This is a genomic window from Mesorhizobium sp. BR1-1-6, from assembly GCF_020165355.1.
Classification (GTDB): Bacteria; Pseudomonadota; Alphaproteobacteria; order Rhizobiales; family Rhizobiaceae; genus Mesorhizobium.
Genome location: NZ_JAIUHZ010000001.1, coordinates 842,547 through 896,473 on the forward strand (window position 1 = coordinate 842,547; position 53,927 = coordinate 896,473).

Annotated in this window: 60 protein-coding genes and 1 tRNA gene (2 of these 61 cut by a window edge); 34 read left to right on the plus strand and 27 right to left on the minus strand. The window is 63.4% G+C overall.

The genetic code is table 11. The features are described from left to right. From LB545_RS04090 to LB545_RS04100, 3 genes are all read left to right on the plus strand, one after another. Positions 1-761 carry the end of a DUF4396 domain-containing protein gene (locus LB545_RS04090; protein WP_224704479.1) on the plus strand. The gene continues 1,153 nt to the left of window position 1, outside the view, so the window shows 761 of its 1,914 coding nt (coding positions 1,154-1,914); the start codon falls outside the window, past its left edge; it ends in the stop codon at positions 759-761. A gap of 154 nt (positions 762-915) precedes the next feature. After that, on the plus strand, positions 916-1,290 hold the full coding sequence (locus tag LB545_RS04095) for an avidin/streptavidin family protein (RefSeq protein ID WP_140514279.1): 375 nt from the start codon (positions 916-918) through the stop codon (positions 1,288-1,290). A 138-nt stretch (positions 1,291-1,428) separates the two neighbouring features. Next, a complete protein-coding gene (locus LB545_RS04100; RefSeq protein ID WP_140514281.1) occupies positions 1,429-2,082 on the plus strand; it encodes a hypothetical protein in 654 nt (217 codons plus the stop codon). A 65-nt stretch (positions 2,083-2,147) separates the two neighbouring features. Here LB545_RS04100 and LB545_RS04105 read toward each other — a convergent pair whose 3' ends face one another. The 4 genes from LB545_RS04105 to LB545_RS04120 form a co-directional block, all read right to left on the minus strand. Beyond that, a complete protein-coding gene (locus tag LB545_RS04105; protein WP_140625228.1) occupies positions 2,148-2,441 on the minus strand; it encodes a muconolactone Delta-isomerase family protein in 294 nt (97 codons plus the stop codon). A 73-nt stretch (positions 2,442-2,514) separates the two neighbouring features. After that, a complete protein-coding gene (locus LB545_RS04110; protein ID WP_224680501.1) occupies positions 2,515-2,787 on the minus strand; it encodes a DUF1127 domain-containing protein in 273 nt (90 codons plus the stop codon). Positions 2,788-2,881: 94 nt separating this feature from the next. Then, entirely contained in the window at positions 2,882-3,121 is a 240-nt protein-coding gene (locus tag LB545_RS04115; RefSeq protein WP_224704481.1) for a DUF680 domain-containing protein, read from the minus strand. A 299-nt stretch (positions 3,122-3,420) separates the two neighbouring features. After that, a complete protein-coding gene (locus LB545_RS04120; RefSeq protein WP_140514286.1) occupies positions 3,421-4,332 on the minus strand; it encodes a LysR family transcriptional regulator in 912 nt (303 codons plus the stop codon). A 121-nt stretch (positions 4,333-4,453) separates the two neighbouring features. On the opposite strand from LB545_RS04120, the gene LB545_RS04125 reads away from it, so the two are divergent. Further along, entirely contained in the window at positions 4,454-5,608 is a 1,155-nt protein-coding gene (locus tag LB545_RS04125; protein WP_224704482.1) for an HlyD family secretion protein, read from the plus strand. A gap of 92 nt (positions 5,609-5,700) precedes the next feature. Continuing rightward, complete coding sequence (locus tag LB545_RS04130) at positions 5,701-7,323, plus strand: MDR family MFS transporter (protein WP_224704483.1); 1,623 nt, start codon at positions 5,701-5,703, stop codon at positions 7,321-7,323. Positions 7,324-7,594: 271 nt separating this feature from the next. Here the strand turns inward: LB545_RS04130 and LB545_RS04135 are convergent. Together LB545_RS04135 and LB545_RS04140 are read right to left on the minus strand one after the other, a co-directional pair. Further along, positions 7,595-7,671 (minus strand) — tRNA-Arg (locus tag LB545_RS04135). A gap of 225 nt (positions 7,672-7,896) precedes the next feature. Next, positions 7,897-9,384 (minus strand): ATP-binding protein, encoded by a 1,488-nt coding sequence (locus LB545_RS04140; protein WP_140655256.1) that lies wholly within the window; start codon positions 9,382-9,384, stop codon positions 7,897-7,899. A 301-nt stretch (positions 9,385-9,685) separates the two neighbouring features. Here LB545_RS04140 and rpmH point away from each other — a divergent pair, with 301 nt between their 5' ends. From rpmH to yihA, 5 genes are all read left to right on the plus strand, one after another. Then, positions 9,686-9,820: a 50S ribosomal protein L34 gene (gene rpmH / locus LB545_RS04145; protein ID WP_008833937.1), complete on the plus strand. Its 135-nt coding sequence runs from the start codon at positions 9,686-9,688 to the stop codon at positions 9,818-9,820. Between the two features lie 14 nt (positions 9,821-9,834). Beyond that, the gene (rnpA, locus tag LB545_RS04150) at positions 9,835-10,188 is read left to right on the plus strand and encodes a ribonuclease P protein component (RefSeq protein WP_140491500.1); all 354 of its coding nucleotides are present in this window, start codon (positions 9,835-9,837) and stop codon (positions 10,186-10,188) included. 14 nt (positions 10,189-10,202) lie between these two features. Next, positions 10,203-12,023, plus strand: coding sequence for a membrane protein insertase YidC (gene yidC, locus LB545_RS04155; RefSeq protein WP_140554640.1), 1,821 nt, complete (start codon positions 10,203-10,205; stop codon positions 12,021-12,023). 243 nt (positions 12,024-12,266) lie between these two features. Then, entirely contained in the window at positions 12,267-12,905 is a 639-nt protein-coding gene (locus LB545_RS04160) for a CatB-related O-acetyltransferase (protein WP_140895758.1), read from the plus strand. Beyond that, positions 12,902-13,561 (plus strand): ribosome biogenesis GTP-binding protein YihA/YsxC, encoded by a 660-nt coding sequence (gene yihA / locus LB545_RS04165; protein WP_140491494.1) that lies wholly within the window; start codon positions 12,902-12,904, stop codon positions 13,559-13,561. Before LB545_RS04160 ends, yihA begins: the two co-directional genes overlap by 4 nt. A gap of 17 nt (positions 13,562-13,578) precedes the next feature. On the opposite strand, the gene LB545_RS04170 is transcribed toward yihA, so the two are convergent. Beyond that, on the minus strand, positions 13,579-14,313 hold the full coding sequence (locus LB545_RS04170) for a TetR/AcrR family transcriptional regulator (protein ID WP_140491491.1): 735 nt from the start codon (positions 14,311-14,313) through the stop codon (positions 13,579-13,581). 127 nt (positions 14,314-14,440) lie between these two features. On the opposite strand from LB545_RS04170, the gene LB545_RS04175 reads away from it, so the two are divergent. Beyond that, positions 14,441-15,625, plus strand: coding sequence for an HlyD family secretion protein (locus LB545_RS04175; protein WP_224704484.1), 1,185 nt, complete (start codon positions 14,441-14,443; stop codon positions 15,623-15,625). 22 nt (positions 15,626-15,647) lie between these two features. Then, positions 15,648-17,240 (plus strand): DHA2 family efflux MFS transporter permease subunit, encoded by a 1,593-nt coding sequence (locus LB545_RS04180; RefSeq protein ID WP_224704485.1) that lies wholly within the window; start codon positions 15,648-15,650, stop codon positions 17,238-17,240. 167 nt (positions 17,241-17,407) lie between these two features. On the opposite strand, the gene msrB is transcribed toward LB545_RS04180, so the two are convergent. From msrB to LB545_RS04200, 4 genes are all read right to left on the minus strand, one after another. Next, positions 17,408-17,911, minus strand: a complete 504-nt coding sequence (gene msrB, locus LB545_RS04185) for a peptide-methionine (R)-S-oxide reductase MsrB (protein WP_140491485.1) — start codon at positions 17,909-17,911, stop codon at positions 17,408-17,410. 198 nt (positions 17,912-18,109) lie between these two features. Beyond that, positions 18,110-18,667: a fasciclin domain-containing protein gene (locus tag LB545_RS04190; protein ID WP_140491483.1), complete on the minus strand. Its 558-nt coding sequence runs from the start codon at positions 18,665-18,667 to the stop codon at positions 18,110-18,112. Between the two features lie 222 nt (positions 18,668-18,889). Then, a complete protein-coding gene (locus tag LB545_RS04195; RefSeq protein WP_140491480.1) occupies positions 18,890-19,588 on the minus strand; it encodes an anti-sigma factor domain-containing protein in 699 nt (232 codons plus the stop codon). Further along, positions 19,585-20,124, minus strand: coding sequence for a sigma-70 family RNA polymerase sigma factor (locus LB545_RS04200; RefSeq protein ID WP_140491478.1), 540 nt, complete (start codon positions 20,122-20,124; stop codon positions 19,585-19,587). Before LB545_RS04200 ends, LB545_RS04195 begins: the two co-directional genes overlap by 4 nt. Before the next feature lie 146 nt (positions 20,125-20,270). Between LB545_RS04200 and LB545_RS04205 the strand changes: the two genes are divergently transcribed. Next, on the plus strand, positions 20,271-21,764 hold the full coding sequence (locus tag LB545_RS04205; RefSeq protein WP_140671543.1) for an amidase: 1,494 nt from the start codon (positions 20,271-20,273) through the stop codon (positions 21,762-21,764). A gap of 166 nt (positions 21,765-21,930) precedes the next feature. Beyond that, positions 21,931-22,824: an acetylglutamate kinase gene (gene argB, locus LB545_RS04210; protein WP_140491474.1), complete on the plus strand. Its 894-nt coding sequence runs from the start codon at positions 21,931-21,933 to the stop codon at positions 22,822-22,824. A gap of 25 nt (positions 22,825-22,849) precedes the next feature. Here the strand turns inward: argB and LB545_RS04215 are convergent, their stop codons facing one another. Both LB545_RS04215 and LB545_RS04220 read right to left on the minus strand, forming a co-directional pair. Further along, on the minus strand, positions 22,850-23,308 hold the full coding sequence (locus LB545_RS04215) for a RidA family protein (RefSeq protein ID WP_140524234.1): 459 nt from the start codon (positions 23,306-23,308) through the stop codon (positions 22,850-22,852). A 321-nt stretch (positions 23,309-23,629) separates the two neighbouring features. Continuing rightward, a complete protein-coding gene (locus LB545_RS04220; RefSeq protein ID WP_140491470.1) occupies positions 23,630-24,106 on the minus strand; it encodes an Lrp/AsnC family transcriptional regulator in 477 nt (158 codons plus the stop codon). A 137-nt stretch (positions 24,107-24,243) separates the two neighbouring features. On the opposite strand from LB545_RS04220, the gene phhA reads away from it, so the two are divergent. Continuing rightward, entirely contained in the window at positions 24,244-25,080 is an 837-nt protein-coding gene (phhA, locus tag LB545_RS04225) for a phenylalanine 4-monooxygenase (protein ID WP_140514307.1), read from the plus strand. A gap of 41 nt (positions 25,081-25,121) precedes the next feature. On the opposite strand, the gene LB545_RS04230 is transcribed toward phhA, so the two are convergent. Further along, entirely contained in the window at positions 25,122-25,742 is a 621-nt protein-coding gene (locus tag LB545_RS04230) for an Lrp/AsnC family transcriptional regulator (RefSeq protein ID WP_224680500.1), read from the minus strand. A gap of 315 nt (positions 25,743-26,057) precedes the next feature. Here LB545_RS04230 and LB545_RS04235 point away from each other — a divergent pair, with 315 nt between their 5' ends. The 3 genes from LB545_RS04235 to LB545_RS04245 all read left to right on the plus strand — a co-directional run bounded on the left by LB545_RS04235 (position 26,058) and on the right by LB545_RS04245 (position 29,276). Further along, positions 26,058-26,822 (plus strand): transporter substrate-binding domain-containing protein, encoded by a 765-nt coding sequence (locus LB545_RS04235; protein ID WP_224519058.1) that lies wholly within the window; start codon positions 26,058-26,060, stop codon positions 26,820-26,822. A 178-nt stretch (positions 26,823-27,000) separates the two neighbouring features. Next, positions 27,001-28,305 carry an NAD(P)/FAD-dependent oxidoreductase gene (locus LB545_RS04240; RefSeq protein WP_224704486.1) on the plus strand — a complete coding sequence of 435 codons (1,305 nt, stop codon included), beginning with the start codon at positions 27,001-27,003 and terminating at the stop codon, positions 28,303-28,305. Continuing rightward, complete coding sequence (locus tag LB545_RS04245; protein ID WP_224704487.1) at positions 28,302-29,276, plus strand: amino acid ABC transporter permease; 975 nt, start codon at positions 28,302-28,304, stop codon at positions 29,274-29,276. Before LB545_RS04240 ends, LB545_RS04245 begins: the two co-directional genes overlap by 4 nt. A gap of 133 nt (positions 29,277-29,409) precedes the next feature. On the opposite strand, the gene LB545_RS04250 is transcribed toward LB545_RS04245, so the two are convergent. The 3 genes from LB545_RS04250 to LB545_RS04260 form a co-directional block, all read right to left on the minus strand. Continuing rightward, positions 29,410-30,849: a GMC oxidoreductase gene (locus LB545_RS04250; RefSeq protein WP_224704488.1), complete on the minus strand. Its 1,440-nt coding sequence runs from the start codon at positions 30,847-30,849 to the stop codon at positions 29,410-29,412. Further along, positions 30,846-31,016, minus strand: a complete 171-nt coding sequence (locus LB545_RS04255) for a hypothetical protein (protein WP_224704490.1) — start codon at positions 31,014-31,016, stop codon at positions 30,846-30,848. The genes LB545_RS04250 and LB545_RS04255 overlap by 4 nt, the downstream gene beginning before the upstream one ends. 188 nt (positions 31,017-31,204) lie before the next feature. Further along, complete coding sequence (locus tag LB545_RS04260; RefSeq protein WP_140491457.1) at positions 31,205-31,966, minus strand: GGDEF domain-containing protein; 762 nt, start codon at positions 31,964-31,966, stop codon at positions 31,205-31,207. A 160-nt stretch (positions 31,967-32,126) separates the two neighbouring features. Here LB545_RS04260 and LB545_RS04265 point away from each other — a divergent pair, with 160 nt between their 5' ends. After that, positions 32,127-32,837: a pyrimidine 5'-nucleotidase gene (locus LB545_RS04265; protein ID WP_224704492.1), complete on the plus strand. Its 711-nt coding sequence runs from the start codon at positions 32,127-32,129 to the stop codon at positions 32,835-32,837. Positions 32,838-32,937: 100 nt separating this feature from the next. Here the strand turns inward: LB545_RS04265 and LB545_RS04270 are convergent, their stop codons facing one another. Next, a complete protein-coding gene (locus LB545_RS04270) occupies positions 32,938-33,783 on the minus strand; it encodes an LOG family protein (protein WP_140491453.1) in 846 nt (281 codons plus the stop codon). Between the two features lie 146 nt (positions 33,784-33,929). Between LB545_RS04270 and dapD the strand changes: the two genes are divergently transcribed. The 3 genes from dapD (at position 33,930) to LB545_RS04285 (ending at position 35,541) form a co-directional block, all read left to right on the plus strand. After that, positions 33,930-34,784 carry a 2,3,4,5-tetrahydropyridine-2,6-dicarboxylate N-succinyltransferase gene (gene dapD / locus LB545_RS04275; protein ID WP_140491451.1) on the plus strand — a complete coding sequence of 285 codons (855 nt, stop codon included), beginning with the start codon at positions 33,930-33,932 and terminating at the stop codon, positions 34,782-34,784. Between the two features lie 72 nt (positions 34,785-34,856). Beyond that, on the plus strand, positions 34,857-35,171 hold the full coding sequence (locus tag LB545_RS04280; protein ID WP_140655284.1) for a DUF805 domain-containing protein: 315 nt from the start codon (positions 34,857-34,859) through the stop codon (positions 35,169-35,171). Continuing rightward, positions 35,164-35,541, plus strand: coding sequence for a DUF805 domain-containing protein (locus LB545_RS04285; protein WP_224646216.1), 378 nt, complete (start codon positions 35,164-35,166; stop codon positions 35,539-35,541). The genes LB545_RS04280 and LB545_RS04285 overlap by 8 nt, the downstream gene beginning before the upstream one ends. A gap of 73 nt (positions 35,542-35,614) precedes the next feature. On the opposite strand, the gene LB545_RS04290 is transcribed toward LB545_RS04285, so the two are convergent. After that, positions 35,615-36,652, minus strand: coding sequence for a 2-dehydropantoate 2-reductase (locus tag LB545_RS04290; RefSeq protein WP_140514317.1), 1,038 nt, complete (start codon positions 36,650-36,652; stop codon positions 35,615-35,617). Between the two features lie 129 nt (positions 36,653-36,781). Here LB545_RS04290 and dapE point away from each other — a divergent pair, with 129 nt between their 5' ends. Both dapE and LB545_RS04300 read left to right on the plus strand, forming a co-directional pair. Beyond that, the gene (dapE, locus tag LB545_RS04295) at positions 36,782-37,975 is read left to right on the plus strand and encodes a succinyl-diaminopimelate desuccinylase (protein WP_140685596.1); all 1,194 of its coding nucleotides are present in this window, start codon (positions 36,782-36,784) and stop codon (positions 37,973-37,975) included. Positions 37,976-37,980: 5 nt separating this feature from the next. After that, the gene (locus tag LB545_RS04300; RefSeq protein WP_140514320.1) at positions 37,981-38,610 is read left to right on the plus strand and encodes a transporter; all 630 of its coding nucleotides are present in this window, start codon (positions 37,981-37,983) and stop codon (positions 38,608-38,610) included. Here LB545_RS04300 and truA read toward each other — a convergent pair. Genes truA through def form a run of 4 tightly spaced genes read right to left on the minus strand, consistent with a single transcriptional unit; the run spans position 38,598 to position 41,346 of the window. Further along, the gene (truA, locus tag LB545_RS04305) at positions 38,598-39,347 is read right to left on the minus strand and encodes a tRNA pseudouridine(38-40) synthase TruA (protein WP_140685595.1); all 750 of its coding nucleotides are present in this window, start codon (positions 39,345-39,347) and stop codon (positions 38,598-38,600) included. The two genes, LB545_RS04300 and truA, sit on opposite strands and share 13 nt — an antisense overlap. A gap of 23 nt (positions 39,348-39,370) precedes the next feature. Continuing rightward, positions 39,371-39,877 carry a GNAT family N-acetyltransferase gene (locus LB545_RS04310; RefSeq protein ID WP_140685594.1) on the minus strand — a complete coding sequence of 169 codons (507 nt, stop codon included), beginning with the start codon at positions 39,875-39,877 and terminating at the stop codon, positions 39,371-39,373. Then, positions 39,874-40,809, minus strand: a complete 936-nt coding sequence (gene fmt / locus LB545_RS04315; protein ID WP_140563647.1) for a methionyl-tRNA formyltransferase — start codon at positions 40,807-40,809, stop codon at positions 39,874-39,876. The genes LB545_RS04310 and fmt overlap by 4 nt, the downstream gene beginning before the upstream one ends. A 6-nt stretch (positions 40,810-40,815) precedes the next feature. Next, on the minus strand, positions 40,816-41,346 hold the full coding sequence (gene def / locus LB545_RS04320) for a peptide deformylase (protein ID WP_056573548.1): 531 nt from the start codon (positions 41,344-41,346) through the stop codon (positions 40,816-40,818). A 103-nt stretch (positions 41,347-41,449) separates the two neighbouring features. Here def and LB545_RS04325 point away from each other — a divergent pair, with 103 nt between their 5' ends. Continuing rightward, on the plus strand, positions 41,450-42,736 hold the full coding sequence (locus LB545_RS04325) for a DNA recombination protein RmuC (protein WP_140491433.1): 1,287 nt from the start codon (positions 41,450-41,452) through the stop codon (positions 42,734-42,736). 19 nt (positions 42,737-42,755) lie between these two features. Here LB545_RS04325 and LB545_RS04330 read toward each other — a convergent pair whose 3' ends face one another. Together LB545_RS04330 and LB545_RS04335 are read right to left on the minus strand one after the other, a co-directional pair. Next, positions 42,756-43,160: a GFA family protein gene (locus tag LB545_RS04330; RefSeq protein WP_140491431.1), complete on the minus strand. Its 405-nt coding sequence runs from the start codon at positions 43,158-43,160 to the stop codon at positions 42,756-42,758. A gap of 123 nt (positions 43,161-43,283) precedes the next feature. Beyond that, complete coding sequence (locus tag LB545_RS04335) at positions 43,284-44,237, minus strand: cation diffusion facilitator family transporter (RefSeq protein WP_140524219.1); 954 nt, start codon at positions 44,235-44,237, stop codon at positions 43,284-43,286. A 273-nt stretch (positions 44,238-44,510) separates the two neighbouring features. Between LB545_RS04335 and LB545_RS30750 the strand changes: the two genes are divergently transcribed. Together LB545_RS30750 and sugE are read left to right on the plus strand one after the other, a co-directional pair. Further along, positions 44,511-44,636 (plus strand): hypothetical protein, encoded by a 126-nt coding sequence (locus LB545_RS30750; RefSeq protein WP_140491427.1) that lies wholly within the window; start codon positions 44,511-44,513, stop codon positions 44,634-44,636. Positions 44,637-44,870: 234 nt separating this feature from the next. Then, complete coding sequence (gene sugE / locus LB545_RS04340; protein ID WP_140491423.1) at positions 44,871-45,185, plus strand: quaternary ammonium compound efflux SMR transporter SugE; 315 nt, start codon at positions 44,871-44,873, stop codon at positions 45,183-45,185. A 182-nt stretch (positions 45,186-45,367) separates the two neighbouring features. Here sugE and LB545_RS04345 read toward each other — a convergent pair whose 3' ends face one another. Next, positions 45,368-45,796 carry a DUF6481 family protein gene (locus LB545_RS04345; protein WP_140491421.1) on the minus strand — a complete coding sequence of 143 codons (429 nt, stop codon included), beginning with the start codon at positions 45,794-45,796 and terminating at the stop codon, positions 45,368-45,370. Between the two features lie 220 nt (positions 45,797-46,016). Here LB545_RS04345 and LB545_RS04350 point away from each other — a divergent pair, with 220 nt between their 5' ends. The 4 genes from LB545_RS04350 to LB545_RS04365 all read left to right on the plus strand — a co-directional run bounded on the left by LB545_RS04350 (position 46,017) and on the right by LB545_RS04365 (position 49,740). Continuing rightward, positions 46,017-47,075 (plus strand): LLM class flavin-dependent oxidoreductase, encoded by a 1,059-nt coding sequence (locus LB545_RS04350; RefSeq protein ID WP_140554630.1) that lies wholly within the window; start codon positions 46,017-46,019, stop codon positions 47,073-47,075. 151 nt (positions 47,076-47,226) lie between these two features. Beyond that, positions 47,227-48,393 (plus strand): AI-2E family transporter, encoded by a 1,167-nt coding sequence (locus tag LB545_RS04355; protein ID WP_140491417.1) that lies wholly within the window; start codon positions 47,227-47,229, stop codon positions 48,391-48,393. Between the two features lie 73 nt (positions 48,394-48,466). Next, on the plus strand, positions 48,467-48,715 hold the full coding sequence (locus LB545_RS04360) for a hypothetical protein (protein WP_140524216.1): 249 nt from the start codon (positions 48,467-48,469) through the stop codon (positions 48,713-48,715). Positions 48,716-48,738: 23 nt separating this feature from the next. Next, entirely contained in the window at positions 48,739-49,740 is a 1,002-nt protein-coding gene (locus LB545_RS04365; RefSeq protein ID WP_140685593.1) for an LLM class flavin-dependent oxidoreductase, read from the plus strand. A 48-nt stretch (positions 49,741-49,788) separates the two neighbouring features. On the opposite strand, the gene LB545_RS04370 is transcribed toward LB545_RS04365, so the two are convergent. Continuing rightward, on the minus strand, positions 49,789-50,808 hold the full coding sequence (locus tag LB545_RS04370) for a LacI family DNA-binding transcriptional regulator (protein WP_140491411.1): 1,020 nt from the start codon (positions 50,806-50,808) through the stop codon (positions 49,789-49,791). Positions 50,809-51,029: 221 nt separating this feature from the next. Here LB545_RS04370 and LB545_RS04375 point away from each other — a divergent pair, with 221 nt between their 5' ends. The 3 genes in view from LB545_RS04375 to LB545_RS04385 are tightly spaced (each overlapping or abutting the next) and all read left to right on the plus strand, a layout consistent with a single transcriptional unit that may run on beyond the window. Next, the gene (locus LB545_RS04375) at positions 51,030-52,613 is read left to right on the plus strand and encodes a sugar ABC transporter ATP-binding protein (protein ID WP_224704493.1); all 1,584 of its coding nucleotides are present in this window, start codon (positions 51,030-51,032) and stop codon (positions 52,611-52,613) included. Continuing rightward, positions 52,610-53,920, plus strand: a complete 1,311-nt coding sequence (locus LB545_RS04380) for an ABC transporter permease (RefSeq protein WP_140491407.1) — start codon at positions 52,610-52,612, stop codon at positions 53,918-53,920. The genes LB545_RS04375 and LB545_RS04380 overlap by 4 nt, the downstream gene beginning before the upstream one ends. Further along, on the plus strand, positions 53,917-53,927 hold the beginning of the coding sequence (locus tag LB545_RS04385; RefSeq protein ID WP_140491405.1) for a substrate-binding domain-containing protein. It continues 958 nt past the right edge of the window; 11 of the gene's 969 nt are visible here — the first part of the coding sequence; its start codon is at positions 53,917-53,919; its stop codon lies off the right edge, out of view. Before LB545_RS04380 ends, LB545_RS04385 begins: the two co-directional genes overlap by 4 nt.

Consider the following 53,927-nt stretch of genomic DNA (forward strand, 5'->3'; position numbering starts at 1 on the left):
ATGCCTATAACGGCCAGATTCCCGGCCCGCGCATCCACATCCGGCAGGGTGACCGCATTAGGGTCAACGTGACAAACGATCTGCCTGAGGAAACGACCGTGCACTGGCATGGCCTGATCCTGCCCAACCAGATGGACGGGCCGGCCGAGATCACGCAGGCCCCGATCGAGCCGGGGCAGACCTATTCTTACGAATTCACGGCCACCCAGCACGGCACCTATTTCTACCATCCGCACGCCAAGCCCGACCGCACCCAGGCACTCGGCCTCTATGGCGCCCTGATCATCGATCCCGCCAACCCCGCCGATGAGGTCGCCGCCGACCATGACTACGTCATCGAGTTGCAGGAATGGCTGGTGCGAGAGGGGCTGACCTATCCCTCGATGCCGATGGACGGCGGCATGCCGAACTTCTTCACCATCAACGGCAAGGCCTATCCCTCCACCGAGACGATCCGCATGAAGGTCGGCGAGACCCTGAAGGTTCGCTTCATCGGCACCAACAACGGCTTCATCCATCCGATGCACATTCATGGCGGACCATTCGAGGTCGTCGCGCGCGACGGCGAGAGCATTCCCCCTTCGGCCCGCTTCCTCGCCGACACCATCAATGTCGGTCCGGGCCAGCGCTATGATGTCGTCTGGACGGCGCGGCGACCCGGCAAATGGCTCATCCACTGCCACATTCCGCACCACACGACGAACAACAATGTCGAGCAAAAGGGCGGCGGCGGGCTGATGGTCGTCATCGACGTCAGCTGACGCGGGCGCCGGAATTGGCGCTGTTGCGGCATCAGCGCCGCACTCGGCCCGGCGACGGCTGCCCAGAGGTTGGCCTCGACGCCGAGCGGCGCAGGCAGCCTCGGAACGCGTGCGGGCCCTGCACGTTGATCCCGAACCGCTCGTGGAGTGCTCCATGCCAGATTGGATCGGGACTTGGCGAAACCAATACGGCTCGACCGTCATCATCGAGGACGATGCGGAAGGCGTCATCCGCGGCACGTTCAGGACGGCGTTGGAAGACAGCAGTTTCTTTGGTCAGGAACTTCCGATCCATGGCGCTGCTTGCGGCGACGTAATCGGCTTCACGGCTGCGGGACAGGGCAAGGCCGGGCCTGCGGCCGTGAGCTACACCGGTATTCTGCGGGAAAGTAAGCTCGAGATGCTTTGGCATACCGTTGCAGGGCAGACCCTTACCGCATCGGCGGAAGGGGCGCCTGCCAGGATGGTCAGAGTTGGGGCATGGCGCGCCTTCGGGACCAGCCTGGATGTGTTCGAGCGCGTGGAATGACCCAGCCTCTCGGGCCGGCGTGGCTCCATCGGCGGCTACGGAAGGCCGCCAGGCCCGCATATGCGCGACTGAAGGCGGCCTGCCGATCCTGAGCGATTTCGGCGGCGCTGTGGTCGAGCCGACCGGAGGACGGATGGGATGGCGGAAGAAGGCAACGACGCGCGGGTAGTCCTGCAATGCATGACAACCGAGCACTTTGTGCTGCAGACCGCCCGCGCGGCCACCATTCAGGAGGCAAATCAGCGCGCCAATCTGTTCCTCACGTCGGTCTCAAGCGCGGCGATCGCGCTGTCATTCGTGGCGCAAGTCACGAAAATGGGTACGCCGTTCGTGCTGTTCAGCCTGATCTTGCTGCCCTGCGTTTTCTTCATCGGCCTGGTCACCTTCGTCCGCGCCGTGCAGGTCGCCATCGAGGACATGGTGCACGCCCGTGGAATGGCGCGGATCCGGCACTACTACGTCGAAGTCGCGCCCGCCATGCAAAGCTACCTCGTTCATTCCACGCATGACGATCGCTCGGCGGTGCTCGTGGACAAGGGGCTCAGCCCATCGCCGTTGCAGTATTTCATGACCACGGCCGGGATGGTGAGCGTGATCAGCAGCGCCATCGCAGGTGTCTTTACGGGCATAGCCGCCACAGCGGCAGCCGGCGCCGGAATGGCTCTCGGTGTGGCAGCCGGGATGCTCGCCTTCGCTGCAAGCGTGTTCGCGCTGCGCAGCTACCACCTGCGGGCTTGGGCGGCGGCCGAGCAACGACTGACGGTTCTTTTCCCAGGCACGCGCGGGGAATGAAGCTCTGCGGAGCCAGGGATCGCTTGGCCGAGGCGCGATATGCCAAGCATGCCTTGTGACATCTTCTATTGCCGCGGCCCAAAGCCTCTATATGGCCGTAGCGGAACAATGGAGACCGTTTCCTGCATGCCGCTTTTGAACAGCGGAAGGGCATTGAGCACCGAGCGAACCTCTTCCTCCGCTTCGGCCTCCATGAGAAGACAAGCGCCGCCCATGTCGCCGCGATTCCAGATTTGTCGCACGGTGCTTGCCATGAAGAGTCGGCGAACGCCTTCGGCTTCGGCCTCCAGTCTCTCGGGCGTGTAGTCCGCGTCGTTGAAGCTTTCCGTCCGCCGACGTGTCAAGACGATGAACTGCATGTTCTTTCTCCTGTTGATGAAGGTAAGGCTTTCCGGTTTGTCCCGGTGGGTGCTTGATGCCTGTCATGGTTATTTAGCGACCATCGGCTGGAACAGGGCGGAAAGGATCGGTTTTCCAGTCTCGGCCGGCAACGTCGGCGCGAGAAAGACCGATGTCTTGCAATTGCGAGTCCGTGAGTTCCATCAGCATGCGGCGGCTCCGGCGCCTTTCCATACCGGCTTCGACCCAGACCAAGACCGCCGCGACGCGCGCCATCAGAATCTGTAGAGCCTCGACTCCACGCCGCTGCGGTGCACTCCTTGTTTCGGCCCGCTCCAAGGCGGCGCCGTTGACGACTGCGTCCATCGCATTTCTCCTTTTTTTCGCGACCGGTCGAACCCCGAGGCGAAGGCGGCGAATGAGCCCGCTGCTTTGGGGGTTCGGCGGCCGGAGCCGCTGTCTAACGGTTGCCGAAAAGGTCCCGGCGACGCTCGACCGCCTGATCCTGCGCGATGGCCGCATTGGAGCCCGCATTGAGCAGTTCGTAGGCTGCACTATGCGCGATCGAGGACGTGTGGGTGTTGTCGAGCTGTTCCCGGGCAATCGCATTGATGTCGGAACCGCCGACATTCGGGTTCTCGGCGAGTGCGGCGCCAGTGATGGCCAGGAACGCGGCGGCGGCAAGAGCGATCTTTTTCATGGAAATCTCCTAAGGTTGAGTTCTGGACTTGGTTCAAGAACAGGTCCTTGCCCGTTCGCCAAGAAGATGCATCTTGGACCCACTCATGATAATCTTCGAATATTGGAAAGGATCATCCGCCAAGAGCGGATAATAGGATCATGAGCGGGCGCGCGGCCTCAGCGCTGGCCCTCCCGGATCGAGGGTTTTGCCATGTCGGTGCTGGCAATCGCTCCGGCCCTTGCCGGCATGTGGCCGGCCAGAGATCAGAAGGCACATCAGCCCGCCGACTTTCCGGCGGCGGACGGTGTAACCGTCGTTCAGTACTTCAATTCCATCCACCTGCGGTGTTCGGCAAAGCGCTCGGCCAACAGATCGATGAAAGTCCTCACCTTGGCCGAGACATGGTGACGATGCGGATAGAACGCGTTGATCGCGAACTCGACTCCTGAATATTCCTCCAGCACCCGGACAAGGCGCCCGGCGCTCAGGTCGTCGGCCACGAGAAAGGGCGGCGGTATGAACAGACCGCGGCCGTCGAGAGCAAGGCGTCTGAGCGTCTCCTGGCTGTTGGTCAATAAGTTGCCATCGACGCGGACGGAAACGGGCTCGCCGTCGGGGTCCTCGAAACGCCACTCGTTACCGAAAGGATATGACGCATGGCGCATGCAATTGTGGCGTGCGAGGTCATCGGGCCGACGCGGTGTTCCATGGCGTTCGAAATAGCCGGGCGAACCGCAGACGATGTTGCGCCATGAGGTCAGCCGCCGGACGATCAGGCTTGAATCGGGAAGCGGCAGCGAACGCACGTCAAGGTCGAAGCCCTCCTCCACCATGTCGACCATTCTTTCGCCGACGGTGAGATCGACCGAAACAGCCGGATAAAGGTTGACGAATTCGGAAACGATCGGCGCCAGAAAACGGATGACGCTCATGCTGGAATGAAGGCGAAGCGTGCCTTGCGGCGTCGCCTGAAGTGCTCCCGCGACGCGGTCCGCCTCCTCCAGATCGGCGAGGATTTGTGAGGAACGCTGGTAGTAAGCCTGGCCGATCTCGGTCAGGCTCACCTTGCGGGTGGTGCGGTTGAGAAGCCGGACGCCGAGCCTGTCCTCCAGCGCCTGGACGTGGTTGCTGACCATCGTCGTCGACATGTTGAGGCGTCGGGCTGCCGCGGAAAAGCCCCCGCATTCCACAACGCGGCCAAACACCGTCAAGCTCGTGAGCCTGTCCATTTCGATTATCCGCTCTTAATGGATGATCCTTCTGTTCTTTCCTCGATTATCACATCAAGATTGCCGTTGCATCGTCCTTGCACCAATCGGCCACTCGGCCCGACCGTGAGAGGAGATTACGATGACCGTAAGCGTCAACCCCGCCACCTTGGAATACCCGGTTGAGGTAAAACCCGCGCGGCGGTCCCGCAAGACGATGATCAAACGCACCGTAATCGGGTTGGGTCTGGTGGCCGGCCTGACCGCGGCTGCGCTCTACGGCTATGACTATTGGACGGTCGGGCAGTATCTGCAATCGACCGACGATGCCTATGTCAAGGCCGACTATACGGCTGTCGCGCCGAAGATCTCGGGCCACATCGCCGAGGTGCTGGTCGAGGACAACACTCACGTCAAGGCGGGCCAGGTTCTGGCCCGCATCGACGATCGCGATTTCAGGACCGCGCTAGACCAAGCGCAAGCCAATGTCGAAGCAGCCGAAGCGACGCTGCATAACCTCGACGCCCAGATCGGCCTGCAGCATTCGGTGGTCGAACAGCAAAAGGCCAACGTCGCCGCAACCGAGGCGAAGCTCAAATTCGCGCAGCAGGAGGGTGATCGCTATAAAACCTTGCTGAAAAGCGGCTACGGCACCAGCCAACGCGCCCAGCAAGCTGCGGCGTCCCTCGGCGAAAACGAAGCCCAACTGCAGAGGGATCGCGCCGCACTGGTTGCTGCCCGCAAAGCGATCGACGTGCTCACGACTGAGCGCGGCAAAGCGGAGGCCGAGCGCGACAGCAGCCAGGCCGCCCTGCGTCAGGCGGAACTCAATCTCTCCTACACCACGATCACGGCACCCGTCGACGGCACCGTCGGGGCCCGTTCGCTTCGCGTCGGCCAGTATGTGCAGGCCGGCACGCTGCTCATGGCGGTGGTGCCGCTGAATGCGGTCTATGTCGTGGCCAATTTCAAGGAGACACAGCTTACCCATGTGCAGAGCGGACAGCCGGTCGAGATCGCCGTCGACGGCTTTCCCGGCGTGGCACTCAAGGGCCGCGTCGACAGTGTGTCGCCGGCCAGCGGTCTCGAGTTCGCGCTGCTGCCCCCGGATAACGCCACCGGCAATTTCACCAAGATCGTGCAGCGCATCCCGGTGAAGATCGCGATCAACGACGGCAGGCTCGCCGGCAAGCTGCGCGCCGGCATGTCGGCGGAACCGACGATCGACACGAAGGCAACCATCCTGGCCGAACGGGGTGAACCGGACAGCGGCCGCCGGATCATCGCCGGCTGGTAACTCGTAGCGGCTGCGCGAGGTTCTCCGGGACCTCGCATGGTGGCAGCCACGCCAGTGTCTCACGCGCTCTTCGTCAAACAGGGAATTCAGCCGTGCCCGCGATCTTCACCACCAACCCCACGCCTGCGCCGGCGGCAGCCAAAGCATCGAGCTTGGTGCCCACCGATGCCTCTTCCGCCTCGCTCAAGACCTGGATCGCCGTCATTGGCTCGACGCTCGGCGCCTTCATGGCGGTCCTCAACATCCAGATCGTCAACGCATCCCTCGCCGACATTCAGGGCGCCATCGGCGCCGGCATCGATGACGGCGGCTGGATATCGACCGCCTACCTGGTGGCCGAGATCGTCGTCATTCCTCTCACTGGCTGGCTGTCGCGGGTCTTTTCCATCCGCCTTTATCTTCTGGCCAATGCAATCCAGTTTCTCGCCTTCTCGGTTGCCTGCGCCTTCGCGCAAAACCTTCGGCAGATGATTGTTCTGCGTGCTTTGCAGGGCTTTTGCGGCGGCGTGCTGATCCCGGTCGCCTTCACCATCACCATAACCCTCCTGCCCAAGGCGAAGCAGCCGATCGGATTCGCCCTGTTCGCGCTGTCGGCGACCTTCGCACCGGCCATCGGACCGACAATCGGTGGCTATCTCACCGAGAACTGGGGCTGGCAGTTCATCTTCTATGTCAACTTGGTCCCCGGCGCGCTGATGGTCGGCATGCTGTGGATGTCCCTCGAAAGGGCGCCGATGCAGCTTTCGCTGCTGCGCCAGGGCGACTGGGCCGGGATCATCACCATGGCGATCGGGCTCGGCACCTTGCAGACTGTGCTCGAGGAGGGCAACAAGGACGATTGGTTCGGCTCGCCTTTCATCGTGCGGCTGTCCATGATCGCCCTCGTCAGCCTCTCGCTTTTCCTGTGGATCGAGTTGAGAAGCGAAAGGCCCTTGCTTAACCTCAGACTGTTCGCCCGCTGGAATTTCGGGTTCTCCATCCTGGCCAGCTTCCTGCTCGGAATTGCGCTCTACGGGGCGGTGTTCATCCTGCCCGTCTATCTCGCGCGCATCCAGGGCTACAACGCTCAGCAGATCGGCATGGTGCTGGCCTGGACAGGCCTGCCGCAACTGGTGCTGATCCCGCTGGTGCCGCAGTTGATGAAGCGTTTCGACATGCGCATTATCGTTGCCTTCGGCTTTGCGCTGTTCGCGGCGAGCAATTTCATGAACATCGAAATGACGGCGGCCTACGCGTCGGAGCAGTTCTTTTGGCCGAATGTCGTCCGTGCCGTCGGTCAGGCCCTGGTCATGGTACCCCTGGCTGCGGTCGCTACGGCCGGCATCGAACAGGAGAACGCCGGCTCCGCCTCCGCACTGTTCAACATGATCCGCAATCTCGGCGGCGCCGTCGGCATCGCCATGCTGCAGACTTTTCTGACCAAGCGCGAGCAGTTCCACTCCAACGTGCTGGTGCGGTCGGTGTCGCTGTTCGAAGAGAGCACTCGCGCGCGCATCGAGCATCTGACCCGATATTTCCTGGCGCATGGCGCCGGCGATCGCGCAGCCGCGATGCTCAAGGCCGTCATCGCCATCGGACAGATGGTGCGCAAGCAGGCTTTCATCATGGCTTTCAGCGACGCGTTCTATCTACTCGGAGCAGCCCTTGTCGTCGCGTTCTTCGCCACGCTGCTGTTGCGCAACCCGGGCCATATCGAGGCGGGTGGCGCGCACTGAAAGATCGGAAAGAAGAACTACAATGATTTCAATCCCGAACTACGCCAGCGCGGCCCCGGAATGTGAGTCTGTCACGTGCACCACCAGGAAACTCAGCAAATTTTCGAATGCTTGGCAGAGACTGTGCCGTTCCAAGTAGGGCACTTTAGCCCATAGTGCGATTTTGGCACCGGCTGCCGCCGTCTTGCCAAAACCGGCTGAATTCCGAAAATCAAGCCAGTGGCGTCGCGCTGGAAACGCCTGGAAGTCTATTGATTTCAATAGGATAAAATGGCGCGCCCGAAGAGATTCGAACTCCTGACCCCCAGATTCGTAGTCTGGTGCTCTATCCAGCTGAGCTACGGGCGCGCATCAGGTCATGCTTTCCATGACCCCGCGATCCGATCCTCGAGGACCGGCCGCGAATGTGTGCAGTTCCCTAGCGACTGAATTCGCGAAAAGCAAGCCGATCCGGCAAAAGTTTTGTCGTCGATGCGTCATCCGCTGGATCCGGCCGGAAATCGGGTTGTTCGAAGCGGCATTCAGGGCGAAGGGGGCCGGACCGGTTTGCGGGCGAAACAGCGCCCAAGCCTGTCAGGCCGGGCGGCGCAGCCCGTTGCGGGCCTGGTCGAGCCGCACCGGCTGGTCGGGAATGGTGACGGCGAAGGTGGTGCGCCCGCCGATCGATTCGACCAGCTCCACCGTGCCGCCATGCGCGCGGATCAGTTCATGCGCGATCGCCAGACCAAGCCCGGTGCCGCCGCTGCGCGCAGAGCCGCGGAACGCCGCGAACAGGTTCTCGCGCGCCTTCGGCGGCAGGCCGGGACCGGTGTCGGTCACGACGATGCGGCTGACGCTGCCCATGCGCTCGGCCGAAACCGCCAGCCGGCGCACCACGGCGCTCTCCGTGTCCGCCGCCATCGCCTGCACGGCGTTGCGGCACAGATTGGTGAGCACGCGGAACAACTGGTCGGAATCGGCGTCCACCTCGAACGCCTTTTCGACCGCGTTGATGAACTCGATGCCTTCCTCGATGTCGAGCAGGCCGTGCACGTCCTCGACCAGCTGGCGCAGCCGCACGCGCCGGCGCGAAGGCGGCGGCTCCTGCGTACGGCCGTAATGAAGCACGCCTTCCGAGTAGGAGACCGCACGGTCGAGCGCACGCAGGAGCTTCGGCGCGAAGGCCTGCACGGTCGGATCCTTGACCTGGCGCAGGCGGTCCGAAATTAGCTGCGCCGAGGCCAGGATGTTGCGCATGTCGTGGTTGATCTTCGACACGGCGAGGCCGAGGTCGGCCAGGTGCTTCTGCTCGGTTAGCATCTTCTGCAGCCGCTCCTGCATCTGCGACAGCTCGCGCTCGGCCACCCCGATCTCATCGGCGCGGGCGGCGGGATGAATGATCCGGCTGGGGTCGTCGGGGGCCTGCGAGAAGGACAGCATGGAGCGCGTCATGTTGCGGATCGGTCCGATCATGATCAGGTCGATCGCGGCATAGACCAGCATGGCCGTGAACAGCGAGATCAGCAGCGAGACGAAGGCGACGTTGCGCGAATAGATAAGCATCGCCTTGCGCAGGCTGTAGTCCGGCATGATCAGCTCGAACTCCTTGTCGCTGTCGCCGACCGGCCCGAAGACGCGCAGCATCCGGTTGCCGCCGAAAAACAGCGTGTCGAGCGCGCCGGTCATGCCCTTGACCATGCCGACGCTGGCGAGGTCGATGTGCTCGTCGACCTGCGGCGGCATGTCGGCCACCACAAGCAGCCGCGACACGCCGCCGTCGCGCACCGCGATCGCCTTGGCGCCGATCGCCATAAGCACGTCGTTCTGCGCCGTGCGCGACAGCGAGGTCGGTTCGCCCTGCACCAGCACGATCGATACGGCCGCGGCGGTACTCAGCCGCTCCTTGAGCCAGGCCAGCCGGTAGCTGGCGATCCAGGGCAGGAAGATGAGCACTTCGGCCAAAAGCACGAAAACGATGGTCAACAGCAGCAGTTTTGTCGACAGGCCGCGCGACAAGGGTACGCTGCGGACGGCGGCTGGCGCTGGTCCTGTCCCTTCTTCGGCTTGCGTGGTTTCGCTCATGCGGTCCTGTCTTCACAATCGCTTGATCAGCCCAGATTAGGCGATTGCGGCTTTTTTGCCAATTTCCCCCTTGGTCGGAGAGATATAATTGCCGCCGAAAGTGCGCATCCCGGGCCCGGCGACACCGGCCCGGCACCGGCCCGGCACCGGATTGACTTCCAAAACCCTTCTTTCTATAAGCCCGCTCACGCTCGGGCCATTCGTCCCGGCGCGGTTTCGATCGCGCCAAAGCCGGCCCGGCAAAGCTCCTGTTACAGAGTGACAGAATCAAGAAGGGCCGCACCCCGCGGTATTAAAACAAATGAAGCGTACCTACCAACCGTCCAAACTCGTCCGCAAACGCCGGCACGGTTTCCGTGCCCGCATGGCCACCAAGGGTGGTCGCGGCGTCGTCGCAGCTCGCCGCAACCGCGGCCGCAAGCGGCTCAGCGCCTGAGCGAGACAAGATCGTTGCCCGCAACCGGCAAGCCAGTGGGACAAAATCCCAAGCGGCTTCTGAAACGCGCGGAATTCCTGGCCGTCCGCCGTGGTGAAAAACGTCGCGGGCGGTTTTTCCTCGTCGAGGTCCTCGACCGCGGCGATGGCGGCGCGCCGCGCGTCGGCTACACCGTCACCAAGAAGGTCGGCAACGCGGTCGTGCGCAACCGCGTCAGGCGGCGGCTGAAAGAGGCCGTGCGCACCCATGCGGCCGATGACATGATGCCCGGCAATGATTATGTCATCGTCGGGCGCGATGATGCGCTCCGCGCCCCGTTCGGCCAGTTGAAGGTCGAACTCTCCCGCCGACTTCGCGGAACACGATAGGCCAAGGGCTCTCGATGGAAAACAACCGAAACTTCTTCATCACCATCGCGCTGTCGGTGCTGATCCTGACCCTGTGGCAGGTCTTCTACATGAACCCGCGCGTCGAACAGCAGCGCGAGGCGGCGCGCGTCGAGCAGCAGCGCGTGGAAGAGCAGAAGAAGGCGGCAGAGACAGCCAATCCGGGCGCGGCAACGCCGGCGCCGGCCGGCACCGCTCCCGGTGCCATCCCCAACGCGCCCGGCGGCGACACCGTCACCGCGGCCAGCCGCGACCAGGCGCTGGCGGCTTCGAAGCGCGTCAAGATCGATACGCCGAGCCTCGAAGGCTCGATCAACCTGACCGGCGCCCGTCTCGACGACCTCAAGCTCAAGCACTACACCGAAACCGTCGACAAGGATTCGCCCGAGATCGAACTGCTCAACCCTTCGGAGTTGCCCAGCGGCTACTTCGCCGAGATCGGCTTCGTCGGCAACGACAAGACGGGTACGGTACCGGGCGCGGATACGGTGTGGAACGTCGAAGGCAATCCGACGCTGACCCCGTCGACGCCGGTGACGCTGACTTACACCAGTGACAAGGGGCTGACCTTCAAGCGCACCTTCTCTGTGGACAGCGACTACATGTTCACCGTTTCCGACGAGGTGCGCAATTCGGGTTCGGCCCCGGTTACGCTGTCGAATTACGGCCGCGTCACGCGCTACGACAAGCCGGCAGTCGCCAGCACCTACGTGCTGCATGAAGGCCTGATCGGCTTCACCGGTGCGGAAGGCCTGCAGGAACACAAATACGCGTCCATCGAGAAGGACAAGGAAGTCAAGCCGGGCAAGTCGACGGACGGCTGGCTTGGCATCACCGACAAATACTGGGCGGTGACGGTGGTTCCGAGCGAGAAGCAGCCGTTCCAGCCGCGCTTCGGCTATTTCGTGGACGGCCGCCACCGCTACCAGTCCGACTTCCTCACCGACCCGATCAATGTCGAGGCCGGCCAGTCGGCAACCGTCGAGACCGAGGTCTTTGCTGGCGCCAAGGAAGTCGCCAAGATCAATGCCTATGCCGAAGACCGCCACATCAAGCGGTTCGACCTGCTGATCGACTGGGGTTGGTTCCACTTCATCACCAAGCCGATGTTCTGGCTCATCGACACGCTCTACAAATTCCTCGGCAATTTCGGCCTGGCGATCCTCGCCACCACCGTCATCGTCAAGGCCATCTTCTTCCCGCTCGCCAACAAGTCCTACGCGTCGATGGCGAACATGAAGAAGGTGCAGCCCAAGATGCTCGAGATCCGCGAGAAATACGCGGACGACAAGATGAAGCAGCAGCAGGCGATGATGGAGCTGTACAAGACCGAGAAGATCAATCCGCTCGCCGGCTGCTGGCCGGTGGCATTGCAGATCCCGGTCTTCTTCTCGCTCTACAAGGTGCTCTACATCACCATCGAGATGCGCCATGCGCCGTTCTTCGGCTGGATCCAGGATCTGGCCGCGCCCGATCCGACGTCGATCTTCAACCTGTTCGGCCTTGTTCCGATCACGCTTCCGCACATGCTGATGATCGGCGTCTGGCCGCTGATCATGGGCGTCACCATGTTCCTGCAGATGCGCATGAACCCGACGCCGCCGGATCCGACGCAGGCCGCCATCTTCACCTGGATGCCCGTCATCTTCACCTTCATGATGGCTGGGTTCCCGGCCGGGCTTGTCATCTACTGGGCCTGGAACAACACGCTGTCGATCCTCCAGCAAGGCGTGATCATGAAGCGCCAAGGCGCCAAGATCGAACTGTGGGACAATCTGCTGGCGCTGTTCCGCAAGAAACCGTCGCCAGCGGAATAAAGCCTCATTCTTCGCTAAAAGCCCGGTCGCCCGGGCTTTTTCTTGTGCGCCGGCATCGGTCCACGTCCGCCCGCGATGGGCGAAACTGCAAACGCGCGGCACCGTCCGATCCGGCAAATGCGCTTGTCCACCATCGAAGACTCGCTCCCGGGGCGATTGGTGCTATACGGCGGATTACGCTACTTTGACGAGGTGTGCGCCGACGCGGGACGCGTCCGCCAGCCAATTCCCGGACGAACCGCCATGACCGGACCCAATCCCGACATCAAGCACCCGATCCCGATGCACACGCGCGTCGGCTTCCTCAAGGCGCTGGTGAGCGCGCCCAACATCGAGATCGGCGACTTCACCTATTATGACGATCCGGAAGGGCCGGATAAATTCGCCGAGAAATGCGTGCTGCACCACTATTCCTTCATCGGCGACAGGCTGATCATCGGTAAGTTCTGCGCCATCGCCGAAGGTGCCCGCTTCATCATGAACGGCGCCAACCACGCCATGTCCGGTTTTTCGACCTATCCGTTCAACATTTTCGGCCATGGCTGGGAAAAGGGTTTCGACCCCGCCACATGGTCGAAGGAGGTGCGCGGCGACACGGTGGTCGGCAACGATGTCTGGATCGGCATGGAGGCAGTGATCCTGCCGGGGGTGCAAATCGGACATGGCGCCATCGTTGCGGCGAAGTCCGTGGTCACGCACGACGTGCGGCCCTATGCCATCGTCGCCGGCAACGCGGCCAAGGTCGTCAAGATGCGTTTCGACGACAGGACGATCCGGCGGCTGCTGGCGGTGGCTTGGTGGGATTGGCCGGTGGACAAGATCAGCCGCAACCTCGATGCCATCAGGGGCGCCGATATTTCTCTTCTGGAGACAGCAGCTTGAACGCTCAATACAGCACCACGATCGGCACGGACCTGTTTACCCGCGGGTGGATCTTCATCCGCGGTGTGCCCGCCATGAAGTTCCTGCCGCCGGAAGGGCCGCCGGAAATCGCCTTTGCCGGCCGCTCCAACGTCGGCAAGTCGTCGCTGATCAACGCTCTGGTCAACCAGAAGGGCCTGGCGCGCACCTCCAACACGCCAGGGCGCACGCAGGAACTCAATTATTTCGTGCCGGACGGATTTTCGGGGGAGGGCGCCGACCTGCCGCCAATGGCATTGGTCGACATGCCGGGCTACGGCTATGCCACCGCGCCCAAGGAAAAGGTCGACGATTGGACGAAGCTGGTCTTCGACTATCTCAAGGGCCGTGTCACGCTGAAGCGGGTTTATGTGCTGATCGACGCCCGCCACGGCATCAAGGCCAAGGACGACGAGGTGCTGTCGCTGCTCGACAAGGCGGCGGTTTCGTACCAGGTCGTGCTGACCAAGACCGACAAGATCAAGGCCGCCGGCGTGCCGCGGCTGATTGAGGAGACGCTTGCCAAGATCAAGAAGCGACCGGCGGCGTTTCCTTTCGTGCTGGCGACGTCATCGGAAAAGGCCGAGGGCCTGGAGGAGCTGCGCGCCGCGATCGTGCTCGCGGCCAATGGCGGCTAGCGGCACAAAAAGCCGGGTTAAGCCTTCGCCTCCAGGGCGATCATCTTGTGGCTTTCCTCCGCGGCAAGCATTTCGGTGCCATAGGCCTTCAGGAACATGTCGACGCCCGACCTGACGATATGGTCGATTTCGTCCTGGTTCGGAGCCTTGGCGCGATAGGCGAAGATGCACTGCCGGAAAAGACCGGCCAGGCAGAGTTCTGTGAACTGATAGGCGGCAAGGTCGACATCGTCGATCTTGAGCAGGCCACGGTCGATGGCGGCCTTGAGGAAGGTCACGACCTTGTCGTGGCCGCGTTTGGGGCCGCGTTCGTAAAACCGCGCGCCCATGTCGGGTATCCTGTCGGAGGCGCCGATCACCGTGCGCTGGGCCTGGATGACCTTGGCCGAGGTGATCTTCATGGACAGGACCTTGCCGAATTTCACCAGCGTCTCGCGCAGGTCGTCGGCACGGTCGAGCACGTCATACATGTTCTTGAAGATCGTGCCGCGTTCTTCCTCGATCAGCGCCTCGAAGAGCTCTTCCTTGTTGGCGAAGTAGACATAGATGGTGCCTTTCGAAACGCCGGCTTCCCGCGTGATGTCGTTCATCGAGGCCGCCTCGAAGCCCTTGTCGATAAAGACCCGGCGGGCGCCATCGATGATCTGGCTGCGCTTGACCGGATCCTGTCCGGCTGCCGGGCGGCCGCGGCGCAAGCCGTCCAGCAGGTCGCCGCAATTGTCGTTTTCGACGTCGGGCGTTGTGTCGGCCATTAAAGTCACACCTCGAAAATAATTCGAACCAAGCGGTTCGATTGCCTCTTGATATGGTCCTCTTTAGGCGCTATGTCAACGGCCGGATCGAACCGAACGGTTCAGTATTATAACTTAGAGAGATGTCATGTCCTCGAACGCGCCGTCCACCGCCGAAGTCCGTCCTTTCCCCAACGCCAAGGTCGCCCCGGCGACGGAAGCACCGGAAGTTCCCGTCCAGCCAGTCGCCGCGCCGCCTCTGGCGGAAACTCCGGCGAAGAAAAAGCGTTCCGTGCGCTCCTTCCTGCTGCCGGTCATCGGCGTCGCCCTGCTCGGCGCCGGCGCCTGGTACGGCTATGATTACTGGACCACCGGCCGTTTCATGATTTCGACCGACGACGCCTATGTCCAGGCCGACATGGCTTTCATTTCGCCCAAGATCTCCGGCTATGTCGATCAGGTCAAGGTCAGCGAGAACCAGCAGGTCAAGGCCGGCGATCCGCTGCTGACGGTCGATGACGGCGATTACAAAATAGCGGTCGCCCAGGCCGAGGCGCAGATCGCCACGCTGGCCAAAACGCTCGATCGCATCGATGCGCAGACCAAGGCGGCACAGGCCTCCTTGCAGCAGGCGCAGGCCGCCAAGACCGCCGACCAGGCCGCTGCGGCCAATGCCGCGCGCGCCCAGCAGCGCGCCGCGCAACTGCTCAAGACCCATGTCGGTACGCAGGCGCAACTCGACGACGCCCAGACGGCGCTCGACCAGGCCAACGCCGCTCTCGTCGGCGCCGACGCGCAGATCGCCGCAGCACAGGCCAATATCGGCGTGCTGGAGGCGCAGCGTGCTGAATCGGCAAGCACGCTGGCATCCTTGCAGCTCAGCCGCGACAAGGCCGCGCGCGACCTGTCCTTCACGGTGCTCAAGGCGCCCTATGACGGCGTTGTCGGCAACCGTTCCGTCGAGCAGGGCGACCTCGTCAGCCCCGGCCAGAAGCTCGCCGTCATCGTGCCGATGAACAAGCTCTACATCGTCGCCAACTTCAAGGAGACCCAGCTTGCCCGGCTGGTGCCCGGCGAAAAGGTCAGGATTTCGGTCGATGCCATCGACGGCGAGCCCATCGAGGGCACTGTTTCCTCGCTGGCGCCGGCCTCGGGTGCCGTGTTCTCGCTGCTGCCGCCGGAAAATGCCACCGGCAATTTCACCAAAGTGGTGCAGCGCGTCCCGGTCCGCATCGACGTGCCGGCCGATGCGCTGAAGAGCGGCAGACTGCGTGCCGGCTTAAGCGTCGTTGTCGCCGTCGACAGCCGCACCGCGCCGGCCGCGATCAACTGAGCGCGCTCCGGGGAGCAACGCCATGGCCACCGCAACCCTGACCGCAGGAGCGCCGCCGGCGAGGCCGGCTGTGCCTGACACCATCTCGACGCGGCGCGTCATAGCCTTCCTGGCGATGGTGTTCGGCATGTTCATGGCCATCCTGGACATCCAGATCGTCTCGGCCTCGCTGGCCGAGATCCAGGCTGGCCTGAGCGCCAGTTCCGACGAGATCCCTTGGGTGCAGACGGCCTATCTGATCGCCGAGGTGGTCATGATCCCCCTGTCCGGCTTTCTCAGCCGGATGCTGTCGACGCATGTTCTGTTCACAATTTCGGCGGCGGGTTTTACCGCCGCAAGCGCGCTCGCCGCGACCGCCACCAACATCGACCAGATGATCGTTTACCGCGCCATCCAGGGTTTTATCGGCGGCGGCATGATCCCCAGCGTCTTTGCGGCCGCCTTCACCATCTTCCCGCCGTCGCGCCGTGCCGTCGTTTCGCCGATGATCGGCCTGGTGGCCACCCTGGCGCCCACCATCGGTCCGACCGTCGGCGGCTATATCAGCCACGCAATGTCCTGGCACTGGCTGTTCCTCGTCAATGTCGTGCCCGGCATTCTGGTGACGACGGCGGCCTGGTCGCTGATCGACTTCGACAAGCCCAACCTCAAGCTGTTCTCGAAGTTCGACTGGTGGGGCCTTGCCGGCATGGCGGCGTTCCTCGGCTGCATGGAATATGTGCTCGAGGAAGGCCCGAACAATGATTGGCTGCAAGATCAGGCGGTGTTCATCTGCGCCGTCGTCATGACCTTCGGCGCGGTGCTGTTCTTCTGGCGGGTGTTCACCGCCGAGGAGCCGATCGTCGATCTCAAGGCGTTCAGCAATATCAACTTCGCCTTCGGCTCGCTGTTCTCCTTCGTCATCGGAATCGGCCTCTACGGTCTCACCTATCTCTACCCCGTGTTCCTCGGACGCATCCGCGGCTACGATTCCATGATGATCGGCGAGGCACTGTTCGTCAGCGGCCTGGCGATGTTCTTCACCGCGCCGGTCTCGGGCATCCTGTCGAACAAGATGGACCCGCGCCTGATGATGATGATCGGCTTCTTCGGCTTCGCCACCGGAACCTGGTGGATGACGCATCTGACCGCCGACTGGGATTTTTACGAGCTGCTCATCCCGCAGATCCTGCGCGGCTGTTCGATGATGCTGTGCATGGTGCCGATCAACAACATCGCGCTCGGCACGCTGCCGCCCGAGCGGCTGAAGAATGCGTCGGGCCTGTTCAACCTGACCCGCAATCTCGGCGGTGCCGTCGGCCTCGCCCTGATCAACACGGTGCTGATCGACCGCAACGCCTTCCACTATGCAAGGCTCTCCGAGCACGTGCAGTGGGGAAGTGCGGCCGCGCAGCAGAAGCTTCAGAACATGACGCTCAATTTCGAGCAGACCGCCGGCCTGGACGCGGCCAGCGCGGCGATCTCGAAATTGTCGGGCATGGTCCAGCAGCAGGCGGCGCTGCTGTCCTTCATGGACGTGTTCTACATGCTGACGGTGCTGTTCGCGACGCTTGGCCTGTTCACCATGATGATCCGCAAACCGGCGGCCGTCGGCGGTGGTGGCGGCGGGCACTGACACCAGGGCAATACCGGAGAAACGATTTGCGTCCTGAATCGCGCTGGAAGCAAGGAAACACGGGCAGCCGTTTCGGGAAGCTCCTCCAGTCCACGCCCGAAATGACTGACCGCTAAAAAACTCCGGGTCGCAAGCCCGGAGTTTTTTCATATCGCAGCCGCATGGTCTCAGGCTGTGGCGGGCTTGAAGCTCAGCGCCACGCCGTTGATGCAGTGACGCAGCCCGGTCGGCGGCGGGCCGTCGTCGAAGACATGGCCCAGATGGCCGCCGCAGCGGCGGCAGTGGACTTCGGTGCGAGTCATGCCGAGCGACCGGTCCTGCGTCTTGCCGACGGCGTTGGCGATCTCCTGCCAGAAACTCGGCCAGCCGGTGCCGGAATCGAACTTCGTCTCGGAGGAGTAAACCGGCAGGTCGCAGCCGGCGCAGGCGAAGACGCCCTTGCGGTGCTCGTTGAGCAATGGGCTGGTGCCGGGATATTCGGTGCCTTCCTTGCGCAGCACGTCGAAGGCCGCGGGAGACAGGATCGCGCGCCATTCGGCATCGGTCTTGGTGACTTCGAAGGTCTCCGCCGCACGTGCATCCTGCGATCCGCCCATGCGCAGCAGAGATGCCGTGCCGGCGACCACGCCGATGGCGGCGGCGCCGCTCAAGAGAAAGTCGCGACGGTTCATGGCCAATCCTCCTGCTATCTGTTTGCCACATTCAACGCTCGGCTGAAAATCAAAAGCCGTTGAGGGCCGAACGTTACCCGCACCAGCCTCCTGGATGGAGCCACAGTGCGGAGCGGACGCCTGCCGGCGCAACGCGTGTACGAAGTCGCGCACCGGCAGGAGAGCCTTGCTGCCTGTTCGCCGGCAGCGAGCCGTATGTTACATCTTCGGCAAAAGAACCTTGTCGATGACGTGGATGACGCCATTGGACTGCCTGACGTCGGCAATCGTCACATGGGCGACATTGCCGTTCTCGTCTGTGACGGTGACCTTGCCCTTATCGGCCTTGAGCGTCAGCTCGCAGCCGCCGGCGGTCTTGACTACATGCGCGCCGCCATCGGCCTTGGCCATCTTGGCGACGTCGGCGGCCATCGCTTTCGCCGCGATCACATGGCAGGTCAGGACCTTGGTCAGCTTGTCCTTGTTCTCGGGCTTGAGCAGCGTTTCGACCGTGCCGGCCGGAAGTGCTGCAAAGGCCTCGTTGGTGGGAGCGAAGACGGTGAAGGGCCCGGCGCCCTGCAGCGTGTCGACCAGGCCCGCTGCCTTGACGGCAGCGACCAGCGTCGTGTGGTCCTTCGAATTGACGGCGTTCTCGATGATGTTCTTCTTGGCGTACATGGGTGCGCCCCCGACCATCGGATTGGCGGCATAGGCGATGGTGCCGAGCGCTGAGAGGCCGATCGTACCGGCGAGCAAAAGGGTGGCGAATTTACGCATGATGTAAGTCTCCTCGGGTTGTTTTCCCCATCATTGGGAACGCGAGGAGATACGGGCCATGAAAAACTTAGTTTCGCTTTCTATGAAAGAATTCTTTTCTTCCGAATGAGGTCCAGTGATTTCGGTGGATAGGCTGATCCAACCGCGGGAATTTGGTCCGCGGTTATCCATGCAAAAATAGACTTCACTATTTTGAAAGGCGACGGTCCGGGCGGGGAGCCATCAGATGCCCTTCAGGTCGCCTGCCGCGACCACCGGTCCCGTCGGCTGGCCGGTCGGCGAACCGCCTGAAGGCTCGAGGCTGACCGCCAGCACGGCGCCCTGCGCAAGTTTCTGCTGCACGGCCGGCGAAACCGTCACATGCGCAGCCTTCCCGGCCGGGATGACGCCCATCGAAACCGGCGCGTTCTTGCCCACGATCACCCACAGTTCGAAGTCCTTGCCGGAGGCCCGCTCACCGGAAACGTGCGACAGGCCGACTTCATGATGCGCCGCGTCATAGACGACGAGGTATCTGACGTCGCTGCCTTCGGCGGCCAGCGAGGCGACAAGCTGTGGTTGTTGGAGCGGTGGGTTGATGAAAGGCAAGGCGATGTAGATCGCCAGCGCCGCGATGGCGGCGGCGGCAAGGCCGCGCCAGAAGGCAAGGCTCGACCATAGGCCGGCGCGAGGCTGCGAGGCGAACAGCCGGCGATCGATCGCCTCCTTGACCCTGATCGGAGGTTCTGTCCCGGAATAGGCGACGGCCAAGGGCGAAAAATGGGCCTCCCAGGCATTGACAAGCCGAGCGAATGCGGCGTCGCCATCGATGCGGCGGGACGCAATCTGGCGTTCTTCCGCTGTCAGGACGCCAAGAACGTATTCGGCGGCGAACAGGTCGTCGCCTCCACGTTCCGGTCCGTCGTCGTCTACCAGCGTCATCTTTCCAGACACTCTCTGAGCTTCAGCAGGCTGCGCCGCAGCCAGGTTCGCATCGTGTTCAGCGGCACGCCATGGCGCTCCGCCAGTTCGGCATAGCTCTCGCCGTTCAGATAGGCGCCCCGGACAGCCGCTGCCCGGCCCTTCTCCAATTCCTCGAGACAATGGTAGATGCGCTCGGACTCGCCACCTGCCACGGTCATGGCCTCCGGTCCCGGCGCCGGATCGGCCACATCGAGCGCGGCATCGATATAGGCGGCAGGTTCCCGCCGCGCCCTGATACGATCGATCGCATGGTTGCGCGCGATGGCCACCAGCCAGGAAATCGGGCTTAGATCCGAGACGGCGAAACGGTCCGCCTTCGTCCATATCTTGACGAAGACCTCCTGAAGCGCCTCTTCGGCATCTCCCCGGTCCTTCAATACACGAAGGCAGACACCGAAAAGTTTCGCGCTGGTCTGCCGGTACAGCAGATCGAACGAAGCCCGGTCCTTCATCGAAGTCCGGACAATCAGATTGCTGATCTCCTGTGGCGTCATGTCGGCAAATTAGGGGATTGCGATGTATTTGCAACGGCGCAAATTTCCGTACACCCAAAGCTTTCCGCACCGCGCCGCACTCGTTCCATCGCTCGATTGCCAACGGATTGGCCGCTGGTTACCTTGCCTGGATCGGGGGAGCGCGCATGTCGGTCGAACGAGTGCTGTGGGAAGAAGACGCCACCGGCCTTGCCACGTTGGTGCGCAAGGGCGAGGTTTCGCCGGTCGAACTGGTCGACGCGGCGATCGCGCGCGCCGAGGCCAGCCGGCCTGAAATCAATGCCACGGCCGAGACACTCTACGATGCGGCGCGCAGCCGGGCGAAGGGCATCGATCGTTCCCTACCGCTGGCCGGCGTGCCCTTCGCCATCAAGGATCTCGGCATCGCCATCAAGGGCGTGCCGTCGCATGGCGGCAGCCGCATCCCCGCCTGGGTGCCCGAGGTCAGTTCGGTGCTGACCGAACGCTATCTCGCCGCCGGACTGATACCCATCGTCACCTCGACATCGCCCGAACACGGGCTGCGGCTGATGACCGAATCAAAAGCCTTCGGCATCACCCGTAATCCCTGGAACACCGGCCACACCAGCGGCGGCTCGTCCGGCGGCGCTGCGGCACTGGTCGCCGCCGGCGTCGTGCCGGTGGCGCATGCCTCCGATGGCGGCGGCTCGATCCGAGTGCCTTCTGCCTGCACCGGGCTGGTCGGCCTCAAGACCTCGCGCGGCCGCATCCCGCTGTCGCCATTGGTGAGCGAAAGCTGGTACGGCATGGTGGTCGACCATGCCGTCACCCGCTCGGTGCGCGATTGCGCCCTGCTGCTTGACCTCACCCATGGTCCCGACCCGCTCGCGCCCTATACCGCGCCGCCGCCGAAGGGTGCGTTCGCCGCGGCTGCCGCGCGCGATCCCGGCAAGCTCAAGCTCGCAATGTACCGGACCTCTCCGCTTGGCCTGCCGATTTCGGCCGAGACGCTGAAAGCGCTCGATACCGCGGTGGCGCTCGCTCGCGAGGGCGGCCACAGCGTCGAGGAAATCGATTTGCCCTCCATCGGTCGCGACTTCTTCGCCGATTTCTGCAGAACGGTTGCCTCGGCCGTCGCAGGCATGTTGCGGGCCGAGGCGGTGCGCATCGGCCGCACCGTCACCGGCGACATCGAGCGCGCGACGCGGGTGCTCGGCCGATTGGGCGAAATGGTCTCGGCCGGCGAGACCTATGCAGGCTTGCAGCGGCTGCATGCCGCCTCGCGGCAACTGATTGCGGAGACGGCGCGTTACGACGCCGTGCTGATGCCTGTTATCGCCCACCCGCCGCTCGCTTGCGGCGCGATGGACCCGAAGGGCGCCGACGAGCTCATCGAGAACATGCTCGACAAGCTTCGCCTCACGGCGCTGCTCAGGATCGAACCGCTGTTCGGCCAGCTGATGGACAAGAGCCTGTGGTTCACTCACTGGCCGGCGATCCAGAATGTCAGCGGCCAGCCCTCCATTGCGTTGCCCATCCACGTCACCGAAGCCGGCCTGCCGCTTGGCATCCAGGCCGCGGGCCGCCCCGGTGACGAGGAGACGCTTTTGTCCCTGGCCGCGCAGATGGAGAAGATCTCCGGTTGGCTTGGCCGCAGGGCGCCGCTTATGGTGCCTTAAGTGATGACGAGGTCGTGAGCCGCCCGAATATGACAGCAAAGCCGTTTGCGGCCCGCGTCAATTCCCGCTAAGACGCCGCCGTCTTTACCTGATGCATGTCGCCAAAAATGCGCAGCGGTTTTGGGGCAACGACAGGCATGAAATCAAAAGCCAGGGAACCACGCCGATGACGGACATCGCCGCCACCGCCGAAATGCAGGCCGCCCTGCTGTCGCGGGCGCTGCCCTACATGCAGCGCTACGAGAACAAGACGGTGGTGGTGAAATATGGCGGCCACGCCATGGGCGACAGCGAACTCGGCAAAGCCTTCGCGCGCGACATCGCGCTGTTGAAACAGTCCGGCGTCAACCCGATCGTCGTCCATGGCGGCGGGCCGCAGATCGGCGCCATGCTCAACAAGATGGGCATTGAATCCAAATTCGAGGGCGGCCTGCGCGTCACCGACCAGAAGACGGTCGAGATCGTCGAGATGGTGCTGGCGGGCTCTATCAACAAGGAGATCGTCGCGCTCATCAACGCCGAGGGCGAATGGGCGATCGGCCTGTGCGGCAAGGACGGCAACATGGTGTTCGCCGAAAAGGCGCGCAAGACCATGATCGACCCGGACTCCAACATCGAGCGCGTGCTCGATCTCGGCTTCGTCGGCGAGCCGGTCGAGGTCGACCGCACGCTGCTCGACCTTCTGGCGCGCTCCGAGATGATCCCGGTGCTGGCACCTGTGGCGCCCGGCCGCGATGGTCACACCTACAACATCAATGCCGATACCTTCGCCGGCGCCATCGCCGGCGCCTGCAAGGCCTCGCGTCTTCTGTTCCTCACCGATGTGCCGGGCGTGCTCGACAAGGACAAGAAGCTGATCGACGAGCTGACGGTCGCCGAGGCCAAGGCGCTGATCAAGGACGGCACGGTGTCGGGCGGCATGATCCCGAAGGTCGAGACCTGCATTGAGGCGATCGAGCGCGGCGTCGAAGGCGTCGTCATCCTCAACGGCAAGACGCCGCATTCGGTGCTGCTTGAACTGTTCACCGAGCACGGCGCCGGCACGCTGATCGTGCCCTGATATTTGTGGGCTGTCGCGCCCGGCGCTAATCCGGCAGAGCGGCGACCGCCACGATCTCGATGACGAGATCGGGATGCGCAAGTGCGGCAACCCCGATTACCTCCGAGGGCGGCGGATTGTTGTAGCTGCAGTGCTTCGGGCAGTGCGCGGCGAAGAATTCGTCCATGACGTCCAGCCGGAAATTGGGGGAACTCAGAACGCCGCCGTCCGGAAATGGTCCTTTGATATATTGGGTGATCTTGACGAGATGCTCGAGCGAGCTGCCAAGCTCCTCCAGGTCCGATTTGATGGTCGTCAAAATGGAGCGCCATTGCGTCGCCGCGTCCCCGACGGCGCCACCTTTGCCCGTCGACGGGTCGTAATTTTCGGCCGTGCCCGTATTGCCGGCGAGAAAGACATAGCCCCTGGCGCCGCTGACGACGGTGCCTTTTCCCCAAGGCATCAGCCGGCCCTCTTTCGTCTTTTTATGGGTGACAAGCTGCATCTCTTCCTCCTGCCGGACACCTCTGCTTCCAGGAAGTAGCGCGCAGCCTGATAACGGCCAGCGTGAAAAAGTCAGGCGCGGTGCGAATGCATGGCCGCGAGCACGGCAGGTTTCCATGCCGTCCGTTCGAACACCATCGATTGCTCTTCCGCGTCTGTGGCGCGCTCCGGAAATCGGCCATCTTTCATCCGGCCATCGCGCGTCAGAAATCCCCAGACTCGCGGACCAGAGCCGCCGTCCATCTCCGTATACCAGCGCATGGAGAACGAGCTTCATGGCGGGACCTCTTCATGGGTGATCCGCCCATGCTGGCCGGCGCAATCACCGCCGCAGATGTCCGAGCGGCACGTGGCCGGGTCCCTTGATGTTCTGCAGCACGAGCTGCGTGTGGACGTCGCGCACACCGTCGAGCCGCATCAGCCGGTGCATGACGAAGGCGTTGAGTTCGTCGACCGACGGCACCATGACATGCAGCAGGAAGTCGTGGTCGCCGGTCATCGTCCAGCAGGATGATACCTCGTCCATGCGCTGGACCGCGGCGATGAAACTCTCGGGCGAACCGTCGCTGTGGCTGACCAGCCGCACCTGGATGAACACCTCGACCGTCAGGCCGACGGCACGGCGGCTGAGCACGGCGGCAAAGCCCTTGATGATGCCGGCCTCCTGCAGCGCCTCGAAGCGCCGCGCGCAAGGTGTCGTCGACAGGCCGATCTCCTGCGCCAGTTCGGAGACCGGCTTGCGTCCGTCGCGCTGGAGGATATCGAGCATCTTGATCTCGAAATCGTCGAATTGAGGCATTTTCACTCCGCTATGGCATATTCCGAGTGGATGTTATCCAAAAATCCTCATTCCGGCCATCACCAAAACCGATTTGCCTCCGCAAGTCCGGTTAACTTCGGGCACATCCGGAATTCAAGATTGGCGAGGAGAAAACCATGACGACAATGAGCGTTGCCGAATATGCCCGCGACTGCGCGGCTCAAGGGTTGCGCGGCGACTACTCGGTCTGCCGTGCCGATTTCACCGTGGCGCAAGGCTATGACTACAGCGCCGAGGAACAGGCGGTCTGGCGCACACTGTGCGACCGCCAGACGAAACTGACGCGCAAGCTCGCCCACCATTCCTATCTCGACGGCGTCGACAAGCTCGGCCTGCTCGACCGCATCCCGGACTTCGACGAAGTCAGTGCCAAGTTGCGTAAGCTGACTGGCTGGGAGATCGTCGCCGTGCCAGGGCTCATCCCGGCCGCGCCCTTCTTCGACCATCTCGCCAGCCGCCGTTTCCCCGTCACCAACTGGCTGCGGACGCAGCAGGAGCTCGACTACATCGTCGAACCCGACATGTTCCATGATTTCTTCGGACATGTGCCTGTGCTGTCGCAGCCGGTCTTCGCCGACTTCATGCAGATGTATGGCCAGAAGGCCGGCGACATCATCGCGCTGGGCGGCGACGAAATGATCAGCCGGCTCTACTGGTACACGGCCGAATACGGCCTCATGCAGGAGAGTGGTCAGCCGCTGAAGGCCTTCGGCGCCGGCCTGATGTCATCCTTCACGGAGTTGCAGTTCGCGGTCGAAAGCAAGGATGCGCACCATGCGCCTTTCGACCTGGAAACGGTGATGCGCACGGGCTACGAAATCGACAAGTTCCAGCGCGTCTATTTCGTGCTGCCGTCCTTCGACGCGCTGCGCGACACATTCCAGACCGCCGATTTCGCGGCGATCGTCGCTCGCCGCATGGGCGAGCCCGCACTCGACCCGGCGACTGTGTAGCCGGATTTGGATGGGCAGGGGCGAGCGAAACCTCGCCCTTCCTACAGTGCGGCATAGATGTTGCGATTGAACTTCGTCTCCATCACCACATGCGATGCGGTTTTGACGATGCCGCTGATTTCATTCAGCGCATTCACTTCCCGGTTCAGCTTCTCGAGCGTCTCGGCCGCGACATGGATGATCAGGTCCCACTCGCCGGCTATGGCATAGACCGCCTGGATCGAAGGCATCGCCTTGATCTTCCTGGAGACGTCCGGGTAGCTCTTGTTGTTCAGGGCGGCGAAGGTGAAACAGTGGACGGAATTCTGCGCCGCCTCCTTGGTCAGCCGCACCGCGTAGCCTTCGATGACCCCGCCCGCCTCGAGCTTTTGTATGCGCTCCTGCAAGGCAGTCCGGGATACGCCGAGCTGACGCGCCAGTGATGCGACCGGCTCACGCGCGTTCTTCTGCATCAGCGCGAGCAGCTGGCGATCTTTTTCGGTCAATTCCACAATCAATCCTCTCCTTCGATCCGCCCTGGAACCCGTCCAATCGCTCGGCGCGATCCTATCGGCTGAACCACCGCCGCGACAATCCTCAGGAACCGCCGGTGCAGGCTGCGCAAGGCGCAAATATCCGGCATTTTGCCGCCTCACGGCACGTAATGACTGCATGGCTGCCATTATCCGGCATTTCGCCGGGTGGAACCCTGCTTTTCGCGACCTGAGTGTCAACTGTCACAAACGCCAGTCCATGAGGGGGAACAGCTTCGGCTGCGATGGACGCAAATCGACACCGAGCCGCGTTGGACTTGCATCCGCAAGCCGAACGCCACGGTACGCCGCGGAGACGTCGCGGACGAGGCCGATCGAAACAACCACTGGTGCCCGACGCAGGTACCGTCATTTCAGCTGCATCCATAAGGGAGGATAACTTTGAAGAAACTGCTCGATTTCGCCATTCTTGCCGTCGCGACATTCGCGATCACGACGGCGGCCATGGCCGGAGAAACTTTGGATCGCGTCACGTCGAAGAAGGCGATGGTCGTCGCCACCAACGCCGCCTGGCCGCCGCAAAGCTTTCTCAATGACAGCAACGAGCTCGCCGGCTTCGACATCGATGTCTCGCGCGAGATCGGCAAACGGCTGGGGGTCGAGGTCTCGTTCGAGACGCCCGACTGGGCGACCCTGACCGGCGGCCGCTGGCAAGGGCGCTACGACCTCGGCGTCGGCTCGGTCACGCCGACCAAGGCCCGTTCCAAGGTGATCGATTTTGTCGGCATCTATTACTACAGCCCCTATGTCTACGTCGTGCACAAGGACAGCACCGCGAAGTCGGTCGCCGATCTCAACGGCAAGGTGATCGGCGTCGAGACGGCCACCACCTCGGAGGATTTCATCCGCCGCAAGCTTGAGATCGACGCGCCCGGCCTGCCTCCCGTCGAATACAAGCTGGAGCCCGGCGAGATCCGCACCTTCGCCGATTCCATGCTTCCCTTCGATGACCTGCGGCTTGGCGACGGCGTTCGCCTGAATGCCGTGATCGCGCCGGAGCAGACGGCGCAGAACGCCATCAAGAACGGCTATCCCGTGAAGATCCTCGAAGGGGAATATGCCTTCCGGGAACCGCTCGTGGTCATCGCCGAGAAGAACGATCCCGAGTGGACCGCAAAGGTTTCGGGCATCATCGCCGAGCTGAAGAAGGACGGCACGCTCGCCGCGCTGACCACGAAATGGTACGGCAAGGACTACAGCGCCAAATGACGTTGGATTGCCCGCCGGCCGCCGCTCGGCGACCGGCGGGCATCACGTGTCAGATGCCGGAGCGGTGCAGCGTTTGAAACAATCGCCACCCCTCTCTAAACCTTTGTTCTTGCGCAATTCCCCAGGGAAAAGCGCTACGCGCTTTTCCTGACGAGCGGGATGCAGTTGAAAGTCGCCGATGGCCTATCCGGACACCTACTACGCCCGCACCATGATCGACCGGAAGATCAGGCCCCCGCTCCGCGGCGAGGCGCACTGTGACGTGGCCGTCGTCGGCGGAGGACTGGCCGGCCTGACCACGGCGTTGCAGCTGTCGCGTTCCGGGCTGCGCGTCGCCGTGCTCGAAGCCCAGGTCGTCGGTTTCGGCGCCTCCGGCCGCAATGGCGGCTTCGTCACGCCTGGCTTCGCCACCGGCGGCGACACCATTGCCGCGCGCGTCGGCAAGGAGGCCGCGCGGCAACTGCACCGGCTGTCGATCGAGGGCGTCGAATTCGTGCGTCACACCATCGAGGCGCTCGACATATCGGCCGCCACGCCGCGCGACGGGCTGGTCAGCGTCCTGCGCTACGACGATGGCGACGCGCTCAAGGCCTATGCCGACCAGACGGCGCGCGACCACGGATACGAGCTTCAATATCTGCGCAGAGAAGACGTCCGTTCGGTGCTTAAATCGGCTCGCTACTATCAGGGCCTGCGCGACCCGAAAGCCTTTCACATCCATCCGCTTAATTATCTGCGTTCCGTGGCCGATGAGATCGAGCGGCTTGGCGGCAGCATCCATGAGAGCTCCGAAGTCGTGCAATGTGATCTGTCGGGGCCGCAAAAGATGCTGCGCACGCGAGAGGGCACGCTTCGGGCAACTCGCGTCGTGGTGGCTACCGGCGGCTACACCGGCCCGGTATTCACCCAACTCCACCGCGCCTTCCTGCCCATCGCGACCTATGTGATGGTTTCCGAGCCGGCGCCGCGCCTGATCGCGCAAGCCGTTGCGACCACGGACGCGGTCGGCGACAACCGGCGGGCCGGCGACTATTATCGGCTGGTCGATGGCGGCAATCGCCTTCTGTGGGGCGGGCGCATCACCACGCGCGCCGCTTCTGCCTACGCGCTGGCGCGCGAATTGCGCCGCGAGATGATCGGTACCTATCCGCAGCTTGCGGACCTCAAGACCGAACTGGCCTGGTCCGGATTGATGTCCTATGCCCGTCACCTGATGCCCCAGATCGGCGAATTGCAGCCGGGCGTCTGGTATTGCACGGCTTTCGGCGGCCATGGTCTCAACACCACGGCCATCGCCGGAAAAATCGTTGCGGAAGGCATTCTGGGCGTTTCGGACCGGTACCGGCAGTTCGCGCCATTCGGATTGAGCTGGGCCGGCGGCGCCGCCGGCCTGGCGGCCGCGCAACTCACCTACTGGAAATTGCAGGCGCAGGACTGGTGGCGAGAACGTCATGCCGCCACGAAAGACAAGGTGACGGCATGATCGGCAGGCTGATGCTCTTCTATCCGGGGATCACCCGCCGCGCAGCGGGGGCGCTCGTGCTGGCGCTGTTGGCCGCCGGCCTTTACGCGATGGGCATCAAGTCAAGCTGGATCGGCTCGGTGATTCCAGTCGCATCCGGCTGGCTGCAGGCCAACCCTGCCCTGTCGCGCGCGCTTTCCGCGGTGCTGATCGCGCTCATTGTGCTGGTGAATTGCAAGCTGCTGCTGCTTTTGCCCCGGCGGCAGCAGATCGTCGGCGTCTGGATCGAACTGTTCGTGCTCCTGATGCTGTTCTTCTATTCCTTCGACCTTTCGCTTGCCTTCATCGCCAGGAAGATCGGCTTCCTGATCACCCAGGGCGTCACCACCACGCTCTACATTTCGGCGATCTCGATCCTGATCGCGACAGCCATCGCACTTGTCGGCGCGATCGCCAAACTGACCGGAAACGGCATTGTGTACGGGCTGGCCACTTTCTACACCTCGTTGTTCCGCGGCCTTCCTTTGCTGATGCAGATCTACATCATCTATCTCGGCCTGCCGCAGGTCGGTTACGTGATCGGCGCGGTGCCGGCCGGCATTCTGGCGTTGTCGCTGTGTTATGGCGCCTACATGACCGAGATCTTCCGCGCCGGCATCGAAAGCATTCCGCGCGGACAGAGCGAAGGCGCCACCGCGCTTGGACTGAGCCCCGGCCAGACCATGGCGCTGGTCATCCTGCCGCAGGCCATGCGCGTCATCATCCCGCCGACCGGCAACCAGTTCATCGCCATGCTGAAGGACTCGTCCCTGGTGTCGGTCGTCGGCGTCTGGGAGATCATGTATCTCGCCCGCACCATGGGCCAGACGGAGTTCCGCCATATCGAGATGTTGATCACCGCCTCGATGATCTACTGGATCCTGTCGATCACGCTGGAGTTCGGCCAGGCCTATCTCGAACGGCGTTTTGGCCGGTCGGAGCGGCGGGCGTAGGACAATTCCAGGAAAGCTGCGTCGCCGCCGTGCCGGTGCGCATCTCCACGGCTTTTAAGCCGCTCCGGCGGCCGCGCCATTATGTGACGCGGCTTTGCCGGGATGAGATGATTTAGTGGGGACTGCGGAACCCTCAGGCGGCGACCACCTTGCCGAGATGCTCGCCGAGCCGGCAGGCCAACGCCGTGATCGTCGTCGTCGGGTTGCATTGGCCCGAGGTGCAGAACACCGAGGAGCCGCCGACATAGAGATTGTCCATGCCGTGCACCTTGCAATTGGCATCCACGACGCTCGTGGCGACATCGGTGCCCATGCGCGTGCCTCCCATGTGGTGGTGGCCGGCCGTCTCCTCGTCCGTCGGGTAGTCGCCGCCGTTCGAAATCCAGTCGGCTATACGCACCCGGCCCAGATTCTTCTGGGCTAGCGTCGTCCCGAAAAGCCTCAGCCCTTCGAGCAGCGTGCGGCGTTCCAGGTCCGATTTCTTCCAGTGCAGCTCGATGCGCGGCACGCCGGCGTGGTCGACCACGGTCTTCGACAGCTCGACCCGGTTCGAGGCCAGCGGCGCCTGCTCCCAGGCTACATAGAGTTGGGCCGCGCAGCGCAGGTTCTGGTTGAGCCTGCCCGATAGCCACTCCGCCATGTTGGGCGCCGTACAGGCGAGATCCGCGATCAGGTCCTTGACGCCGGGATAGGGCGTCTCGATCAGCCTGATGCCGAAATTCATGATCCGCAGCCGCTCCATCGCGGCCGGCATCGGCGAGAAGAAGGCCTCGTTCACCGCATCGACCTCGAATGCGCCATAGTCGGCCAGGATGGCGTTGCCGCCCTGGAAGGTCGGGTGTTCCATCCAGTAGCGGCCAAGTGCCGTCGCGTTCGGCACGACGCCGCCATCGGAGCGCTGGTTCGACCATAAAAGCAGCCGCGAATTCTCCAGCCCGCCGGTACAAACGATGAAATAGTCGGCGCTGAAGAAGCCGGCATCCTGCCCCTGCGACCACAGCCTGGCGCCCGTCACGCGTCTGCCGTCGCCGGCAAGCTCGGTGGCACAAGTGTTGAGCACGACAGCGATGTTCCTGCTCTTGTCGAGCTCGTCGGCGTATTTTTCAGCGAAGCGCACGGCACCGCTCTTGATCAGCTGCACCCAGCGGATGTCGTCCGAGACCGGCGCGTCCGGCCGGAAATCCGGCAGTTCCAGGATGTCGCGCACTTCGCCCAGATACGGTTCGATGTCGCTGCGCCGGATCGGCCAGCCCGTGTCCGGCACCCACGCCTTCGGCTCGAAATCCTGTTTGTCGAGCACGCGGCACCAGCCGGCCCAGTGGTTCGAGCTGCCGCCCATGAACCGCAGCCGGGTGATATCGAGATCGAAATAGAAATCGCCGACCGTGGTGCCGCGGTAGAAATCTTGCGAGGTGTCGCTGAACTCCCTGCCGCCGGCCTCCAGCACCACGACCGATATGCCGGCGGCGCCGAGCTTTCTGGCGATCGTGGTGCCGGCCGGGCCGGAGCCGAGAACGCAGACCCTGGGCGTGAAATTCGCGGCGCGAAACGCCTCATAACTGTCGAAGATCATGCCAGGTCGCCCCGCTTCAGGATCCAGCCATTGACCTCGACGATCTCATCGGGGGCGGCTTCGGAAGAACCCGCATCGGGCAATTTGCGGAACAGCGACAGGGCAGGCACCGCGATCAGCGTCTGCATGATCATTCGGCGCGATATCTTCTTGATAAGGAAACTCATGACAGGTCTCTCGACGGGGTCTCTATCCAGGCATGTTCCCTGAACATCCAGGCATGTTCCCTGAACGGCACATGCTTCATCATCGAAGCCAGAAGCGTGCCAAAACTGGTTGCAAGCCGGAACATGCGCAGCCGAGTGCAAACAGGGTTAGAGACTCCTTAACAAGCCGATATGCTGGATCAGCCCGTTCAGGCCGCCTCGGAGATGTCGGTGTCGAGGATCACCAGGTTGCGTCCCCGATGTTTGGCCTGGTAGAGGCGCCGGTCGGCGGCCCGCATCAGCTCCGACACGCTGGCGCTTTCGTCGCAGAGGGTTCCGCCGATGCTGACGGTCAGCGGAATGGTCCGCTCGTCCACGGGCCGGAAGCGGATCAGCTCGACCTCGCGGCGGATGTGCTCGGCAACGCGCTTGGCTTCCCGTTCCGTGGCTCCGACCAGCAATGCGCCGAACTCCTCGCCGCCGATGCGGCCGAGGACGTCGCCGTCGCGCACCCCGCGCTTGATGGCGCTGGCGATCAGGAGCAGCGCGTCGTCGCCGGTCAGATGGCCGAAACTGTCATTGATCATCTTGAAATGGTCGGCATCGATGATCAGCAAGGCGCCGCGATCGGGCTTGTGCCGGGAGCCGTTGAGCACGGCAAAGAAGCTTTCCCGGTTGAGCATGCCCGTCATGTCGTCGCGGCTGGCCTTTTCCGCCAGCCGGCGATGCGCTGCGGCAAGCTGGGCGTGCGTGCGGGCAAGGTCGCGATGCGCCGACTTCAGCCTGTCGCTGTGCCAGAACGTGCTTGCGCAGGCCGCCCATGCAAGAACCAGCGGACACAATGTCGAGGTCAGCCAGATCATGCGGTTGACCGGGAATCCCATGGCGGGGACGATGATCAGGGTCAGAAGGAGCGAAACCGCGACGGAGACGAAAGCAATGGTGGCGGACTTCAGAATTATACTGCTCATCGCTGGCTCCCACTGGACCGCCTCTGTGCCAGCAAGCCCTGAAGGCCACCTTTCCAGGATGCCTAAAATTTGAACGGTGAGACTGTTCTGCCACTTTCGGCGCGTAGAAGTTGTGGATAAAGCCCCTTCAAGATCGTCCGTTTCGTGCCATAAGGGGCGCATGGCTACACACCCCGACCCCGCTCGCTTCGCCCATGTCACCGACTGGGTGTTCGACCTGGACAACACGCTCTATCCGCATCATTCGAATCTGTTCTCGCAGATCGACGTCAAGATGACCGCCTATGTCGGGGAACTGCTGTCGCTACCTCGCGAGGACGCGCGCAAGCTGCAAAAGGAACTTTATCGGGAGTATGGCACGACACTGAACGGGCTGATGACGCGTCATGGCATAGACCCCGACGATTTCCTCGAGAAGGTCCACGACATCGACTATTCCTGGCTGGTGCCGGATCCCGTCCTCGGCACCTCCATTCGCCAGCTTCCCGGCCGCAAGTTCATCTTCACCAACGGCGACCGCAGGCATGCCGAGCGCACTGCGCGCCAGCTTGGCATCCTTGATCATTTCGACGACATCTTCGATATCGTCGCCGCCGGGCTCAACCCCAAGCCGGCGCGCCAGACCTACGAGAAATTCGCCGAACTTCACGCCGTCACCGGCCACAATGCGGTGATGTTCGAGGATCTCGCGCGCAACCTGTCCGTGCCGAAGTCACTGGGCATGACGACGGTCCTGGTGGTGCCGCGCAATTTCGAGCCGACATTCTCCGAAATCTGGGAGCGCGATCCGGCGCAGGAAGATGATGTCGACTTCGTCACCGACGATTTGGCCGGGTTTCTGACGGAGATAGTCGTGGGGATAAGGCAGTAGGGCAGTAGGGCAGTAGGGCAGTAGGGCAGTAGGGCAGTAGGAAGATGAGGGGCGCTCTCAGCCCTTGATTCTAGATATACTGCCTTACTGCCCTACTCCCTTACTCCCCTAACTTATAGAACCGGCTGACGATGCCCCAGGCCTCGTCGGCGGTGTCGACGAAATCGATGATGTCCTGGTCGCCGGGACTGATCGTGCCTTGCTCGGCGAGGAAGTCGAGATCGATCGCCCGTTTCCAGAAGGATTTGCCGAACAGGATCACCGGCACGCGCTCCATGCGCCCGGTCTGGATCAGCGTCAGCGTCTCGAAGAATTCGTCCATCGTGCCGAAGCCGCCGGGAAACACCGCGACGGCCTTCGCGCGCATGACGAAATGCATCTTGCGGATGGCGAAATAGTGGAAGTTGAAACAGAGTTCCGGCGTCACATAGGCATTGGGCGCCTGCTCGTGCGGCAGAACGATGTTAAGGCCGATAGAGGGCGCGCCGACATCGTCGGCGCCGCGATTGCCCGCTTCCATCACGCCGGGCCCGCCGCCGGTCACCACGACATATTCGCGGTAGTATGAACTGGCCGATTGCTGCGAGCAGAGGCGGGCGAATTTGCGCGCTTCCTCGTAATATTTGCTGTTTTCCTCAAGGTTCTTCTTCTGCGTCTCGTTTTTGGCCGCCCAGGCCTCGCCGCCGGGTTCCGGCAGCCGCGCGCCCCCGAACAGGACCACGGTCGAGCGGATACCGCGCTCGGCCAGGATCATCTCCGGCTTCAGGAGTTCGAGCTGCAGCCTGACCGCGCGCAATTCGCGCCGCGTCATGAAGTCGGGATCGTTCCACGCCAGGCGGTAGGTCTCGGCGCGCGTCTGCGGCGTGTCCGGCACGCTCCTGGCCCGCTCCAGATCCTCGTCCGAATGCGGCAGCGGCGTCCAGCCCGCCTTTTCCATGGGTGTCATGATGTCAGGTCCGTCCATTTCATTCACTTGCGCCGTCCCATGGCGCAGTCGCGATTGACCCCTACTCTGCCTTCACATAGGGTCCGCGCGATTTTCAAAACAGGTTAAGGCTCAGCCCCTTAACAGCCTGGTAATGGAGCGAATTCATGTCGAAGCCGGATCTGGCGAGCCTCGAAAAGACCATCGACAAGGCCTTCGAGGAACGTGACGCGATTTCGACGGCGACCAGAGGCGAGACACGCGACGCCATCCAGTCGGCGCTCGATCTGCTCGACCGCGGCACCGCCCGCGTTGCCGAGCGCCAGGCCGATGGCCAGTGGCATGTCAACCAATGGCTGAAGAAAGCCGTCCTTTTGTCCTTCCGGCTGAACCCGATGGAGATCATCAAGGGCGGTCCCGGCCAGGCCGTGTGGTGGGACAAGGTGCCGTCGAAGTTCGACGGCTGGAGCGCCGTCGATTTCGAGAAGGCCGGTTTCCGCGCCGTGCCGTCGTCGATCGTGCGCCGCTCGGCCTATGTCGCGCCGGGCGCCGTGCTGATGCCGTCCTTCGTCAATGTCGGCGCCTATGTCGATTCGGGCACCATGGTCGATACCTGGGCTTCGGTGGGCTCCTGCGCCCAGATCGGCAAGAATGTGCACCTGTCGGGCGGCGTCGGCATCGGCGGCGTGCTGGAGCCGATGCAGGCCGGTCCCACCATCATCGAGGACAATTGCTTCATCGGCGCGCGCTCGGAAGTGGTCGAAGGCTGCATCGTGCGCGAGGGCTCTGTGCTCGGCATGGGCGTCTTCATTGGCCAGTCGACCAAGATCGTCGACCGCGCCACCGGCGAGATCTTCTACGGCGAAGTGCCGCCGAATTCCGTCGTCGTAGCCGGTTCGCTGCCTGGCAAGCCGTTTCCGAACAATGAGCCGGGTCCAAGTCTCTATTGCGCGGTCATCGTCAAGCGGGTCGATGCCAGGACCCGGTCCAAAACGTCGATCAACGAATTGCTGCGCGATTGATCTTTTTGGAAAGCGGGCGCACCTTCCGCCGGCGCGACGATCGGTCGCGCCGGTTCAACATGGAGGGGTGACATGGACTGGAAATATCTGCTGACGAGCTTCGACAGCCGCATCAATCGCGCCAAGTTCTGGGCCGGCATCGGTATATTCATCGTCATCGGTATTGTTGTCTTCATTCTCGATGCGATTCTCGGCACGCGCTTCACGACCGCAGGCGGCGGCAGGATCGGCATGCTCGTCGCGCTGGCGTCGATCTATTTCGCGATTGCTCTCTATGCAAAACGCTGGCACGACCGCGACAAGTCGGGCTGGTGGACGCTGATCGGTCTCGGCGTTCTCGAAGGCGCCCAGGGTGTCAATCAATATGGACGGGACCCGCTTGCCTGACAGATCCAACCTTACTTGGCTTTTCTTCAAGACATCGGGCCGCGTCAGCCGCGCGGCCTATTTTCTTGGTGGGCTGCTCGTGGCCATCATCCAGGCCTTCCCGCTCTATCGTTTCACGCTGGTGCCGGAAGGCTCGCCCGAGAGCAACATGTGGTCGTTCGTCTTCTTCATCGCCTTCATCGCCTCGCTGTGGTCGAACATCGCACTGGCGGTGAAGCGGCTGCACGACCTCGACAAGCCCGGCATCGCGGCGTTGATCCTGTTCGTGCCGGTCGTCTCGATCGTCGCCTTCGTCGTGCTTTGCCTGTTTCCGGGCAAGCCCGGACCCAACCGCTATGGCAAGCGCACCAATGCACCGGCCGAACCCTGAGCGCCCATCATCGCGATACGCTACTGACGGTATGCATGAAAATGAAGGCCTGATCCGCTTCGCCTGAATTCATTCAGACGCGACGCGCTTCAGGCGCGGCGACCTGATCCGCGCTGAAACCGGGCGATCCGCAGCCGGCCGCTTCCGCCTCACGCACCAGGGCGATGATCCGTCGGACCGTCGGCGCCGGCGTGCCCGCTTCTTGCGCCAGGCGAAGAACGGCGCCTTGCAAATCGCCGATCTCCGTCGGCCGGCCGCGCTGCAGATCGTCCCACATGGAGGAACGCGCCTCCCGGTCGATGGCCAGCATCCGCCTCGCCAGCAGCCTGAACAGCCAATCGGGGAGGCGGAGCACTATCGGCAACAGCGCCGGCCGCAAGCCGGCGATCCGCGCCGGCTCGATGCCCGACGCCTTCATGGCCTGGAGCGCCTCGTCGATCTGTCTTGCCAGGATCAGCCGCCAGCGCCGGTCGGCAAGCTCGCTCGCCAGCGGCAGGCCCGAAAGCGCCACCAGCGCATTGTTCAAATTCATCAAAAGCTTGCCCCACAGCACGGCTTTCATGTCGGCATGGACTTCAACCCGGAACCCTTCGACGCCGATAAGGCTGATCAGACCGGCATCGCTGTCCTCGATCATGACCTTGCCGTCGCTGGCGCGGTGGACACGCAGCGGTAATTCGCCGTCGGCCGACTGCACGACATTGAACGGCACCATGCCGGCCAGCACTGGTCGCCCGCCGACACCGGCGCGCAGCCTGTCGGCATTGTCGATGCCGTTCTGCAGGCTCACCACCACGGCGTCCGGCGGGGCGTGGGCGGCGATGAGCGCAGCCATCTCCCGCGTCGCGCCGCTCTTGACGGTGACCAGGATCACGCCCGCCTGCGGCAAGGCAGCGGCTGGTTCGGTGGTGACGGCAAGCGCTTGCGGCTCGAGGCCTCGATCGCGGCCCTCAAGGTCGCTGATCCGCAATCCGCCTTGCCGCAGAGCCGCCTCGACGCGCGGCCGGGCCAGCAGGATGACCTTGCGCCCGGCGAGCGCCAGACAGCCGCCGGCATAGCAGCCGATGCTGCCGGCGCCGGCAATGACGATTCTCTTGCCCCCGTTTGCCATCCTGTCGCTCCGCACCGGGCCCACGACTATACGACATGAAAACCATAATGTCGGCGGTATCGCCGGTCATAGGACTGGCCCCTACGTCTGGCCGTGACAGGCCTTCAGCTTTCGACTATCGCTTTTGCCATGACGCTGCCGACCGATCCCGCCGCAAACCTCGCCGCCCTCATCCGTTGCGCCTCCGTGACGCCGGCCGAAGGCGGTGCGCTGACAGCATTGCAGACGATGCTGGAACCGCTCGGCTTCCTCGTCGATCGCCCGGTGTTTTCGGAAGAGGGCACGCCCGATATCGAGAACCTTTATGCCAGGCGCTCCGGCAATGGCCCGCATCTGATGTTCGCCGGACACACCGACGTGGTGCCGGTCGGCGACGAAGCCGCCTGGACGCATCCGCCCTTCGGCGCCGAGATCGCCAATGGCGAGATGTATGGCCGGGGTGCGGTCGACATGAAGGGCGGCATCGCCTGTTTCATCGCCGCGATAGCGCGCCATGTCGAGACGAATGGCGGCCCGAAGGGCTCGGTCTCGCTGCTGATCACCGGCGACGAGGAAGGCCCGGCCATCAACGGTACCACGAAGCTGCTCGAATGGGCGGCTTCCAGGGGCGAGAAATGGGATGCATCGATCGTCGGCGAGCCGACCAACCCGGCTGCGCTCGGCGACATGATAAAAATCGGCCGGCGCGGCTCGCTGTCGGGCGACGTCATCGTCAATGGCCGCCAGGGCCATGTCGCTTATCCCTTGCTTGCCGACAATCCGGTACGCGGGCTGATGAGCCTGGTCGATGCTTTGCTGCATCCCGTCTTCGATGAGGGCACGAAGGATTTCCAGCCGACCAATCTGGAGGTGACATCCATCGACGTAGGCAACCCGGCCACCAACGTCATTCCAGCCAAGGCGACCGCCACCTTCAACATCCGCTTCAATGACAGCTGGACCGCCGAGACCATACAGGCCGAAATTCACAACCGTCTCGACCAGGCGGCAGGCCGCAAGAAATACCGGCCCGGCAAGGAGATGTCGGTCGACTACGAACTCGTCTGGCGCGACAGACCGAGCCATGTCTTCCTGACCCGCGACGACAGGCTGATCGAGACATTGAGCGGCTCGGTCAAGACGGTAGTCGGCAGAGCGCCGGCGCTGTCCACCTCCGGCGGCACGTCGGATGCGCGCTTCATCAAGGACTATTGCCCGGTGGTCGAATTCGGCCTGGTCGGCAAGACCATGCACATGGTCGACGAGCGCGTCGCCCTTGCCGATCTCGAGACGCTGACGCAAATCTATCAGCGCTTCATCGAAGACTGGTTCGGACAGGACTGAGCAGCATGCTTTCGGCGGACGAGACCCAAGTTTCGCTGACCGGCGCCTGGCGACTGATGCTCGGCAGGGCCGATGGCCTGCGTCTGCTCGACCTGTCTGCCGATGGTTTCTGGAATTCCTTTTTCGCCATCGTCGTCGCGGCGCCGGCATTGATCGTCGGCTGGGTCGGCATCGCCAACGAGATCGGCGATCCCGATGCCTTCGCGGGCCGCTTCAGCATGCTGTTGCGGCTGGCGACAGTCGATATCGGTTCCTGGGTGCTGCCTCTGGTCGCACTCGCTCTGGTCGCGCCGCGCGCCGGCATCGGCGGCCGCTTCGTGCACTATGTCGTGGCCTCGAACTGGGCTTCGGCCATCACCGCCTGGCTGATGCTGCCGTCCGCGCTGATCAGGCTTTTCCTGACCTCGGCGAGCCAGATCTCCAGCCTTGTGTCGCTGCTGTTGTTCGCGCTGTCGATGGTGCTGACCTGGCGCATGACCAACGCGACCATCGGCAGGGGGGCCGCAATCGGGACCGCTGTCTTCGTTGGCATGTTCATCGCTTCGCTGATCGTGCTGTTCGGGCTGCAGGCGCTGCTTGGCATCACGGTTCCGGACACCGGAGCTCAGAGCCTTTCGGGACTCTATCCGGGATAATCGACGCCGATCAGAAAAAGCCCGTCGGGCGGCGCCACCTGGCCGCAGGCGGCGCGGTCGTGCGCCTCGAGCGCCGCCTTGAGATCGCCGGCCGTCCATGCGCCTTCGCCGACGCGCTTGAGCGAGCCGACCATCGAGCGCACCTGGTTGTGCAGGAAGGAACGCGCCGAGGCTCTGACTTCGATCATGTCGCCCGAACGGCTGACGTCAAGACGGTCGAGCGTGCGCACCGGGCTCTCGGCCTGGCATTGCGTGGAACGGAAGGTGGTGAAATCATGCCGCCCGAGCAGCACTTTGGCTGCTTCGTGCATGGCAGCGGCGTCAAGCTGCTTCGGCACCCACCATACCTTGCCCTTTTCCAGCGCCGAGGGCGCGCGCCGGTTGAGGATGCGGTAGAGGTAGTGACGGCCGATAGCCGAGAAGCGGGCATCGAAGCCGTCGACGACGGTCGTTGCTTTCAAGATCGCGATGCGGTTGCCGGCGGCCTGTAGATGCGCGTTGACGGCGTCGCGCACCTTGTCGTCCGGCCAGGCCCTGGCCAGGTCGACATGCGCCACCTGGGCCGTCGCATGCACGCCCGCATCGGTGCGGCCGGCAGCGCGCAAGCGGACCTGCTGGCCGCAGAATTTTTCGATCGCCTGCTCGATCGCCTGCTGCACCGAAGGCTGGTCCGCCTGGTGCTGCCAGCCGGCAAACAAGCTGCCGTCATATTCGATGTCGAGGCGAAAACGCGGCATGCCGGGCGGCTATACGCACTCGCCTAGGCGGCGAGTGCGGTGAAGGCCGAGGCGTAGACCAGCCGGCCGGTTTCGGGAGCGTCGCCCCAGGCCAGCGCCTGCAGCGCCTCGCCCTGGTATTCACTCTCGAATCCTTCGGCGCGCGCGTGGCTGTAGCCGAAACGGCTGTAGTAGGTGGGATCGCCCAGCACTACGGCCAGCATCTCGCCGGCGTCGCGCAGGCGGATGTGAGCCTCGCGGATCAGCGCGCCGCCAATGCCGGTGCCGTGAAAGGAGGGCTCCACCGCCAGCGGCGCCAGTGCCACCGCCGGGAAATCTTTCCCGCCGGTGCGGACGAAGAGCCGCGAAAACAGGATGTGGCCAACCACTTGCCCGTCTTCTTCCGCCACCAGTTCGACAACGGCGTCGCCGCCGGAAACCAGCGCGTCAACCAGCCCGGCCTCCGCCTGCTGGCCGAAAGCGTGTTCCTCGACGAGGCGGATGGCCTCGCGATCCCGCGGCGTCGCCGCGCGTATCGACATCATGCTCATGACAGTTTCATTCCTTTTTCGATCTTGGTCCCGCGCAGGAATTCTTGCGCGGCGGCGGGCCTTCCGCCAGCCCGTTGAACTTCGACCAGCCGGATCGCGCCCGCTCCGCAGGCGACCGTCAGGCGGTCGTCGAGAATTCCTCCCGGCTCGCCCACACCTTGCGCAAGCGTCGAGCGAAGCAGTTTCAGCCGTTCCACCCGGCCACCAATTTCAACCTCGCACCAGGCGCCGGGGAACGGCGACAGGCCGCGAATATTATTGTGAACTTCGGCCGCGGGTCGCGTCCAATCCACGTGCGTATCGGATTTATCGATCTTTTTGGCATAGGTCACCCCCTCAACCGCTTGGGCGGTGAACGCCAGGCTATTCCTTTCCAGCCGCGCCAGCGCTTCCACGATCAGTGCGGCGCTGACGCTCATCAATCGATCATGCAGATCGCCGGCGGTCATATCGGGTTCGATGACGCATTTTTCAACCAGCCCCACCGGGCCGGTGTCGAGGCCTTCTTCCATGCGCATGACCATCATGCCGGTTTCGCTGTCGCCCGCCATGATCGCCCGTTGGATGGGCGCCGCACCGCGCCACCGCGGCAACAGCGAGGCATGGCCGTTGATGCAGCCCAGTCGCGGCGCCTCAAGCACCGCCCTGGGCAGCAGCAGGCCGTAAGCCACGACCACGCCGATATCGGCTTGCAGCGCGCGAAAAGCTGCCTGTTCGGCCTCGCCCTTGAGCGACGTCGGCGTGCGCGTCTCGATGCCCAGCCGTTCCGCCTCGCGCTGTACCGGCGACGGCGTCAGCTCAAGGCCGCGCCGGCCGGCGGCTCGCGGCGGCTGCGTGTAGACGGCCGCGACCTCATGTCCGGCATCGGCAATCGCGCGCAATGTCGGCACCGAAAACTCCGGCGTCCCCATGAAAATGACGCGAAGGGGCATTGTCCCCTATCCCACCAGCTTGCCCGGAGCCTTGTCCTTGGCCAGCTTCTTGAACTTCTTCACCACCATGTCGCGCTTCAGCTTCGAAATGTGGTCGATGAACAGCACGCCGTTGAGATGGTCGATCTCATGCTGCAGGCAGGTTGCCATCAGCCCCTCGGCCTCCATTTCCTGCAGCTTGCCATCGCGGTCGAGATACTTGACCCGCACGGAAGCCGGGCGTTCGACCTCGGCATAATAGTCGGGAATCGACAGGCAACCTTCCTCGTAGACGGAGCGCTGGTCGGCGCTTTCCAGGATTTCGGGATTGATGAAGACATGCGGCGCCGGCGTCTCGTCCTCCTTGGCGAGGTCGATCACCAGCATGCGCAGCGGCTCGCCGATCTGGATCGCGGCCAGCCCGATGCCGGGCGCGTCATACATGGTCGCCAGCATGTCGTCGGCCAGTTTGCGCAAGGGCGCGTCGACGCGCTCCACCGGCTTGGAAACCTGGCGCAGGATGGGGTCGGGAAGAATGATGAGCGGCTTGATCGGCATGGCGTCTCACCTAAGACCTTGAATAAAGGGCGTCAACCGGTACGCCGGGGGATCGTTCACGTTTTGATCTGTGCTGGCCGGCCGAATCGTCTATGCTGTGTGCATGAACGACCTGACATCCATCCTTTCGGAACCTGTCGCCCGGCTTGGCGCGACCACGATCACGCTCGGCCATGCGCTGGCGTTCGGGGCCTTTGTGTTTCTTGGCCTGTTCGTGGCGCTTGTCGTCGCGCTGTGGCGCTCGGCCAAGGCGCGCGCCGTGGCCGCTGCCGAAGCCGCCGACCATGCCCGCGACGCCGAGGCGCGGATGGCCGGCATATTGCAAAGCCAAGCCGAGATGCAGGGCCGCATGGGCGCCATCGCGGAAGTCTTCGGCGCGCGGCAGGCGGAACTGACGCAATCGATCGGCCAGCGCCTCGATGCCATGACCGGCCGCCTCGGCCAGACCATGACCGAGCAAACCAAATCCACTCATGAGAGCCTGGCCAAATTGCAGGAGCGGCTGGCCGTCATCGACACCGCGCAAGGCAACATCCAGTCGCTCGCCGGCCAGGTCGTGCAATTGCAGGCGATCCTCTCCAACAAGCAGACGCGCGGCGCCTTCGGCCAGTCGCGCATGGAAGCGATCGTCGCCGACGGTCTGCCGCACGGCGCCTACGAGTTCCAGGCGACCTTGTCCAACGGCAGCCGTCCCGATTGCCTGGTGAAGATGCCCAACGGCGCGCCGGCGCTTGCCGTCGACGCCAAGTTTCCGCTGGAAGCCTGGAACGCCATCCGCGCCGCCGAAGGCGCCGAACAGCAGAAGGTCGCGTCGCAGGCCTTCCGCCGCGACATCGAGGTGCATGTCCGCGATATCGCGGATAAATATCTGATCCAGGGCGAGACGCAGGATACCGCCTTCATGTTCGTGCCGTCGGAATCGGTGTTTGCCGAGATCCACGAAAATTTCGAGGCGGTGGTGCAGAAGGCGCACCGCGCCCGCGTCGTCATCGTCTCGCCGTCGCTCCTGATGCTGTCGATCCAGGTCATCCAGGCGATCCTGAAGGATGCCCGTATGCGCGAGCAGGCACACCTGATCCAGGGCGAGGTGATCCGGCTGATGGAGGATGTTTCGCGCGTCGACGAGCGGGTGCGCAAATTGCAGGGCCATTTTGCCCAGTCGGCCAAGGATATAGACGACATCCTCGTCTCGACGTCGAAGGTGACCAAACGCGGCCAGAAGATCGAAGCTCTGGAGTTTGGGGCGCAGCCCGGAGGCGATGCCGACCCTGACATGGCGTCACCAGCCCCTGCGAAGCCGGAACCCGGCCCGCGCGTTGTCGATTCCCCACGCGTTGCCGATTCAAAGACCGGCCAGCTCAGGCTGAGGGTCGTCGAAGGCGACGAATGAGGCGCCGCACCGGACGGCGCTACTGCTCCTCCACTGTGGTCATGCCGTGAAATTCAGGTAGCCAGTGAAGCGCCGAGCGGTGCCATTTTTGCAGTGTCGGAATCAAATCCTGGCGTTGCCGCGCGGTTCCCACTCGAATGCCGTAGACCTTTGGGCCATCTCCGACCGACGTGGCGTAAAGGTGCGAACCGCAGTCGGCGCAAAAGGCCTGGACGCGCTTGGCGCCGCTTGCCACGGTCTTGATGTAGACCTTCGGTGTACCCTTTGTGATCCGGTAGTGATCTTCAGGCGCCGGAACGGTGACGCGAAAGGCCGTACCGGTCAACTGTTGGCAATCGGTACAATGGCAGATCGAGGTCTTTTCCGGTTCGACCTCCGCCTCATAGGTGATGGCACCACAATGACAGCCGCCGTCGATCTTCATAATCAGTCCTCCAAAACTCGATCGGCTGATTTTAGCGGCGCAGCGTCGCAAGGCAACGACGCGACGCTGGTCCAAGACATAATCCCGAGGAGTGGAATGTGGTTTCGAGACCTGCTCAAAACTCTACTCGGATGCCGATTCGATCAGCTTGCGCCGCTGTTCCCAGGTGCCTGTCGTCTGCGGCTTGACGAACAGCCGGGTGATCTCGGGCATTTCCTTCCTTAGCCGCGCTTCGAGGCGCTCGACGCAGGCTTCGATTTCCGGCGCGGACAGATGGTCCTCGAATTCGATGCTCAGGCCGGCAACGATTTCTTCCGGCCCCAGGTGGACGGTCAGGACGCCGTTCGCCCGCTGCACCGCCGGATCCTGCTGCGCGATCGCCAGCACTTCTTTCTGCACCGCGGGCGAAGCAGGCTCGCCGATGAGCAGCCCCTTGCTCTCGCGCGCCAGGAAGGCCGCGGTCGCACCCAGGATCAGCGCAATGCCGATCGAGGCGGCGCCGTCCAGTTCCGGCATCTCGAAAATCTCCGCCGCCAATATGCCGGCAAAGGCGACGATCAGGCCGAGAAGCGCGGCACTGTCCTCGAACAGCACTGTGTAGACGCTTGGATCCTTGCTCGATTGCACGGCCTGCAGCCAGCCCTGCTGGCCCTTCTGCCGGCGGAATTCCCTCAGCGCCACCAGCCATGAGCTGCCCTCGAACAGAAACGACAGGCCGAGCACGATGTAATTGACCCTGACATTGGCGGCCGGTTCGGGCGCAATGATGTGCGTCACGCCTTCGTAGAACGATACGCCGGCGCCGAGCGCGAAGACGAGAAGCGCCACGATGAAGCTCCAGAAGTAGAGCTCGCGGCCATGGCCGAGCGGATGCGCGCGGGTGGCCGGGCGTGCGGCGCGATGCATGCCATAAAGCAGCAGGCTGCCATTGCCGGTATCGACCAGCGAATGCACGCCTTCCGAAAACATCGCCGAACTGCCGGTGAAGAAGGCTGCGACGAATTTGGTCAGCGCGATCGCGAGATTGCCGGCGAGCGCCGCGTAGATGACCGTTCGAGAGCCGCCATGCCCCGCCATTGCTTCCCTGTCGTCCTGTCCGACACGCGAAGTCTAGAGCAATTGCAGGAAAAGTGGGAGCCGATTTCCTTGAGATGATGCTGCGGGCCTGCCGAAATTCCGCGGCGATCGCGACGCACCAACACCCCGTCCGTTCAAGTCGCTGCGCGCCGGTTCGGATTCATAAGGCCGCCGAAACAGGTTGCCGGTTTTCGCGGCCGTGACCGCGAACGGCCCTTGCCTAGAGGCATTTCTCTTGTTTCACTTCACTTCCCGCAACTGGAGGAACGAATCATGGCAAAAGGTGCGATGAAGGCAGGCAAGGAGGCCCGCAAGCCAAAGAAGGACGCCAAGAAGCCGGCCGCTGCTCCCACGCTCAAGGCGCCGCCGGTCAAGGCAACGAGGCTCAAGGAAAAATAGTCGCGTGCCTCGGATGGAGTTCGCCGGCGGCGTTCGGAACACCGCCGGCAGTTTGTTGGATCGGGCGTTAAGACACCCTATATCTGGTGCGGGGACGACCCCACATCTCCTGAAATCCGGTCGGGACGACCCGCCCACTGTCTGACAGGGCATCGGCTGCCGCGGTGCTCGGTCGATCGCGCATTGCATCGTCCTGAACGGACGTCGGTGCGATGCTTGGATGGAGCGTTCCCCATGTCATGGATTTTTCTGTTTTTCGCCGGCCTGTTCGAGATCGGCTGGGCAATCGGCCTCAAATATACCGACGGATTCACCCGCCTCGTCCCGACCGTGCTCACGGTCGCCTCGATGATCGTCAGCCTCACGCTGCTTGGACTGGCGCTGAAAGCGCTGCCCGTCGGCACCGCCTATGCGGTGTGGACCGGCATCGGCACGGTCGGCACGGCGCTGCTCGGTATCTGGCTGCTCGGCGAGCCGGCGACCGTCATCAGGCTCGCCTGCATCGCGCTCATCGTCTGCGGCATTATGGGGCTGAAATTCGCGGCATAAAGCAATCCAGGAAGCGAAGCGGTTTTCCATCCGAAATTGCGTCGAAGCAAACAGAGCAATTTTGCGAAAGTCGCATCACGAACGGCGTCGGCAATCGCATGAATTGGCGCGCGGACAAACGCATGCAGGGCCGCTTCGCAGCGACCCTGATCCTCGAAGCAGGTTGCTCCGGCGGTCTGAGGCTAGCGGCCGGTAAAGCCTGGCGGTGTCCTGCCGGTGCGCGCCTTGCGCGCCGCATAGCGCGCGTCGCGCTTCGCCTTGCGCTCGGCCTCGTCGGCCAGCAGACGCGCGATGCGCTCGGCCTCTTCGGCTTCCCGAATCCTGGCTTCCGCCTGCGCCGCCTCTTCGGCCGCGACCCGTGCGGCTTCGGCTGCGGCCTCGCGCTCGGCCTTCTCGATTGCCTCGCGTGCCAGCCTTTCCTGCTTCAGCCTCGCCTTCTCGGCCTCGCGTATCTCACGCGCCGCAAGGATAGCCTTGCGTTCGGCCTGTCGCGCCAGCACCGCGGGATCGTCCGCCGCCGGCTTCGACTTGAAGCGCTCCAGAAGCGCCTTCTTTGCCTCGTTCGCGGCGTTGCGCCGCTCGAAAATGTCTTTTTCCCTGTAGATAGCCAAGTCCACTTCCCTGAAGTCAATTCGCGACGCTTACATACGCGCGAAAACCGGGAGTTCAAGCGCCAAAACGGTATGCCAGCCATGAAATTCCGTGCTGTTGCAGCCGGGAGACGCCTTTGCGGCCGAAACGGACACGCACTGTTCGCAGTCAGACCCTCTGGTGGTGATACGGGCTGATCGCTACCTCTAGCGCGAAAATCAAACGCCAGGATGACACCAGATGGAACTCGGTCTCTACACTTTCGCCGACGTCAGCCCGCAGCCGGGCCCCGGCGCAATCGGCCCGCACGAGCGGCTGCGCAACCTGATCGAGGAGATCGAACTGGCCGATCAGGTCGGCCTTGACGTTTTCGGCCTCGGCGAGCATCACCGGCCGGACTATGCCGCGTCCGCGCCTGTCGTGGCTCTGGCCGCGGCGGCCGAGCACACCAAACGCATAAAACTGACCAGCGCCGTCACTGTCCTGTCCTCGGACGATCCGGTCCGCGTCTTCCAGCAATTCGCCACGCTCGACCTTCTTTCCGGCGGCCGGGCCGAAATCATGGCCGGGCGCGGCTCGTTCATCGAGTCCTTTCCGCTGTTCGGCTACAATCTTGAGGATTATGACGAGCTGTTCGCCGAAAAGCTCGACCTGCTGCTCGCCATCCGCGATCAGGTGAAGATCACCTGGTCGGGCAATCTGCGCGCGCCGATCAACGATCGCGGCGTCTACCCGCGCCCCTTGCAGGAAAAACTGCCGATCTGGATCGCCATCGGCGGCACGCCGCAGTCCGCCGCCCGCGCGGGCGCGCTCGGCCTGCCGCTGGCGCTCGCCATCATCGGCGGCGAGCCGGCGCGGTTCGCGCCGCTGTTCGACCTCTACCGCGAGGCCGCCAGGCGCGCGGGCGCCGATCCGAAGGGTCTTGCCACCAGCATCAACGTCCACGGCTTCATCGCCGACACGACCGAGAAGGCGGCCGACGATTTCTATGGCCCACAGGCCGAGGTGATGAACCGCATCGGCCGCGAGCGCGGCTGGGGTCCGACCTCGCGGGCGCATTTCGACCAGTCACGCGGCCCGAGCGGCGCCTTGTTCGTCGGCAATCCCGAGCAGGTGGCCGAGAAGATCGTCACCCAGCACAAGATCTTCGGCAACGACCGCTTCCTGCTGCAGATGGCGATCGGCATCATGCCGCATGCCAAGATCATGAAGGCGATTGAACTCTACGGCACCAGGGTGGCGCCGATCGTGCGCAAGGAAACGGCTGACGCCGTCCCGGCCCCGGCGCCTGCCGCGTAGTGTTGCACTTCCGCGAAAAATTGCGCGGGAACAATAACCGCGACGGCGGGCCTCGTGGGCTCGCCGTCAACGCCGGCTCACGGAACCTTGGACCGGCAGGGGCGTTTTCTCAGCGGTTGCGCCAATTGCGGTGCGCCGCCGAGGGACCGTGATGAAAGCTGACCCCACCGCTTCGGTCGCGGGCGTTTCCGAAGCAGAAGAGGCGCGCATCGCCGCCCGCGCCGACACGCATCTGATACGCTCGCTGCTCGTCGGCATCTTCATCTTCATGGCCATCTACGCGCTCTATTTCGCCCGTGCCTTCTTCATGCCGGTCATACTGGCCTTTCTGCTGGCATTGACGCTGACGCCGATCGTCAGGCTTCTGCGCAAGCGCGGCATACCCGAGGTGATTTCGGCGACGCTTCTGGTGCTTCTGTCCCTCTGCCTCTTCGCCAGCGCCGGCTACCTGCTGAGCGGCCCGGTGATCGATCTCATCAACAACACTTCGTCGATCGGCCAGCGGCTGACCGAGCGGCTGGCGCATTTGCGACCTCCGCTCGAGAGGATGATGGAGGTTACACATCAGATCGAAGGCCTCACCGAGACGTCGCAGGAGCCGGGCATACAGAAAGTCGCGGTAGCCCAGTCTGGCTTCCTGTCGTCGGCGGCCTCGAACATTCTTTCGGCGGGAACAAGCCTGACCATCATCTTCGTGCTGTCGCTGTTCCTGCTTGCTTCAGGCACGATGTTCTATGAAAAGATCATCCAGTCCTTCGCCAGCCTCACCGAGAAGAAGCGGGCGCTGCGGGTCGTTTACGACGTGGAACGGGAAATCTCGCACTATCTGCTCACCGTCACCATCATCAATATCGGCCTCGGCACGATCATTGGCCTTGGTCTGTGGGCACTCGGCATGCCCAACCCGCTCGTCTGGGGCGCCACGGCCGCTCTGCTTAATTTCCTGCCCTATGTCGGCGCCATGATCACGCTCATCGTGGTCACGATCATCGCGCTGATCAGCTTCGACACGATCTCCTATGCGTTGTTGGCGCCTGCCTTCCTGCTTTTGTGCGACATCGTCGAAGGCCAATTCGTAACGCCGATGGTTGTCGGCCGGCGGCTCGAGATCAACGCCGTGGCGATCTTCATCGCCATTGCCTTCTGGTCATGGCTATGGGGCTTTGTCGGCGCGCTGATGGCGGTGCCGCTGCTGGTCCTCATCAAGGTGTTCTGCGATCACTTCGATGGTCTGAGCCATGTCGGCAACTTCCTGGCGGCACAACATCTCTCGGCGGTGGAAGATGAGGCCACCGAGGAAGGTAAGGCTCCGGCATAAAGCCGCGCGTCTGATTTGCGGCGCCTGGCTCGAATGCCTATATCCGGCCGGTCCAATGGCCGGTGCCCTTCCCATGAGCGATGCTTCCTTCGACCTCGACGACTGTTTCGCTCGCATCGGCCATGCCGGCTTGCGCGATGCGCGGCTGGGCGCGTCGCCAACATTTGGCGTCGACAGATCCGGGCTTGCATTTCCTGTCCATCATCGCGGCAGCCCCGCCGAGCAGAAACGCATGGCCGCGGCCAGCGGATTTGCCGATGCGCTCGGGGGCGGCTTGGCATCCTCATTCCCGACCGCACGGCCTTCGAGACAGGGTGCTTGAGATAAACCTCGTGGAGACCTGACATGGCAGCCCTTTCCGTCCTCGACCTGTCGCCGATCGTCGAAGGCAGCGATGCCTCGCAGTCGCTGGCCAATTCGCTCGATCTTGCCCGCCATGCCGAGCGGCTGGGCTACAAGCGCTATTGGCTGGCCGAGCATCATAACATGCCGGGCATCGCAAGTGCCGCCACCTCGGTCGTCATTGCCCATGTCGCGGGCGGCACCAAGACCATTCGCGTCGGCGCCGGCGGCATCATGTTGCCCAATCACTCGCCGCTGGTCATCGCCGAGCAGTTCGGCACGCTGGCCGCCTTGTTCCCCGGCCGCATCGATCTCGGCCTCGGCAGGGCGCCCGGCACGGACATGAACACGGCGCGCGCCTTGCGCCGCAATCTCGAGGCCGGTGCCGACAATTTTCCGCAGGACGTCGTCGAGCTGATGGGCTATTTCGTGCCGGCGGAAGAGGGCCAGCGGCTGCGCGCCGTGCCGGGTGAAGGCCAGACCGTGCCGGTCTGGATCCTCGGCTCCAGCCTGTATGGCGCCCAGCTTGCCGCCATGCTCGGCCTGCCCTACGCCTTCGCTTCGCATTTCGCACCGGCCGAGCTAGACCATGCGCTGGACATCTACCGCTCCCGCTTCCAGCCGTCGGAACAGCTCGACAAGCCCTATGTCATGCTCGGCCTCAACGTCTTTGCGGCGCCCACCGACACTGAGGCACGACTGCTGTTCACCTCGCTGCAGCAGGCTTTCGTCAATCTGCGCACCGGCCGCCCCGGAAAATTGCCACCACCGGTCGAGAATTATGACCGCGATCTCGATCCGATGGCCAAGTCCATGCTCGGCCAGGCGCTGTCCTGCGCCGTCGTCGGCTCGCCGGAAACGGTGCGGCAAGGCATCGACGCCTTCGTTCGCCGCACCGGCGCCGACGAATTGATGGTCACCGCGCAGATATTCGATCACGCGGCTCGGGTGAGGTCCTTCGAAATCTTGGCCGACGCCCACAAATCGCTGTCGCAAGCGGCGTGAGATTTCCAGCTCGGCGCTTGCCGATAGCGATTCAACCACTGAACCGCTCTACGCGCTCACGCTCTGCGCAACCGCTCCCAGCGGTCGGCATGAATTGCGGATCATCAGCCGGCCCTTGAGCACCAGCTTGCGCGGCGGCGCGTCGCGATTTCCGGCAAGGCGGTCGAGCAGCAAATTGGCCGCCTGTTCGCCGATCGCCTGCACCGGCTGTGCCACCGTGGTCAGTTGCGGGACAAACACGTCCGACCACGGAAAATCGTCGAAACAGGCGATCGAAACATCTTCCGGGCAGGACAGGCCGATATCGCGGATCGCCTTCATGGTGCCGATCACCATCGGATTGTTGGCGGAGAAGATCGCGCTCGGCCTGTCGTGCAGCGACAACAGCTGCATGGCCGCGTTATAGCCGTCGATCTCGTGAAAATTGCCGGAACGTACCAGCTCCTCGGCGACCGGCAGGCCGGCTGCCTGAAGCGCTTCGCGATATCCGGCCATGCGATCATGCATCGGTGAGATATCCGACGTTCCGGTGATGTAGCCGATGCGCCGGTGCCCGAGATGTATCAGGTAGGTGATGGCGTCGAACACGGCGCGCTGGTTGTCGAGCACCACGGCATCCGTGTCGACACCGTCGCAGATGCGGTCAAGCAGGACGACCGGCACGTTGGCGTCGTCGACGATGCGCTTGAGGATCGTCCCATCGCCGACGCGCGCCACGATCAGCCCGTCGACCATACGGTCGAGCAGCAGCCTGATCTGGTCGTCCTGGGTGTTGAGGTCCTCGTCCGTGCAGCACAGCATGACCGCATAGCCGGCGCGGTCGAAGGCCTGCTGGATGACTGACACGACATCGGTGAAGAACGGATTGGTGATGTGCGGGACAGTCAATCCAATGGTGCGCGTTGTGCCCATTTTCAGGCTGCGGGCGATCGCATTGCGCTTGTAGCCGATATCGCGGATCGCCTGCTCGATGCGCTGGCTGAGCTCCGGACTGACGGTCGCCGTGCCGTTGATCAGCGCCGAAACCGTGGCGACCGACACGCGCGCCGCTTCGGCCACGTGAAGCATGGTCGGCGCCGTCGATTTTCGCTGCCTTGTCTTGCTTGGCCCTGCCATTTTCGAAACGTTTCGCCGCCTCTCTATGCATCATACCTACGGAATATCGCGGTTTTTCGCAAGAATTGAAATGAGGTAATCTCACGTCACCAGATAGAAGCTTGACAGGATCGAAACGTTTAGAATAGCGTTCATGAGGGTCAGACGACGACGGAAGGGAGGCCGCCTTTGTCATGGAGCACGGAAATTCCATCGCGCGTCGGGATGTTGCGGCGGATCGTTCGGATGTCGTCCTAAGCGCCGAGCACGTATCCAAGAGCTTCGGCGGCATTGCCGCCTTGGTCGACGTCGGTTTCGAGTTGCGGCGCGGCGAAGTCCACGCCTTGATGGGCGAGAACGGCGCCGGCAAGTCGACGCTGATGAAAATCCTTTCCGGTGTCTACACCGGCTACGACGGCACGGTTCGCGTCGACGGCGTAGCCGCGAATTTTGCCGGCGTGCGCGACGCCGAGGCCGCCGGCATTGCCATCATCCACCAGGAGCTCAATCTGGTTCCCGAACTCAGCGTCGCCGACAACATCTTTCTCGGACGCGAGAAGCTGATCGCCGGGCTGATCGTCGACCGCAAGGCGAGCAGCCGCGCCGCCAGCGCCCTTCTGCAGCGGCTGGGCATCGAGCTCGACCCGGAAGCCCGTGTCGGCACCTTGCGCGTCGGCGAACAGCAACTGGTCGAGATCGCCAAGGCGCTGTCGATGTCGGCGCGCATCCTGATCATGGACGAGCCTACTTCGGCGCTCTCTCCAGCCGAATGCCAGAGGCTGTTCCGCATCATCCGCCAGCTTGCCGACAGCGGCGTCGCCATCGTCTACATCTCGCACCGCATCGACGAGGTCATGCACCTGGCGGGCAGGGTCACGGTGTTTCGCGACGGACGCCACGTGCTGACGCGGCCGATGGGCGAGCTCGACGAGAACGCCATCATTTCGGCAATGGTCGGGCGAGACCTGCTGGCCTCCTCGGAAGAGGAGCGCCGTTCCGGCGGCGAAATCGTGCTTTCCGTCGAGAACCTGTCGCTGACGAAACCCGACGCCCATGGCTGGCGCACCGTGATCGACGGAGTCAGCTTCGAACTCGCCGAAGGCGAGATCCTTGGCATTGGCGGGCTGCTGGGTTCAGGGCGCACCGAAATCCTGGAGGCGATCTTCGGCTCGAGCGATGGCCGCACCGGCGGCGAGATCCGGCTCGACGGCGCGCCGGTCGAGATCCGCTCGCCGCGCGATGCCAGGCGCCTCGGCATTGCGCTGGTGACCGAGGACCGCAAGACGCAAGGCCTGCATCTCCAGGCCTCCATTACAGACAACGTCGCATTGCCGCTGGTCGGATCGCTGGCGCGCTTCGGCATCCGTTCGCTGGCCGGCGAACAGGAGCTGGCGCGCCACGCGGTCCGGGCGCTCGGCATACGCTGCGAGGACATCGACCAGCCAGCCGGCACGCTGTCGGGCGGCAACCAGCAGAAGGTCGTCATTGGCAAATGGCTGGCGACACGGCCGCGCGTGCTTCTTCTCGACGAGCCGACGCGCGGCATCGACGTCGGCGCCAAGCGCGAGATCTACGATCTCATCTTCAAGCTTGCGCGCGACGGGCTGGCTATTGCCGTCATCAGCTCCGAATTGCCGGAACTGCTGTACCTCTCCGACCGCATTCTGGTGATGGCCGATGGCCGCCAGACCGGCATCCTTTCCCGCGATGCGGCGAGCGAGGAGGCCATCATGCGTCTCGCCGCGCCGCGCCGCACGATTTCGAGACCTGCCGCATGACCGCCTTGAAACTCCTGTCCCGCACCAAGCTCTATTGGGGCCTCATCGCCATCTTCCTGATCGGCGTGCTGGGCTCGCCGGTCAGCTCCAAGGGCAACAACATCTTCCTGTCCTACGGCAATCTGCTCGACGTGCTGCGCCAGGTGTCGACCACCGGCCTGATCGCCACCGGCATGACGGCGGTGATCATCACCGGCGGCATCGATCTTTCGGTCGGCTCGCTGATGGCAATCTGTTCGGTGGTCTGCGCCATGCTGCTGACGGTTCCGGGCGTGACGCCGGGAGTGGTGCTTGGCGTGCCCACCGTCGCCGTGGTGGCGCTCTGTCTCGGCTTCATCGTCACCCGCTTCATTTTCCTCAATCTTGAAAAGTCGCGCGCCGGCGCCGATGCCTCGCGCGACGCAAGGCTGGACCGCGCCCGCGGCCTGGTCACGCCGGCAATCGTCGGCGTGGTCCTGTGCTGTCTTTCCCTGTGGTACCTGCTGCCGCAGGTCGAGCCCAAATTCGGCGTCCTCGGCGTGCTGCTGGTCGCGCCATGCGTGGGCCTGCTGTTCGGTGCGCTCAACGGCTTCATCATCGTTGCCGGGCGGCTGCAGCCCTTCATCGTCACCCTGGCGATGATGGTGACGGCGTTGGGCATCGCCCGGCTGACCGCCGGCCAGAACAATGCTGTGCTGCCGGTCTATACCGGCTCGAACGCCACCGAGGATTTCGAGCTGCTGCGCTCGATGGTGTTCGGCGTCATTCCGATGCCAGGCCTGTTCTTCCTCGGCGCCATCCTGATCTATGGCGCGGTGCTGCGCTTCACGCCGTTCGGCCGCTATGTCTACGCCATCGGCGGCAATGAGGAGGCGGCCAGGCTTTCCGGCATCGCCGCCGGCCGGGTCAAGATCGTCACCTACGCCGTTTCGGGCCTGCTCGCCGGCATTGCCGCGGTGCTCTATGTCGCGCAGTACCGGCAAGGCAAGCCCGATGCCGGCGCCGGCCTGGAGCTCGACGCCATCGCCGCCGTGGTCATCGGCGGCACCAGCCTGATGGGTGGGCGCGGCAGCCTCACGGGGACATTCTGCGGCGTGCTGATCTTCGGGCTGCTGTCCAACATATTGCAGCTCCACAACATCAATTCGAACCTTCAGCTGGTGCTGAAGGGGATGATCATCATCGGCACAGTGCTCGTGCAGGAGCGCAATGCCGGTGATCTCCTAGCCTATCTGCGCCTGCCCGGAGCGGCGCACAAGGAAACGGCCGCGGCAAAACGGCCGTCGCAAGAGACCCGGTCTCTCAATCTCGGAGGAAACAAGAAATGAAACGACG

What these genes read in the sequence shown, in the direction of transcription:
- LB545_RS04095 (WP_140514279.1), top strand. Translation starts at nt 916, where the DNA reads ATGCCAGATTGGATCGGGACTTGGCGAAACCAATACGGCTCGACCGTC.
- LB545_RS04100 (WP_140514281.1), top strand. Translation starts at nt 1,429, where the DNA reads ATGGCGGAAGAAGGCAACGACGCGCGGGTAGTCCTGCAATGCATGACA.
- LB545_RS04105 (WP_140625228.1), bottom strand. Translation starts at nt 2,441, where the DNA reads ATGCAGTTCATCGTCTTGACACGTCGGCGGACGGAAAGCTTCAACGAC.
- LB545_RS04110 (WP_224680501.1), bottom strand. Translation starts at nt 2,787, where the DNA reads ATGGACGCAGTCGTCAACGGCGCCGCCTTGGAGCGGGCCGAAACAAGG.
- LB545_RS04115 (WP_224704481.1), bottom strand. Translation starts at nt 3,121, where the DNA reads ATGAAAAAGATCGCTCTTGCCGCCGCCGCGTTCCTGGCCATCACTGGC.
- LB545_RS04120 (WP_140514286.1), bottom strand. Translation starts at nt 4,332, where the DNA reads ATGGACAGGCTCACGAGCTTGACGGTGTTTGGCCGCGTTGTGGAATGC.
- LB545_RS04125 (WP_224704482.1), top strand. Translation starts at nt 4,454, where the DNA reads ATGACCGTAAGCGTCAACCCCGCCACCTTGGAATACCCGGTTGAGGTA.
- LB545_RS04140 (WP_140655256.1), bottom strand. Translation starts at nt 9,384, where the DNA reads ATGAGCGAAACCACGCAAGCCGAAGAAGGGACAGGACCAGCGCCAGCC.
- rpmH (WP_008833937.1), top strand. Translation starts at nt 9,686, where the DNA reads ATGAAGCGTACCTACCAACCGTCCAAACTCGTCCGCAAACGCCGGCAC.
- yidC (WP_140554640.1), top strand. Translation starts at nt 10,203, where the DNA reads ATGGAAAACAACCGAAACTTCTTCATCACCATCGCGCTGTCGGTGCTG.
- LB545_RS04160 (WP_140895758.1), top strand. Translation starts at nt 12,267, where the DNA reads ATGACCGGACCCAATCCCGACATCAAGCACCCGATCCCGATGCACACG.
- LB545_RS04170 (WP_140491491.1), bottom strand. Translation starts at nt 14,313, where the DNA reads ATGGCCGACACAACGCCCGACGTCGAAAACGACAATTGCGGCGACCTG.
- LB545_RS04175 (WP_224704484.1), top strand. Translation starts at nt 14,441, where the DNA reads ATGTCCTCGAACGCGCCGTCCACCGCCGAAGTCCGTCCTTTCCCCAAC.
- LB545_RS04180 (WP_224704485.1), top strand. Translation starts at nt 15,648, where the DNA reads ATGGCCACCGCAACCCTGACCGCAGGAGCGCCGCCGGCGAGGCCGGCT.
- msrB (WP_140491485.1), bottom strand. Translation starts at nt 17,911, where the DNA reads ATGAACCGTCGCGACTTTCTCTTGAGCGGCGCCGCCGCCATCGGCGTG.
- LB545_RS04190 (WP_140491483.1), bottom strand. Translation starts at nt 18,667, where the DNA reads ATGCGTAAATTCGCCACCCTTTTGCTCGCCGGTACGATCGGCCTCTCA.
- LB545_RS04195 (WP_140491480.1), bottom strand. Translation starts at nt 19,588, where the DNA reads ATGACGCTGGTAGACGACGACGGACCGGAACGTGGAGGCGACGACCTG.
- LB545_RS04200 (WP_140491478.1), bottom strand. Translation starts at nt 20,124, where the DNA reads ATGACGCCACAGGAGATCAGCAATCTGATTGTCCGGACTTCGATGAAG.
- LB545_RS04205 (WP_140671543.1), top strand. Translation starts at nt 20,271, where the DNA reads ATGTCGGTCGAACGAGTGCTGTGGGAAGAAGACGCCACCGGCCTTGCC.
- argB (WP_140491474.1), top strand. Translation starts at nt 21,931, where the DNA reads ATGACGGACATCGCCGCCACCGCCGAAATGCAGGCCGCCCTGCTGTCG.
- LB545_RS04215 (WP_140524234.1), bottom strand. Translation starts at nt 23,308, where the DNA reads ATGCAGCTTGTCACCCATAAAAAGACGAAAGAGGGCCGGCTGATGCCT.
- LB545_RS04220 (WP_140491470.1), bottom strand. Translation starts at nt 24,106, where the DNA reads ATGCCTCAATTCGACGATTTCGAGATCAAGATGCTCGATATCCTCCAG.
- phhA (WP_140514307.1), top strand. Translation starts at nt 24,244, where the DNA reads ATGACGACAATGAGCGTTGCCGAATATGCCCGCGACTGCGCGGCTCAA.
- LB545_RS04230 (WP_224680500.1), bottom strand. Translation starts at nt 25,742, where the DNA reads ATGGCAGCCATGCAGTCATTACGTGCCGTGAGGCGGCAAAATGCCGGA.
- LB545_RS04235 (WP_224519058.1), top strand. Translation starts at nt 26,058, where the DNA reads ATGGCCGGAGAAACTTTGGATCGCGTCACGTCGAAGAAGGCGATGGTC.
- LB545_RS04240 (WP_224704486.1), top strand. Translation starts at nt 27,001, where the DNA reads ATGGCCTATCCGGACACCTACTACGCCCGCACCATGATCGACCGGAAG.
- LB545_RS04245 (WP_224704487.1), top strand. Translation starts at nt 28,302, where the DNA reads ATGATCGGCAGGCTGATGCTCTTCTATCCGGGGATCACCCGCCGCGCA.
- LB545_RS04250 (WP_224704488.1), bottom strand. Translation starts at nt 30,849, where the DNA reads ATGATCTTCGACAGTTATGAGGCGTTTCGCGCCGCGAATTTCACGCCC.
- LB545_RS04255 (WP_224704490.1), bottom strand. Translation starts at nt 31,016, where the DNA reads ATGAGTTTCCTTATCAAGAAGATATCGCGCCGAATGATCATGCAGACG.
- LB545_RS04260 (WP_140491457.1), bottom strand. Translation starts at nt 31,966, where the DNA reads ATGAGCAGTATAATTCTGAAGTCCGCCACCATTGCTTTCGTCTCCGTC.
- LB545_RS04265 (WP_224704492.1), top strand. Translation starts at nt 32,127, where the DNA reads ATGGCTACACACCCCGACCCCGCTCGCTTCGCCCATGTCACCGACTGG.
- LB545_RS04270 (WP_140491453.1), bottom strand. Translation starts at nt 33,783, where the DNA reads ATGACACCCATGGAAAAGGCGGGCTGGACGCCGCTGCCGCATTCGGAC.
- dapD (WP_140491451.1), top strand. Translation starts at nt 33,930, where the DNA reads ATGTCGAAGCCGGATCTGGCGAGCCTCGAAAAGACCATCGACAAGGCC.
- LB545_RS04280 (WP_140655284.1), top strand. Translation starts at nt 34,857, where the DNA reads ATGGACTGGAAATATCTGCTGACGAGCTTCGACAGCCGCATCAATCGC.
- LB545_RS04290 (WP_140514317.1), bottom strand. Translation starts at nt 36,652, where the DNA reads ATGGCAAACGGGGGCAAGAGAATCGTCATTGCCGGCGCCGGCAGCATC.
- dapE (WP_140685596.1), top strand. Translation starts at nt 36,782, where the DNA reads ATGACGCTGCCGACCGATCCCGCCGCAAACCTCGCCGCCCTCATCCGT.
- LB545_RS04300 (WP_140514320.1), top strand. Translation starts at nt 37,981, where the DNA reads ATGCTTTCGGCGGACGAGACCCAAGTTTCGCTGACCGGCGCCTGGCGA.
- truA (WP_140685595.1), bottom strand. Translation starts at nt 39,347, where the DNA reads ATGCCGCGTTTTCGCCTCGACATCGAATATGACGGCAGCTTGTTTGCC.
- LB545_RS04310 (WP_140685594.1), bottom strand. Translation starts at nt 39,877, where the DNA reads ATGAGCATGATGTCGATACGCGCGGCGACGCCGCGGGATCGCGAGGCC.
- fmt (WP_140563647.1), bottom strand. Translation starts at nt 40,809, where the DNA reads ATGCCCCTTCGCGTCATTTTCATGGGGACGCCGGAGTTTTCGGTGCCG.
- def (WP_056573548.1), bottom strand. Translation starts at nt 41,346, where the DNA reads ATGCCGATCAAGCCGCTCATCATTCTTCCCGACCCCATCCTGCGCCAG.
- LB545_RS04325 (WP_140491433.1), top strand. Translation starts at nt 41,450, where the DNA reads ATGAACGACCTGACATCCATCCTTTCGGAACCTGTCGCCCGGCTTGGC.
- LB545_RS04330 (WP_140491431.1), bottom strand. Translation starts at nt 43,160, where the DNA reads ATGAAGATCGACGGCGGCTGTCATTGTGGTGCCATCACCTATGAGGCG.
- LB545_RS04335 (WP_140524219.1), bottom strand. Translation starts at nt 44,237, where the DNA reads ATGGCGGGGCATGGCGGCTCTCGAACGGTCATCTACGCGGCGCTCGCC.
- LB545_RS30750 (WP_140491427.1), top strand. Translation starts at nt 44,511, where the DNA reads ATGGCAAAAGGTGCGATGAAGGCAGGCAAGGAGGCCCGCAAGCCAAAG.
- sugE (WP_140491423.1), top strand. Translation starts at nt 44,871, where the DNA reads ATGTCATGGATTTTTCTGTTTTTCGCCGGCCTGTTCGAGATCGGCTGG.
- LB545_RS04350 (WP_140554630.1), top strand. Translation starts at nt 46,017, where the DNA reads ATGGAACTCGGTCTCTACACTTTCGCCGACGTCAGCCCGCAGCCGGGC.
- LB545_RS04355 (WP_140491417.1), top strand. Translation starts at nt 47,227, where the DNA reads ATGAAAGCTGACCCCACCGCTTCGGTCGCGGGCGTTTCCGAAGCAGAA.
- LB545_RS04360 (WP_140524216.1), top strand. Translation starts at nt 48,467, where the DNA reads ATGAGCGATGCTTCCTTCGACCTCGACGACTGTTTCGCTCGCATCGGC.
- LB545_RS04365 (WP_140685593.1), top strand. Translation starts at nt 48,739, where the DNA reads ATGGCAGCCCTTTCCGTCCTCGACCTGTCGCCGATCGTCGAAGGCAGC.
- LB545_RS04370 (WP_140491411.1), bottom strand. Translation starts at nt 50,808, where the DNA reads ATGCTTCACGTGGCCGAAGCGGCGCGCGTGTCGGTCGCCACGGTTTCG.
- LB545_RS04375 (WP_224704493.1), top strand. Translation starts at nt 51,030, where the DNA reads ATGGAGCACGGAAATTCCATCGCGCGTCGGGATGTTGCGGCGGATCGT.
- LB545_RS04380 (WP_140491407.1), top strand. Translation starts at nt 52,610, where the DNA reads ATGACCGCCTTGAAACTCCTGTCCCGCACCAAGCTCTATTGGGGCCTC.